At 61.0% G+C, this 57671-nt stretch carries 50 protein-coding genes and 1 tRNA gene; 21 read left to right on the plus strand and 30 right to left on the minus strand.

Annotated elements, in window-relative coordinates:
- Nucleotides 1-4 precede the first annotated feature (4 nt).
- Nucleotides 5-892, minus strand: a complete 888-nt coding sequence (locus PYR64_RS02205; RefSeq protein ID WP_275778072.1) for an NAD-dependent epimerase/dehydratase family protein — start codon at nucleotides 890-892, stop codon at nucleotides 5-7.
- Nucleotides 893-1018: 126 nt separating this feature from the next.
- Nucleotides 1019-1969 carry a LysR family transcriptional regulator gene (locus PYR64_RS02210; protein ID WP_275778074.1) on the minus strand — a complete coding sequence of 317 codons (951 nt, stop codon included), beginning with the start codon at nucleotides 1967-1969 and terminating at the stop codon, nucleotides 1019-1021.
- Nucleotides 1970-2158: 189 nt separating this feature from the next.
- Between PYR64_RS02210 and PYR64_RS02215 the strand changes: the two genes are divergently transcribed.
- Nucleotides 2159-3034: an amidohydrolase family protein gene (locus tag PYR64_RS02215; RefSeq protein ID WP_275778077.1), complete on the plus strand. Its 876-nt coding sequence runs from the start codon at nucleotides 2159-2161 to the stop codon at nucleotides 3032-3034.
- A gap of 259 nt (nucleotides 3035-3293) precedes the next feature.
- Here the strand turns inward: PYR64_RS02215 and PYR64_RS02220 are convergent, their stop codons facing one another.
- From PYR64_RS02220 to istA, 4 genes are all read right to left on the minus strand, one after another.
- Entirely contained in the window at nucleotides 3294-3749 is a 456-nt protein-coding gene (locus PYR64_RS02220; RefSeq protein ID WP_139126782.1) for a hypothetical protein, read from the minus strand.
- A 555-nt stretch (nucleotides 3750-4304) separates the two neighbouring features.
- A complete protein-coding gene (locus tag PYR64_RS02225) occupies nucleotides 4305-5012 on the minus strand; it encodes a hypothetical protein (protein ID WP_166842605.1) in 708 nt (235 codons plus the stop codon).
- A gap of 97 nt (nucleotides 5013-5109) precedes the next feature.
- Nucleotides 5110-5934, minus strand: coding sequence for an IS21-like element helper ATPase IstB (gene istB, locus PYR64_RS02230; RefSeq protein ID WP_069695248.1), 825 nt, complete (start codon nucleotides 5932-5934; stop codon nucleotides 5110-5112).
- A complete protein-coding gene (gene istA, locus PYR64_RS02235) occupies nucleotides 5931-7613 on the minus strand; it encodes an IS21 family transposase (protein WP_069695247.1) in 1683 nt (560 codons plus the stop codon). The genes istB and istA overlap by 4 nt, the downstream gene beginning before the upstream one ends.
- Nucleotides 7614-7797: 184 nt before the next feature.
- On the opposite strand from istA, the gene PYR64_RS02240 reads away from it, so the two are divergent.
- The 6 genes from PYR64_RS02240 (at nucleotide 7798) to PYR64_RS02265 (ending at nucleotide 13071) form a co-directional block, all read left to right on the plus strand.
- Nucleotides 7798-7971: a hypothetical protein gene (locus tag PYR64_RS02240; protein WP_275778084.1), complete on the plus strand. Its 174-nt coding sequence runs from the start codon at nucleotides 7798-7800 to the stop codon at nucleotides 7969-7971.
- Nucleotides 7968-8384 (plus strand): NifU family protein, encoded by a 417-nt coding sequence (locus PYR64_RS02245; RefSeq protein WP_275778086.1) that lies wholly within the window; start codon nucleotides 7968-7970, stop codon nucleotides 8382-8384. Before PYR64_RS02240 ends, PYR64_RS02245 begins: the two co-directional genes overlap by 4 nt.
- A complete protein-coding gene (locus PYR64_RS02250) occupies nucleotides 8374-9150 on the plus strand; it encodes an SDR family oxidoreductase (protein WP_275778088.1) in 777 nt (258 codons plus the stop codon). Before PYR64_RS02245 ends, PYR64_RS02250 begins: the two co-directional genes overlap by 11 nt.
- A gap of 226 nt (nucleotides 9151-9376) precedes the next feature.
- Nucleotides 9377-10411 carry a substrate-binding domain-containing protein gene (locus tag PYR64_RS02255; protein WP_275778090.1) on the plus strand — a complete coding sequence of 345 codons (1035 nt, stop codon included), beginning with the start codon at nucleotides 9377-9379 and terminating at the stop codon, nucleotides 10409-10411.
- A 60-nt stretch (nucleotides 10412-10471) separates the two neighbouring features.
- Entirely contained in the window at nucleotides 10472-12001 is a 1530-nt protein-coding gene (locus tag PYR64_RS02260; RefSeq protein ID WP_275778092.1) for a sugar ABC transporter ATP-binding protein, read from the plus strand.
- Nucleotides 12002-12036: 35 nt separating this feature from the next.
- Complete coding sequence (locus PYR64_RS02265; RefSeq protein ID WP_275778094.1) at nucleotides 12037-13071, plus strand: ABC transporter permease; 1035 nt, start codon at nucleotides 12037-12039, stop codon at nucleotides 13069-13071.
- Between the two features lie 357 nt (nucleotides 13072-13428).
- Here the strand turns inward: PYR64_RS02265 and PYR64_RS02270 are convergent, their stop codons facing one another.
- On the minus strand, nucleotides 13429-14196 hold the full coding sequence (locus tag PYR64_RS02270) for an SDR family oxidoreductase (RefSeq protein WP_275778096.1): 768 nt from the start codon (nucleotides 14194-14196) through the stop codon (nucleotides 13429-13431).
- 159 nt (nucleotides 14197-14355) lie between these two features.
- Between PYR64_RS02270 and PYR64_RS02275 the strand changes: the two genes are divergently transcribed.
- Nucleotides 14356-15150, plus strand: coding sequence for an SDR family oxidoreductase (locus PYR64_RS02275; RefSeq protein WP_275778098.1), 795 nt, complete (start codon nucleotides 14356-14358; stop codon nucleotides 15148-15150).
- Here PYR64_RS02275 and PYR64_RS02280 read toward each other — a convergent pair.
- Nucleotides 15147-16112 (minus strand): LLM class oxidoreductase, encoded by a 966-nt coding sequence (locus PYR64_RS02280; protein WP_275778100.1) that lies wholly within the window; start codon nucleotides 16110-16112, stop codon nucleotides 15147-15149. The genes PYR64_RS02275 and PYR64_RS02280 overlap by 4 nt on opposite strands.
- Nucleotides 16113-16137: 25 nt before the next feature.
- The gene (locus PYR64_RS02285; protein ID WP_275778102.1) at nucleotides 16138-17361 is read right to left on the minus strand and encodes an MFS transporter; all 1224 of its coding nucleotides are present in this window, start codon (nucleotides 17359-17361) and stop codon (nucleotides 16138-16140) included.
- 143 nt (nucleotides 17362-17504) lie between these two features.
- Here PYR64_RS02285 and PYR64_RS02290 point away from each other — a divergent pair, with 143 nt between their 5' ends.
- The gene (locus tag PYR64_RS02290; RefSeq protein WP_275778104.1) at nucleotides 17505-17951 is read left to right on the plus strand and encodes a MarR family transcriptional regulator; all 447 of its coding nucleotides are present in this window, start codon (nucleotides 17505-17507) and stop codon (nucleotides 17949-17951) included.
- A gap of 24 nt (nucleotides 17952-17975) precedes the next feature.
- Here the strand turns inward: PYR64_RS02290 and PYR64_RS02295 are convergent, their stop codons facing one another.
- On the minus strand, nucleotides 17976-19754 hold the full coding sequence (locus PYR64_RS02295) for a GAF domain-containing protein (protein WP_275778106.1): 1779 nt from the start codon (nucleotides 19752-19754) through the stop codon (nucleotides 17976-17978).
- Nucleotides 19755-19948: 194 nt separating this feature from the next.
- Nucleotides 19949-20650: a type 1 glutamine amidotransferase domain-containing protein gene (locus PYR64_RS02300; RefSeq protein ID WP_275778108.1), complete on the minus strand. Its 702-nt coding sequence runs from the start codon at nucleotides 20648-20650 to the stop codon at nucleotides 19949-19951.
- Nucleotides 20651-20780: 130 nt separating this feature from the next.
- On the opposite strand from PYR64_RS02300, the gene PYR64_RS02305 reads away from it, so the two are divergent.
- Nucleotides 20781-21701, plus strand: a complete 921-nt coding sequence (locus PYR64_RS02305) for a LysR family transcriptional regulator (RefSeq protein WP_275778110.1) — start codon at nucleotides 20781-20783, stop codon at nucleotides 21699-21701.
- On the opposite strand, the gene PYR64_RS02310 is transcribed toward PYR64_RS02305, so the two are convergent.
- Genes PYR64_RS02310 through PYR64_RS02320 form a run of 3 tightly spaced genes read right to left on the minus strand, consistent with a single transcriptional unit; the run spans nucleotide 21652 to nucleotide 23519 of the window.
- Nucleotides 21652-22368: a HAMP domain-containing sensor histidine kinase gene (locus tag PYR64_RS02310; protein ID WP_275778112.1), complete on the minus strand. Its 717-nt coding sequence runs from the start codon at nucleotides 22366-22368 to the stop codon at nucleotides 21652-21654. The two genes, PYR64_RS02305 and PYR64_RS02310, sit on opposite strands and share 50 nt — an antisense overlap.
- A gap of 4 nt (nucleotides 22369-22372) precedes the next feature.
- On the minus strand, nucleotides 22373-22855 hold the full coding sequence (locus PYR64_RS02315) for a HAMP domain-containing protein (protein WP_275778114.1): 483 nt from the start codon (nucleotides 22853-22855) through the stop codon (nucleotides 22373-22375).
- A gap of 1 nt (nucleotide 22856) precedes the next feature.
- Complete coding sequence (locus tag PYR64_RS02320) at nucleotides 22857-23519, minus strand: response regulator transcription factor (RefSeq protein WP_275778116.1); 663 nt, start codon at nucleotides 23517-23519, stop codon at nucleotides 22857-22859.
- Between the two features lie 144 nt (nucleotides 23520-23663).
- On the opposite strand from PYR64_RS02320, the gene PYR64_RS02325 reads away from it, so the two are divergent.
- A complete protein-coding gene (locus PYR64_RS02325; protein WP_275778118.1) occupies nucleotides 23664-24167 on the plus strand; it encodes a hypothetical protein in 504 nt (167 codons plus the stop codon).
- Nucleotides 24168-24592: 425 nt separating this feature from the next.
- Nucleotides 24593-25078, plus strand: a complete 486-nt coding sequence (locus PYR64_RS02330) for a hypothetical protein (RefSeq protein ID WP_275778119.1) — start codon at nucleotides 24593-24595, stop codon at nucleotides 25076-25078.
- Between the two features lie 34 nt (nucleotides 25079-25112).
- Here PYR64_RS02330 and PYR64_RS02335 read toward each other — a convergent pair whose 3' ends face one another.
- Nucleotides 25113-25274: a hypothetical protein gene (locus PYR64_RS02335; RefSeq protein ID WP_275778121.1), complete on the minus strand. Its 162-nt coding sequence runs from the start codon at nucleotides 25272-25274 to the stop codon at nucleotides 25113-25115.
- 31 nt (nucleotides 25275-25305) lie between these two features.
- Here PYR64_RS02335 and PYR64_RS02340 point away from each other — a divergent pair, with 31 nt between their 5' ends.
- From PYR64_RS02340 to PYR64_RS02350, 3 genes are all read left to right on the plus strand, one after another.
- Nucleotides 25306-26304 (plus strand): peptidoglycan-binding protein, encoded by a 999-nt coding sequence (locus tag PYR64_RS02340; protein WP_275778123.1) that lies wholly within the window; start codon nucleotides 25306-25308, stop codon nucleotides 26302-26304.
- On the plus strand, nucleotides 26301-27002 hold the full coding sequence (locus PYR64_RS02345) for an ABC transporter ATP-binding protein (RefSeq protein WP_275778125.1): 702 nt from the start codon (nucleotides 26301-26303) through the stop codon (nucleotides 27000-27002). Before PYR64_RS02340 ends, PYR64_RS02345 begins: the two co-directional genes overlap by 4 nt.
- A gap of 74 nt (nucleotides 27003-27076) precedes the next feature.
- A complete protein-coding gene (locus PYR64_RS02350) occupies nucleotides 27077-28189 on the plus strand; it encodes an ABC transporter permease (protein ID WP_275779875.1) in 1113 nt (370 codons plus the stop codon).
- A 443-nt stretch (nucleotides 28190-28632) separates the two neighbouring features.
- Here PYR64_RS02350 and PYR64_RS02355 read toward each other — a convergent pair whose 3' ends face one another.
- From PYR64_RS02355 to PYR64_RS02395, 9 genes are all read right to left on the minus strand, one after another.
- Complete coding sequence (locus tag PYR64_RS02355) at nucleotides 28633-29367, minus strand: hypothetical protein (protein WP_275778126.1); 735 nt, start codon at nucleotides 29365-29367, stop codon at nucleotides 28633-28635.
- Between the two features lie 94 nt (nucleotides 29368-29461).
- Entirely contained in the window at nucleotides 29462-29839 is a 378-nt protein-coding gene (locus PYR64_RS02360) for a hypothetical protein (RefSeq protein WP_275778127.1), read from the minus strand.
- Between the two features lie 452 nt (nucleotides 29840-30291).
- Nucleotides 30292-31002 (minus strand): DISARM system phospholipase D-like protein DrmC, encoded by a 711-nt coding sequence (drmC, locus tag PYR64_RS02365; protein ID WP_275778130.1) that lies wholly within the window; start codon nucleotides 31000-31002, stop codon nucleotides 30292-30294.
- Nucleotides 30992-33070, minus strand: coding sequence for a DUF1998 domain-containing protein (locus tag PYR64_RS02370; protein ID WP_275778132.1), 2079 nt, complete (start codon nucleotides 33068-33070; stop codon nucleotides 30992-30994). Before PYR64_RS02370 ends, drmC begins: the two co-directional genes overlap by 11 nt.
- Nucleotides 33070-36783, minus strand: coding sequence for a DISARM system helicase DrmA (drmA, locus tag PYR64_RS02375; RefSeq protein WP_275778134.1), 3714 nt, complete (start codon nucleotides 36781-36783; stop codon nucleotides 33070-33072). The genes PYR64_RS02370 and drmA overlap by 1 nt, the downstream gene beginning before the upstream one ends.
- On the minus strand, nucleotides 36780-40859 hold the full coding sequence (locus tag PYR64_RS02380; RefSeq protein ID WP_275778135.1) for a DNA methyltransferase: 4080 nt from the start codon (nucleotides 40857-40859) through the stop codon (nucleotides 36780-36782). The genes drmA and PYR64_RS02380 overlap by 4 nt, the downstream gene beginning before the upstream one ends.
- Nucleotides 40847-43993 carry a DISARM system SNF2-like helicase DrmD gene (gene drmD, locus PYR64_RS02385; RefSeq protein ID WP_275778137.1) on the minus strand — a complete coding sequence of 1049 codons (3147 nt, stop codon included), beginning with the start codon at nucleotides 43991-43993 and terminating at the stop codon, nucleotides 40847-40849. Before drmD ends, PYR64_RS02380 begins: the two co-directional genes overlap by 13 nt.
- Before the next feature lie 177 nt (nucleotides 43994-44170).
- Nucleotides 44171-44986, minus strand: coding sequence for a hypothetical protein (locus tag PYR64_RS02390; protein WP_275778139.1), 816 nt, complete (start codon nucleotides 44984-44986; stop codon nucleotides 44171-44173).
- 1106 nt (nucleotides 44987-46092) lie between these two features.
- A tRNA-Thr gene (locus tag PYR64_RS02395) sits at nucleotides 46093-46165 on the minus strand.
- A gap of 216 nt (nucleotides 46166-46381) precedes the next feature.
- Here PYR64_RS02395 and PYR64_RS02400 point away from each other — a divergent pair.
- The gene (locus PYR64_RS02400) at nucleotides 46382-47113 is read left to right on the plus strand and encodes an HAD family hydrolase (RefSeq protein ID WP_275778141.1); all 732 of its coding nucleotides are present in this window, start codon (nucleotides 46382-46384) and stop codon (nucleotides 47111-47113) included.
- Here the strand turns inward: PYR64_RS02400 and PYR64_RS02405 are convergent.
- Genes PYR64_RS02405 through tmk form a run of 3 tightly spaced genes read right to left on the minus strand, consistent with a single transcriptional unit; the run spans nucleotide 47110 to nucleotide 50563 of the window.
- Nucleotides 47110-48747, minus strand: a complete 1638-nt coding sequence (locus tag PYR64_RS02405) for an alpha/beta hydrolase (RefSeq protein ID WP_275778143.1) — start codon at nucleotides 48745-48747, stop codon at nucleotides 47110-47112. The two genes, PYR64_RS02400 and PYR64_RS02405, sit on opposite strands and share 4 nt — an antisense overlap.
- Before the next feature lie 8 nt (nucleotides 48748-48755).
- Nucleotides 48756-49907 (minus strand): DNA polymerase III subunit delta', encoded by a 1152-nt coding sequence (locus PYR64_RS02410; RefSeq protein WP_275778145.1) that lies wholly within the window; start codon nucleotides 49905-49907, stop codon nucleotides 48756-48758.
- Entirely contained in the window at nucleotides 49904-50563 is a 660-nt protein-coding gene (gene tmk, locus PYR64_RS02415; RefSeq protein WP_039239777.1) for a dTMP kinase, read from the minus strand. The genes PYR64_RS02410 and tmk overlap by 4 nt, the downstream gene beginning before the upstream one ends.
- Before the next feature lie 83 nt (nucleotides 50564-50646).
- On the opposite strand from tmk, the gene PYR64_RS02420 reads away from it, so the two are divergent.
- Together PYR64_RS02420 and PYR64_RS02425 are read left to right on the plus strand one after the other, a co-directional pair.
- Complete coding sequence (locus PYR64_RS02420) at nucleotides 50647-51831, plus strand: aminotransferase class I/II-fold pyridoxal phosphate-dependent enzyme (protein ID WP_275778147.1); 1185 nt, start codon at nucleotides 50647-50649, stop codon at nucleotides 51829-51831.
- 10 nt (nucleotides 51832-51841) lie between these two features.
- A complete protein-coding gene (locus PYR64_RS02425; protein WP_018777902.1) occupies nucleotides 51842-52183 on the plus strand; it encodes a DUF2516 family protein in 342 nt (113 codons plus the stop codon).
- A gap of 37 nt (nucleotides 52184-52220) precedes the next feature.
- Here PYR64_RS02425 and PYR64_RS02430 read toward each other — a convergent pair whose 3' ends face one another.
- Nucleotides 52221-53060 (minus strand): class I SAM-dependent methyltransferase, encoded by an 840-nt coding sequence (locus PYR64_RS02430; RefSeq protein WP_275778148.1) that lies wholly within the window; start codon nucleotides 53058-53060, stop codon nucleotides 52221-52223.
- A gap of 131 nt (nucleotides 53061-53191) precedes the next feature.
- Here PYR64_RS02430 and PYR64_RS02435 point away from each other — a divergent pair, with 131 nt between their 5' ends.
- Nucleotides 53192-53938, plus strand: a complete 747-nt coding sequence (locus PYR64_RS02435; protein ID WP_018777900.1) for a phosphoglyceromutase — start codon at nucleotides 53192-53194, stop codon at nucleotides 53936-53938.
- An 87-nt stretch (nucleotides 53939-54025) separates the two neighbouring features.
- Here PYR64_RS02435 and phoU read toward each other — a convergent pair whose 3' ends face one another.
- Entirely contained in the window at nucleotides 54026-54679 is a 654-nt protein-coding gene (phoU, locus tag PYR64_RS02440) for a phosphate signaling complex protein PhoU (protein ID WP_018777899.1), read from the minus strand.
- A gap of 199 nt (nucleotides 54680-54878) precedes the next feature.
- On the opposite strand from phoU, the gene PYR64_RS02445 reads away from it, so the two are divergent.
- Both PYR64_RS02445 and PYR64_RS02450 read left to right on the plus strand, forming a co-directional pair.
- Entirely contained in the window at nucleotides 54879-56162 is a 1284-nt protein-coding gene (locus tag PYR64_RS02445; RefSeq protein ID WP_229778629.1) for an ATP-binding protein, read from the plus strand.
- The gene (locus PYR64_RS02450; protein ID WP_020608526.1) at nucleotides 56159-56839 is read left to right on the plus strand and encodes a response regulator transcription factor; all 681 of its coding nucleotides are present in this window, start codon (nucleotides 56159-56161) and stop codon (nucleotides 56837-56839) included. The genes PYR64_RS02445 and PYR64_RS02450 overlap by 4 nt, the downstream gene beginning before the upstream one ends.
- Before the next feature lie 142 nt (nucleotides 56840-56981).
- Here the strand turns inward: PYR64_RS02450 and PYR64_RS02455 are convergent, their stop codons facing one another.
- Nucleotides 56982-57560, minus strand: a complete 579-nt coding sequence (locus PYR64_RS02455; RefSeq protein WP_275779877.1) for a hypothetical protein — start codon at nucleotides 57558-57560, stop codon at nucleotides 56982-56984.
- Nucleotides 57561-57671: the final 111 nt, after the last annotated feature.

The raw sequence follows: 57671 nt of genomic DNA on the forward strand, positions 1-57671 counted from the left end.
TCGGTTAGGACCACATCAAGGCGTATGAGCCTTCGCGGAGCTCGTCCTGTAGGCCCGGCCCTTTGGGCAGCCATCCAAGCTCAATTCTGGCCTTCGTGGCATCAACCCGGCAGTTGCCGGCCACGACGCCGTCGACGAATTTCACTCCGTATGCCTCATAGGCGGCGTCCATGGTGCATGACAGTGCTTCTGGGTAACCCAGAATTGTTGCGATGTCCTGAGAAATGTCAGCCAGGGATGATTCGCCGGCGGCGATGTTGTACAAGCTCCCGGATGGTGCTTTCTCCACCGCCAGGACAAACGACTCCGCAAGGTCCGCAAGGTAGACATGTGATTGCCTGTTGGCGCCAGGACCAACGTAGAGGCTTCGTCCCGCGGTGATGGCGCGTTTTATCAGCCCTCCAATGACCGGACCGCTGGCCTCTCCATAGGGAATAGAAGGCCTCAGGACAGTGGTGTGAATACCCATTTCCGCCGCCTGCAGGACCTGGGTATCCGTTTCGAGGATCTCGGCAAGTCCGCGAATGGGAGATACTGTCTTGCCCTCTTTGTGGACGATCCTGCTCAACGAACCGAGTGAGGCGTCCACGTAAACCCTCGAGGTGCTGTTTCGGATGTATCGTTTCTCCGTCCCCTCCAAGGTGGCCAGAAAAAGCTTGGCGGCTGGCAGGTGGCCGGAAACGTCGACCACAGCGTCAACGAGCTGTGTGACATTCCGGATGGTTTCGCCGTCTTCAAGCGTGGCCAGGATCGGAGTTATCCCCCTGGACTCCAGGACTTTCGTCCCCGTGACAGTGTCGGTGAGCCCGAACGTTTCGTGGCCCGCCGCTTTGAGCCGCAACGCAACGGCCAGCCCGACGTATCCGGTTGAGCCGGTGACGAGTACAGACATTCTTGTTCCCTTCGGCTGAACGTCTACCGGACGCTTCGGATCCCGCACTGAGACGCCCGTTGATATCGTTTCATGGTAAGGGGCGGGCCTCTAATAGAAGTCTGTTTGGACTCCCATGAGCGGTGGTTATGGCTGGGAGTTGTTTTGTTTCCGGTGATGACTTTCGGGCGGCTCAAGAACTGCAGGAAGTTTCTGCAGAAGGTCCACATATCTCTTGGCCGTGGGCGATAGCTTGGTGCGGCTGTACACGGCCAAGTCGCGGGTCAAAGCGGGAAACGGCTCTACAGCGACCCCGGGGCCGTCCATCGGTAAGGCATTTGCCGGGAGCAGGGCAACCCCCGCACCCGCGCCGGCCAGTTTCACAGCGCTGTCTATTTGACCTGTGTGGAACACGAAGTCAGGAGTCACGTCGGCGGACTGCATGTATTCACGGATGAACTCACCCAGTCCATGGTTTCCCTCGAAAGTGATCCATGAATGAGCATGGAGGGCGCTCACGGGGAGGACTCCACGTGACTGTGGCGCCCCCTTGGGCACCTTGCCCTCGTATGGCTGGACCTCCTTCAGAATGGGGTCCTCGGGGGCCAGGTACAGCACAAAAATTTCGTGTCCAAGATCGACGACGGGGCCACTCCACTGCTTTGGTGTAGGCCCGACGGCGAGATCACCGGCGCCGGATGCCACCGACTCTTCGAGGGTTCTCCTGTGGGCGTACTCCAACAGCGTGACCGGGATCCTCGGATTGTCTGTGTGCCAACGGAGGAGGGACGGAGGGAGGATTCCGGCGGCTATCGAAAGTACCGTGGCGATCACCAGTTCACCCGCTTCTCCACTAAGGACTTCGCGGGCGGCCTTCCTAGCGTCTTCGGCTGCCTTCAACGCAATTCGGGCATGCTCGGCATAAGCCCGACCGGCGGGGGTCAACCGCACAGTTCCCGTGGTCCGCTCGATAAGTTCGCCGCCCGCCGTGCGCTCAAGCGCACGAATCTGCTGACTCAATCCCGGCTGGGAAACGCGAAGGAGCTCAGCGGCTCGCGTGAAGGATCCCTCTTCGGCCACTACCAGTAGATATTCCATCTGCCTCAAAGTCACCTTATAAGCATAGGTTATGCATTTGGCTGGAAATAGCTCTTGGACTTTCCTGTGTGCCGCACCACAAGCTGGAGGCGTCAGATCATGAAAAGCGGCTTGGCGTCCGCACTTCAAACGCCCGAGTGCGGGTTCCGACTCAGTTGCAGCTCTGCATAAATCCTTGGAGGAAAAACGATGAAAAACGGAATGTTCGTCTTCGACTGCGTGGTTCATACGCAGGACTTCACCGACCGGCAGGTGCGGCCGGGCGGGGACGGCCGGCAGGTCCGGGCCCACCGCACCAACCAGGGGCAGTTCAACAAGCTGATGGCAACAAAGGGTCCTGCCGACAAGCCGGACTTCTATGATCCGGTGGACGTTGACTGGGCGAACAAGACGCTTTTCGAAGAGTCGGACACTGACATAGCCATGGTGTGCACCGTGCCGCTCTTCGGGCAGTGGCAGAACTCCTTGGGACCAGCGGAATTGAACTATCAGCTGGCAGCTTCCAACCCTTCCCGGTTCTACTTCACCGGCGGGGTTGACCCTGTCTGGCAGGGGTTGGACTTCGCTTTGGAAGAGATGGAACGGCAGGTGAAGGAGTGGGGAGCTGTCAGCTTCAAGTTCTACCAATATCACGATGAGAACCATCATTGGCGAGCTGACGATAAGGAGATCGCCTACCCCCTATGGGAAAAGGCCATTGAGCTCGGAATCAAGATGGTGCAGTTCCACAAGGGATACCCCTTGGGCATGCAGCCAGTGGAAGCATTCCGTCCCAACGACATACAAATGGCCGCCTACGATTTCCCGGAATTGAACTTCGGCATCCATCACCTCGGCGATCCATACGTTGATGAGCTGGTCAGCATCGCTTCGCGCTTCCCCAACATCTATCTGATGCTTCCGCTGTGGCACAACCAGTACTACCTTCAGCCTTATCCCATGCTGCACCGGCTAGGCCAGACGCTGCTCTTCGTCGGCGCGGACAAACTTTTGAATATGTCAACTAAAAATGGCCCCGGTAGGACGGCTATTTCTGGCCCCAGCTTGAGGATTGGGCAATCTTAGATTCGAAGTGCCGCCCCAGTGTCCTGGGTTTCTTTGGCTGCATGCGGGTCGGAGACGGAAGGATGGCTGATTGACGGAAACGGAGACCGGCCATTGCCCGGCCGTGTAACGGCCGTGGATTGACCGGCATCCTTTGTCGGCCCCTGCCGACCCCACGAGTGTAGAACCGGTTGGGGGAAGCGATCGGTCTGATGGTTTGGGCGTGGCATCGAGGGCGGCCGTGTATGAGAAGGCCCAGCTTGTGGGGACGGGGCGCGGACTAGCAGTGGTTGCCTTTACCCATCCACCCAGCGCTACGGGCAGCAAAGAACGTCCCTATAGTGCTTGCGACGGGGACGAAGAGAAAGACCATGATGGCCTGGATGTCGCCACCGCTGACAACGAACGCAACTATGGCGATCCACCAAGATAGCAGGGCCGTAAACCCGCAAAGGATTGCGATCATGGCCCGGGCGCGGGGCAAAGCGAAGCGATGCCTGCGGATTGGCGGGGTCTTGAAGTATCTGCCCCGAGCGTTCCGTTCTCGGCGCACAACTACAAACGCTAATGCAGTGACCAGGGCAGGGACTACGAGGTATGGGGTGCCGCCGGAGTTGTTCGCCGTCCCGGCGATACCAATCCACCAGCATAGGGCGGCCGTGAAGCCCAGGAGAATGCCCTTCACCGGTCTCGGCGCGGGATCCGCCCGAAACAACGGTTCAAGATTCCCGTTCATGTCTGCTCCCTTGTGCGAACCCGTCATCACTACTCATCAGAGCACGGCGAGGATTCCTTGGCGAGGGCCGGGTTTCCGAATCGGTCGCCCGGCCCTAATCCAGGACTTAGGTCAGGCGACCGCCGGAGTCTCCCCAGGCGTGGATGCCACCCCATGACCCTCCATAAGATGTGGGAAAGTAGGTCTGGGTGAAGTTCGCTGCCGAGCTCCACCCGTAGCCGTTGCCCCAATTGTCACGGACTGCACTGGTGACTTTGACGTTTCCAAACCAGCAGTAATTACCGCTTTCGGAAGTTTGAGCTTTAGCTAAGCCATTCGGGAAGTCGTACCAGCTGGTTCCGTAGAACGTTCCTGGGTTGCAGTTTGTTGGTTGAACGTACCAGCTGTTGCTGCCCCAGGCATTCGCGGCCTGGCTGGAGCCAAGCACCAGTGCTGTTACGGCGAGAAGGGTTAGTGAGGCGCGTTTTACGACGTGCATGTCGGGTCCCATCCAATTCTGACGTGAGTGTTCGAAGGGTCGAATTCGGCCGGCCTGTGTTCAGGCACGCCCTCGGGTTAGCGGGTGCTTCCCTTCACGAGAAAATTCGGAGCGGTAGCGTCCCATTTTTCGGGGTCGCTGGCTGCAGCAGCTTGAGTGCTGCCCGGGACTACAAGCCACGCTTCTTCGCTTTTGTCGGGGTTGGCCACGCGGAGGCCATATCCTTCGAATCCCTTGACGAAGGTGCAGCCCATCATTTGACCGGAGCCGTCCTGTCCGACCGTGACGATGCAGATCTGATCGCTTCCCATGGCGGCCGCAAAGTATTGAAGATTGGTGGTTTTGCCCACCAACCGTACGGATGCCGGATCGATGCCGGTTGACGAAAACGTCTTGGCAGCGGACTCGGGTAAACGGTCTGACAATTGCTGTTGGGATGCCATCGCGGGAACGATGTCCGCTGCTTTTCCGACAGCGTGTTCAGACGGTGATGACGCAGCAACAGCGGCTACACCGACGCCAGCAACGGCTACGGCTGTTAGCGCAATTTTCCATTTGCCATGCATTACTTCTGCCCCCCCAGAGAGAGTAAATCCATTGGATGGAGCAAGGCTAATGCCTTGATGGCCTTTGGGCAATGGCCCCTGACAGGGGCAATGAGGCGGAAATGAAACAGTCTTATGAAGGCGGAAGACGGCACAACTGTCATCGGTCAACGCACTGTCGGCAAAGCCGCCCCGAACGACGCACCCAAAAAGAACGAAGCTCTTGACGTGAGTATCCACCCCTGGACACCGGGCCGGCTACCCCGTTTCCTCTACATCTGGGCCGAGGCGGCGCTCCTTTGCGGCAGCTGTCCCTAACCGTCCAGGTTGGCTCCAATCAGACTGACGAAGGCACTTGTTGGGCGATGGTATGGGCTAGCCGATAAGAGTCGGTGCCAGTTTCGATGATGGTTCCGTTGAAGGTCAGCCGGTCCACGATTGCGGCGCAGAGCCGAGGGTCCGTAAAGGTCTTCGTCCAACCCGAGAACGACTCGTTGGAGGCAATGGCGATTGAGTTTTTCTCTTCGCGTTCGGTCAGGACCTGGAAGAGTAGTTCGGCGCCCCGGCGGTCCAGTTCCATGTATCCCAGCTCGTCGATGCAGAGCAGATCGACCCTGCCGTAACGGGCGATGGTCTTGGCAAGCATCTTCTCGTCCGCAGCTTCGACGAGTTCATTTACGAGCCTTGTTGCAAGGGTGTATCGGACGCGGTAGCCCTGTTCAGCGGCCGCCGTGCCGAGCCCGATCAGCAGGTGAGATTTTCCGGTTCCCGAATCCCCGATCAGACATAGGGGTGCGCCTTTGCGGATCCAGTCCCCGGTTGCGAGCGTGTGAATTGTCGCGGGGTTGATGTTCGAGTTGGCATCGAAATCGAAGTCACCGAGCCACTTGTTCCGCGGGAAGTTCGCGGCCTTCACCCTTCGGATGGACGAGCGCCGGTCACGGTCATCGCATTCTGCCAGTAGCAGCTCGGCCAGGAAGCCCTGATAGGTGAGTTGTTCTTTCCCGGCCACGGCAAGAGCCTCGTTCAGGACCGCGCGGACGGTGGGTAGCCGGAGCCTGCGGCAAGCCTGATCCACGGCGGCGATGGCGGCTTGTTCGGTCAGGCCACGCCGTCGGCGCAGCGTTGGTGTGATCGTGGCCGCCGGGGCTGTTGGGCTCATGAGATGTTCTCCTTCGATGCCGTTTCCTTATCGGTGGTGTGTTGACTGCGCTTGGCCAGCAACTCGTCATAGGCATTGACCGAGGGCAAAGGCCGGGTATCCCGTGGCAATCCTGCGATAACGGCTGCCGGATCGGTCAGCCGGCGCTGAGTCAGGCTGACAACTCGTTGCATTTTCACGTCAGCGTGTTCACCGGGATGGCGATCCGAGCTGGCCCCACCCGATGGGGCTGCGGCGGCGTGGCGCCGGGCCTCTACCGCGACGACGTCGGCGCTGACGGCCCCAACGCCAAGGGCGGCGACGATCCCAGCTTTAACATCATTGGGATCCATGCAGCGGTGCAGCAACAGGACATCGATCAGTTCCCTGGTCCCGTCGGCATCGCCGTTGACCTTGCGCGAGGCAGCCCAGAACGCTTCATGGGCGCTAGTGAACGCACCTGATTCCCTCGCTTTGGCCAGGGCGGTAGACCCGGGAAGCGCGCCGGGCTTGGTCTTCAAGACCTCCAGATAGTGGTCCAGCTGGACCGAGCACCCCGTCCGGGCCGCGAGCCGTTGGTGCCTGGCCACCACCACGCGTCCGTCAAAAACCACGACGTCGGATGCCCGCAACGAGACCCGGACCTGCCGTCCGATGAACCGCGCCGGAACGGAGTACTTCACCATACGAACGGTGACCATTGATGAACGATCAACGCGTGGGTTCAATGCCAGCCCGGGATCAAACTCTTCCACGGGCAACGGCCCCAAGCAGGGCCGTTCTGCCGCATAGTCTTGGCCGATGGTACGGATCCTGTCGTTGATCCTCCGGTCCTCATCTTTGGACTCCCAACCTCTGATCCGGTCGTTTAGCTCCTCCAGGGACGCAGCCACAGGCATCGGCGTGAGCCGGTTCCGACGGAACCATCCCACCTCGCCCTCGACCCCGCCCTTCTCATGAGCGCCGGCGATCCCTGGTTGGCAGTAAAAAGCGTCAAACCCGTAGTGGGAGCGGAATAGCACCCAGCGGTCGTTTTCATGCCGGTTCCTGCCCTGCCCGAACAACACCGAGGTTACGGCGCTGGTGAGGTTGTCGTAGCGGATGTGTTTGACCGGAATACCGCCGATCTCCTTGAACGCCTCGATATGGCCTTCCAAGAAAGCTTCTTGGGCTTGGGTAGGGTAGACCCGGTGGATGGCTTTGCCGGAATGGGAGAGCCGGAACACAAACATGTGGCACTTGGTCTTCACACCATTGAGCACGACAAAGACCTCACCGAAATCGACCTCCGCTTCGGCGCCCGGTGCGTGTTCCTGAGGGACAAAGACTTCGACCCTGCGGCCGGCTTCCAGATCGATCTGGGCCCGGCGCACCCTCACGTAATCCCTCACCGTCGAATACGACAGCTCTGTCGCTCCGCGCTCCTCAATCAGCCGCGCCAGTATCCTTCGGGCTGTATGCCGCTGTTTCCGTGGAGCAGCCGTGTCATCGACAAGCATCTGGTCAATGGCGGTCTTGAACGGTTCCAGCCGCCAAGCAACACCGCGCCGCGGTTTCCGATCCGGAGGAATCGCAGCCTCTAACGCCTGCCGCACGGTTCTGCGATGGACCTTATGCCTTGCCGCCAATGCGCGCACCGACAAACCCTCAACCCGGGCATCCCGTCGGATCCGCGCAAACAACTCCACCCTCGACTCCATCCGGACCAACCCTCCGTCGCATCCATCCACTGATGGAACCAACGTTGAAGGTGGGGCCACATATAACCGTCACAAACGCCCGGCGAGTCTAGAATTGGGGCCAGAAATAACCGTCCTACCGGGGCCATCTAAACCTGTCACAACCAAACTTTGCTACGGATCAGAGGGATTTCTCTGGCCGCACATGCAGACCTACATCGACACGTGGGCCAACCTTGAGATGCCCGAGGAACTCCAGGACAAATATGGTTACCCGGAGCTGACGCCCGAAATCAAGGAACAGGTGTTCGGCCTGAACTTCGCCCGGGGACTGGGGATTGATCTTGAGGTCAAGAAGAAGGAGCTGGGGCTGCTGTGACCGAGAACCAGGGCGTTGGGCCCTTGGAAGAGGATCTTCAGGAGGCTCTGTCCTATATCCGTCCCTTGCTTAAAGGCCACTCCGGTGACCTGACTATTTTAGGTGTTGAGGATGGCGTGGTCACGGTCGCGTTTCACAACGCCTGCCATTCGTGCCCGGCAATCTCGGTGACGTTTGCCGGCTTGGTCCGGTCCCGGCTCATGCAGGTGGATGGCGTCCAGGACGTGAGGTCTTCCCAGGTCCATGCATCAAGGCGTGCCCTGGATCGCATCGCCGCCACGCTTGGCGGTTCAGCACATTACCGGCCGGCGCAGCCAGCCTTGAGGACGTCGATCCCCCTGCGGCCTAGGCAGCCCGGGGCCTGTCAAACGCAGGCAGCCGCCGAGGTGGGAGAACACCGGTATGAGCCATAGGAAGCTTTCGTTCAGGCTCGACGACGGCGTAGCGATGGTGACGGGCGGGGCATCGGGAATAGGTAGTGCCATTGCCATCGCCCTGGCCCAGATGGGCAGTCACGTGGCCGTGGTTGACCTACCTTCCAGCGATGCCTCAGCAACCTTGGAAGCAATAGAAGCGGAGGGAAGGGAGGCCGAGTTCATTGGAGCCGACGTAACCAGCGCGGAGCAGATGGCCTCCGCCGTGAGACGGGCCGAGGGCTCGTTGGGGCCCCTCACTACGGCAGTGAATTCTGCTGGGATAGCTGGGGCAGTTCCAGCGAAAGACATGACCGCGGAGCAGTTCGAACGCGTGTTGCGTGTAAACGTTACGGGGGTCTTCCTCAGCTGCCAGGCACAGGCCCGGGCAATGAGGGAAAACGGGGGAGGGGCGATCGTCAACCTGGCCTCCATCTCCGGAATCGTCTCCCACCGGGAGATGTTGCAGTCCCACTACAACACTTCCAAGGCTGCCGTGGCGCACCTCTCCAAATCGCTGGCCACTGAGTGGGCCCGGTACGGCATACGCGTCAATTCCATCTCTCCCGGGTTCACTCGGACACCCATGAACGATCGAGCTGAGGTGGCGAGCATCCTGGACGAGGCTGTCACCAGGAACACCCCGCTGGGGCGGCCGGCCGATGCCTTCGAAATGGCAGGTCCTGCCTTATTTCTGTTGTCTCCGGCTGCCAGCTTCTGCACGGGGACGGACCTCGTTGTCGACGGAGGATTCACCGCTTGGTGAGTAACACCGTTTCGGCAATCCGATAATCAGGGGTTATCAGCACCGAAGAATCTTTGACTTGGACTTATCGTGACGCTGCTCACAAACTGGAAATAGCTTCGCAGGCGTCCGGCCCAATCTCCGGCCTCGCCAGAGAACATGGCTCATCTCAGCAAAGCCAAGAGCCACACTCCCCAACCCTCATCACCGTTCGAGATTTTCTTACAGAGAGGTAAGGCCCATCGTGATGAACGAATCAAGCCGCACAATACATTCAACCCCTGTCCAACTTGGCCAAACGAGGAAACACAGCACCCGCCGCCCGCTGGGCATCGCCTTGGCCATGCTTGCCGCGGCCGCTTTGGCTCTGACCGGCTGCAGCGCCGACAACGCTGCCAATGCCGGGGCATCAGGTAAGAAGACCATTGGTGTTTCGATGCCTGAATTCCAGTCCCTCTTTTACGTCGCCGCTGTAGACGGCATGAAGAAGGCTGCCGCTGACGAAGGCTACGAACTTGTAGTACTCAATGCGAACGGCAATTCGTCCCAGCAGGTCAATCAGGTGCAGAACCTGGTGACACAGCAGGTAGGGGCAGTTATCTTCGCCATGCAGGACGCAACAACAGGCGCTGCAGGAGTGGCGGAGGCCAAGGGCGCCAATATCCCGGTAGTTGCCATCGACCAACGCCCTCAAGGTGATGTGGCCACGTTCATTGGCAGCGACAGCGTCAAAGCATCCACCGAGTTATGTGATTACCTGGCCAAGCAGATGGGCGGCAAGGGGAACCTCGCAATCATCAAGGGTGTTCTAGGCTCTTCCACGGAAATTGAGCGTTCCAAGGGATGCGGAAGCATTTTGGAGAAAAACCCGGACATCAAGGTAGTCTCCACCACCAACGCTGACTGGGACGAAAACAAGGCCTATAACGTGGCCCAGGACGTGCTTACTGCCAACCCGGACCTCCAGGCAATCTTTGCCCAGAACGATGGCATGGCCCTCGGCGCGGCAAAGGCTGCAGCCCAGGCCGGCCGCTCCAACCTCAAAATCGTCAGTGTGGACGGCTTCCCGCAGGTTTACGACGCCATCGAGTCCGGGCAGGTTCTGGCCACGATGTCCCAGGAGCCGTACCAGATGGGCGAGCTGGCTGTCCGGACAGCTATCAAAGCCATGAGTGGCGACGCCTCGTCCATTGAGAAAGAACAGCTTCAGCCCACGGTTCTTGTCACCAAGGAAAACCTTGACGAGGCCCGATCCGCCGGATACTACGGCCCGGCGAAATAGCACACGTCCGGCCTGCCCGGTGTCCGGGCAGGCCGGAACCCCCAAACCACGAAGGAAATCATGTCAATCCTGAGCACGGGACCGGCACCTCTCAATGGAGGATCGCTGACCGAGGAGCCCAAGGCCCTCAAGGGCATAGGCCTCACCAAACAGTATGGCGGCAACACTGTGCTGCATGGAGTGGATATCACCCTGAGAGCAGGGACGGTTCTTGGATTCATCGGGGAAAACGGCGCCGGTAAATCCACCCTGAGCTCCATATTGGCAGGCATCAAATCACCGGATGCAGGAGAGATGCTGCTCAATGGAGTGCCCTACGCTCCCACGGGTCCGGCTTCTGCGCTGAACAGCGGTGTGGCCATTATTCACCAGGAAATTAAGATGGTCCCACGCCTTAGCGTTGCCGAAAACATGTTTCTGGGACGATGGCCCAAAAAACGGGGCCGGGTGGATACGGCCTCCATGGTTGACCAAGCGGAGGCGGCCTTGGCTGTTTTAGGAGCCAAGATCAACCCGCGCCGACCGGTTGCCGGACTCTCCATGGCGGCGCAGCAGGAAATAGAGATCGCGAAGGCCATCCTGCGGGACCCGTCCTATGTAATCTTTGACGAACCCTCGGCGTCTTTGGGGCAGGAGGAAACAGAGAAGGTCCTGGAACAGATCCGAGTCCTTCGCGATCGGGGAGCTGGTGTGATTTACATCAGCCACCGGTTGGACGAAATTTCGGCCATTGCTGACGAAATTCTCTGCCTCCGCGATGGACACAGGGCCATGGCCTGGGATTCCGGGGATGTCAGCAAGGACCAAATGATCCGTGCCATGGTGGGCCGCGAGTTCGTTTACGCTCACGAGGCCCCTCAACCGGCTGAGCCGGAAATTGTGCTGGAGGTCAAGGACCTGGCACGACATGGAGCGTTTAGCGATATCTCCTTCTCTGTGCGCAAAGGGGAGATTCTTGGGATGTCCGGTCTTGTAGGAGCAGGCCGTACCGAGGTTGTCAGGACGCTTGCCGGTGCCGATCGTGCGGACGCCGGGACGATCGCCGTCGACGGCGAAACGGTGAAGATTAGCAATGTTGCCAGCGCCATTCAGCAAGGCATTTTCATGGTTCCCGAGGACCGCAAGGGCCAGGGACTGAACCTGGGCAGAAGCGGTGGCGAGAACATGGTCCTGCCGTGGGAAAAAACGCTGACCCCCAGTGGTTTTGTTTCCAGTAGGACCGTGAAGCGCGTCGAGCGCGCACAGGCACAGGAGTTGGACATCCGCGGGAACCTGGACATTCCTGTCCTTTTCCTATCCGGAGGAAACCAGCAGAAAGTACTCCTGGCGAAGTGGCTAGTGCGGAAACCAAAGGTCCTCATCCTCGACGAGCCTACGCGTGGCGTTGATGTCGGCGCAAAGGCCGCAATCTATGAAATTGTTCGCAAACTGGCCGCCGACGGGGTAGCCATCATCGTCGTCTCCTCAGAGCTCGAAGAGGTCCTCGGACTCTCTCACCGTGTGCTCGTCATGGCAGGGGGGCAGCAGCGCGGCATTCTCAGCCGTGAGGAGGCCCTCCCTGACCGTGTTATGGAACTCTCAGTGCCGTAGCGCACCCATACCCTTCAAAAAAGAAAGATAAGACTGTGCCCTCTACAAACACCGTCGGCCCTAAAGTCGAGCCAGGCGCCCGGACGAATACCGGCTCAGGTACTGGCCAGGAACCATGGCAAACGAGAATCAAGCAGCTCGCCAAGAATATTCCGGGCCCGGTGATTGGGCTAGTGGTCATCTGCATCGCAATGTCCCTGCTCTCGCCCTACTTCCTGACGCCGAACAACCTCATCAACGTTCTCAGCCAGGTTTCCTACATCGGCATGATGGCCGTAGGCGCCGCCTTGGTCATTATCCTGGGAGGCATTGACCTGTCTGTGGGCTCAACCATGGCGTTGTCGTTCATGGCCACCGCATTTCTTTACAAGGAAATAGGTTTGCCTTTTTGGCTCGCGATGGTCTGCGGGCTCATTCTTGGGGCTTTCATCGGCCTGGTGAACGGACTCTTGGTGACTTTCGGGCACGTCCAGCCATTTATCGCCACGTTGGCAACCATGTTTGCCGGGGCGGGGCTCGCTTTGTACATCACCAACGGGAACCCGGTTATCGGCTTCCCTGAGTGGTTCCTCGGCCTGTCCCGGACGAGACTGCTGGGCATACCTTTGCAGGTGTATCTGATGCTGCTGGTCTTCGTCCTCGCAGCGCTATGGTTGCGGTACCGACCCTCTGGAAGGCAGCTCTACGCCATCGGCGGCAATGAAGAGGTCGCCCGCCTCTCCGGCATCAGTGTCAGGCTGGCCCAGGCACGCGTGTACGTCATCGCCGGTTTCCTGGCCGCCTTGGCGGGCCTGGCTGTGGGAGCTCGGCTGGATTCAGCCCAGCCAACCGCGGGCAGTGCTTCAGATCTCCTAAGCGTGATCGCGGCAGTGGTCATCGGTGGTGCCAGTCTTTCAGGTGGTGTTGGCTCGATGTTCAGTACGTTCATAGGTCTTCTCATCATCGGAGTTCTCAACAACGGGCTTACCCTGTTGAACGTGTCGCCGAATCTCCAACCCGTGGTCATTGGAGTGGTCATTGTGCTGGCCGTCATCAGCGACCGTGGCAATCTTCCTCTCAAACGGACTTGATTGACACATTGACCCAGCGAAGCTCCCTGCGCGATTTGCGCAGGGAGCTTTTCGTTCCGGCACCCTGGTAGGGGTGCAGCGGGACATTACTTGCTGCGAACAATCCAGCGATAACGCTGGAGATCCGTTCCGTTTGAGTACTTTCCACAGATTCGCACGCGCCCGCGCCTACGTTCGGTGGAGACCCTGTTGACGTGTCAGGTGATGTATCGGACAAGCTTCCCCAGCATCAGTCGAAATATACCGAGAGAGAGCCTGCCGCGTGCCCGCGTGGGTCGTTGGACCCTGACGCATTGCGTCAGGTCACCCGGAACCGTCTCGGAGTAACCGATGCGATTCCGGGAGACGCGGTCATGTCTAAAGGTCGTTGGGATTGGGCTGGCCGTTCCAGGCCGTCACACCACCATCTGCGGTGAGGATGTGCCCGTTGACATAGGAGGCATCAGACGAGGCCAAGAAGGTAAAGGCCGGTGCTATTTCTTCGGATGCCGCTATGCGGCCCAGGGGGATGGAGCGTCCGAATGCCTCCTTCAGCCCCTCCATGGAGTCGAGGTTCTTTTGCAGCAAGGGCGTGAGGACTGGCCCGGGTGCCACGGCGTTGCAGCGGACACCCCGTTGGGCGTAATCGACCGCTACGCTGCGCGTGAAGTTAATGACAGCACCCTTCGAGGCGTCGTAGGCGGCATAGTTGTAGTCCGCGCCAATGCCCGAGACGCTTGCGGTATTGACAATGTTGCCTTGGGACCGGATCAGGTGCGGGAGCGCCGCCCGTGTTGCGTAAAACAAACCATCCACGTTGACCTTCATGACGGACCGCCAAAGTTCGTTCGATGTAGTCGCTGCGGGCCCGGTCGGAGCTATTCCAGCGTTGTTGACCAAGACATCCAACGCGCCTAGTTCTTCCACGCTTTCATTGATGATTGCTTCGATAGCATCGGAGTCACCGACGTCGGCAACTTTGAGCGTCATTTGACCGGACAGGACGGAGTTCCGCTCACGGAACCGCTCCATTGATTCTGCGCTGAGGTCCACGCCGATTACGTTTGCTCCTTCAAGGAGGAACCTCTTGAAGACAGCAGCGCCCAACCCGGACCCAGCGCCCGTGACCATGACTGTTTTTCCCAAGAATCGATTCTGATCCATTTCCTACTCCACTTTCATCAAGCCAAGCGCCTAAACGCCAAAGAAATCAGCGATGCATCTATCGCAATACGGACAATTTGTCCGTAGCATAGAAAACAGAGTACTTCACTCGACAGTCGTTTCGAAGGGATTCCATTCACCATGAAGATAGATCTCACCGGTAAGACCGCCTTGGTTACAGGCTCATCCCAAGGTATTGGCTTGGCCATCGCCAAGGAGCTGACCAAGGCCGGAGCGACGGTGGTGCTCAGCGGTCGCAGCCAGGATTCGCTGGACAGCGCCGCTGCCGACATCTCGGCTGCCGCTGATGTCCGCAAGCCCAGGACCGTAGCTGGGGACCTCGGCACCAAGCAGGGGGTTGCGGCGCTCGCCAGCGAGGTAGGAGGAGTGGACATCCTGGTGAACAACCTCGGTATCTACGAGTCGAAGGATGCCTTGGATATTACGGACGAGGACTGGCAAGAGTATCTGGACGTCAACCTCCTTTCCGCTGTTCGGCTGACGCGGGCCCTCCTGCCAGCCATGATGCGCCAAAAATGGGGGAGGGTTCTCTACCTCGCCAGCGATGCAGCCATCTCCGTGCCGCATGACATGCTGCACTATGGCGTTTCCAAAACTGCCCTGGTCGCCGCAGCTAGGGGCTACGCCAAGGTTGCCGCGGGCTCCGGCGTGACGGTGAATTCGGTGATCGCAGGGCCCACAAAGACCGATGGCGCCGTCCGCTTCATCGGAGAGAAGTTTGGCACGGATATGCCCTGGGATGAAGCCGAGGAGAAATTCATGTCCACCGAGCGCTCGGCCTCCCTGATCAAACGGCTCATCGACCCGCTGGAGATTGCCAATATGGTGGTCTACCTCAGCTCGCCTCAGGCCTCGGCCACCACGGGAGGCGCCTTGAGGGTAGACGGTGGATATGTCGACTCGATCTTCCCCTAGGAAAAAGCCGGCAGGACGTGCTTCGCAACTTCCTCCAGCGCGTCTTCGACGGGGCGCTGGCTGGGTCGGAAATTCAGCGCCACATGCCCGACGCCGGATGCCTCCAGCTCCTCGAGGTACCGGGCAAGGGAGTTGCGACCCAGGCGGGCGCCAAACCGGATCGGTTCGGCGGTCGCCCGGGGATCCTCCACCAAGTCAAGCAGCATGGTTGTCAGCAAGGGCTTGTGCTGGCCGTCCGGGACTGCGTGGTTCCACCGGTTCACGACTGGTTGCATCAGGGGCCCGGGACGGTGGTAGGTCATGTAGCCGTCCATGGTGGAGGCGATCCAGTCAGTGGTTTGTTGTGCGCGTCCCACTGCTACCAATGGAATGGGGTCCTGGGCGGGCGGGGGCAGGACCTTCACGGTGTCCTCCGGTCCCAAACTCTCCCGCCAGGCCGTCCGGATGGCGTTTACTGACGAACGGAACCGCTCCCCGCGGGAGTCGAAATCGGCGTCGAACGCTGGATATTCGTTGGGCCGGTCGCCTGAGGCAACCCCGAGTATGAGGCGGCCTCCGGACAGCTGATCAATGGAGGCGGCCATCTTGGCCACGTGCAGCGGATTGCGCAGAGGCAAGACCACCGCGGCTGTTCCCAGCAGGATCGAATCCGTGACCCCCGCCAAATACCCCAGATACGGGAACGGGTCAAACACCTGACCGGCGTCACCAAAGGCTGGAACCCAAAGGGGAACATCGCGCAGCCATAGGGCCTTAAAGCCCAGCCGGTCCGCCAGCTCGGCCCTGCGGCGCTGGTGGGTCAGGTCCGGAATGCCGAACTGTCCGGTGGACCCTGGCCGACCATGCCGGGCAAAGTCGTTGTCCAGAGGGAACTCGACGCCGATACTCAAGCCGGCGCCGTTCCGGCAGAGGGCATCAAGGGCGGGCAAAGGAGCAGTGAAGGGGGCTGTTTTCAAGGTCATGATCATCTCTCGATACGGGGGAGGGCTAGAGCTGGGATCCCGCGAGGTGCTGCTCGGTTGTTTGCTGTCCTGCGGGGGATTGTGCCTCTCGCTGGGCGGCGCGTCGGGCGGCTGTCGCAGCGAACACCATGACGATGAGCCCAAGTAGCGTGATCCCCGCGCCTGCCCAAATTGGGGAGGTATAGCCGAGGCCCGCGGTGATGGTGACGCCGCCCAGCCAGGCTCCCAAAGCGTTGCCCACGTTGAATGCGCCAATGTTTGCCCCGGATGCCAGGGTGGGGGCACTCTTGGCATAGGCCATGACGCGCATTTGCAGACCTGGGACGGTAGCAAAGCCGAATCCGCCCATGAGTACCAAGGACGCGATGGCAAGAGGCTGGTTGTCCGCGGTCAGGGCAAACGCCACCAGGACCACAAGCAGCACGGAAAGTATCACCAGCAAAGTCCGGTCCACGTTTCGGTCAGCAGCCTTTCCTCCAAGGGCGTTTCCCACGAAGAGTCCCACACCGAAGAGGATTAGCAACCAGGGGACGGTGGCGGCCGTGAAGTGCGAGACCTCGGTCAGCGTGAAGGCAATGTAGGTAAAGGCTCCAAACATTCCGCCGTATCCCAGGATGGTGACGGCAATGGACAGCCAAACCTGCCCCGACTTGAACGCCCTGAGCTCGCTGCGAAGGCTCGTGGACTCAGTGGAGTCGGCGTCCTTGGGACGGGGGACCAAGGTAAGGATTCCCACGAGAGCCAAGATGCCGATCACGCTGATGGCCCAGAAAGTGGAGCGCCAGCCTGCTGCTTGTCCCAGCATGGTGCCGAACGGCACTCCCAGGACGTTGGCGGCGGTGAGGCCGGTAAACATGATGGCAATAGCAGCGGCCTTTTTGTTGCGGTCTACCATGCCGGCTGCGACGACGGAACCAATGCCAAAGAACGCTCCGTGTGCCAACGCGGCAATGATCCGGCCCGCCATCATGGTCCAATAGTCCGGAGCGAACGCCGACAGGACGTTCCCTACGATGAAGACACCCAGGAGTATGGCAAGGGCCGTTTTCCTGTCCATGCGCGACATCGCCAGCGTCAGCAATAATGCGCCCACCACTACGGCGAGGGCGTAACCCGAGATCAGCCAGCCAGCTGTGGCCTCGCTGACCGCGAAATCAGCGGCGACCTCCGGGAGAAGTCCCATGATGACGAACTCCGTGAGTCCGATTCCGAAGCCACCCAAGGCCAAGGCTATGAGCCCAATGGGCATGACGTTCTCCTTTTAACTGTACGGAAGAGGATAGTGCGCGTAAGCTGTTAGTTGCAGGCGCTGTATAGATCATTGCATACGAAAATATAGTGCGCAAGCAACTATCTCTCATTCGGTGTAACGCCACCTCGAAAGGAACAACCATGAGCATCAAAGACGACGCCGTAGAAGTACGCGCGCAAGGCTGGAGAACGTTGACTGCCCTTCATGGGCTGATTGAAGGAGCGCTCGAACAAGCCCTGCAAACTACGGCGGGCCTTTCCGTGGTTGAGTTCACCGTCCTGGACGCCTTGGACCGGCAAAATGGATGGCACATGCGTATGCAACAGCTGGCGCGGGCCACGGCTCTCTCTCCGAGCGCAACGACGCGGCTGGTGAACAGGCTTGAGCAGCGCGGACTACTGCGGCGGATCCTCTGTGCCGATGACAGGCGCGGTATCTACACCGAGCTCACAGGCGAAGGGAGCGAATTGCTCGCTTCAGCCCGGCCCGTGCATGACGGCGCCCTGGAACAGGCACTAGCGGAGGCCGAAGGAATTGCTGAACTGGCACCCTTGGTGCGCACTTTGCCACAAGGATCCTCCGTGTGACCAATGACTCTCGTGGGGTCCGGTTTAGTGTGCCCCTGTATCAAGGGCGGTAAGAACATCCTCCAGCTCCAAAGCTGCGGCGAGATGCGTCAGTGTGGCCACATTCGTCAGCTCCCTACCCAAGAGTTTTTCGACCAACCGTCGGTCCCTCGTAATCGCATCTATATCCAGTGATAGCTGTGCGGCTGTCATGCCTGCGTCCAGGTTGTTTCGCATCAATGTCCTGAGCGTCTGAAGCAGTGTTGTCCGTCGGGACGAATCATGCCGGCGTAAAGGCCCCAGGACTTCCTCGCAAAAGGATCGGACCTTGGAGGAGTCCTGCACCTGAAGCAATAGCCCCGCCATCCCCAGATCGGACGCCAGCAGGGTCCGCCCCCGCATTCCCCTGAGCCGGGCCAGATGCGCCGCACCCCGGGCCACTGAGAACGCCTCGAGGTAGCCTTGTGGGCCGGATACGGGTCCCGTAAGTACCGACAGGGAGCCCTCGGTTCCCTCGCCGCCGTCCCTCAGGACGAGCCGCAAACCTTCTGCGATGGGGCGGACGGACTCCGCTGGGCTGTCCCCTAAAGGCCACAGCATGACAAGAAAATCCTGGTGAAAGCCCAGCAATGGTTGGGGACGGGAGTACTCCACCCGGTGGTGAACCGCGGCAGCGAGCCGCTCCTGCAGGCCAGTGGTGTTTTCTGGGATGCCAGACGAAAGAATCAGGGCATGCGGTTGGGATAGATCGTGCCCCATCCGCGCAGCCTGTGTGATGAGCGAAGCCGGCAGCGGACCCCGGGTGGTAAGGATCTCCCGGAGGAGTTCCCCCGCCTGGTGCCAAGCCGCTTCGGCGGAGTTCCGGGCGCTGAGGAGTTCCAAGGCAACAACTGTGGCTGCGTGCTCGATCGCTCTCAGGTCCAACGGGGTGAATTCTTCTACGCTGCCGATAGTCCACATCCAGGCTACGACTTCTTCCTTGACCACCACTGCAGCACGAACGGCAGAGGCTCGTGACCCATCACCGAATGACAGCATCACGTTGGAAAGGCCTGTGCCGGTTTTTACGGGATGCTGGACGCCTTGGGTTGCCGCTTGCATCAGCGCTTCCAACTGCATGTCCGACTCAAACGAGGGGCCGCACATCACCGTTTCGTGGCCGCTTCGGATTACCACGGTGCGTGATAGCAGCTCAGACAGCGCCGTTCCTATGTCATCCAAGCCACCTCCGCTGAGAGCCAATGACGTAAGCCGTTGGTGAACTTCGGCCACTTGCCGTTGGAGGTCGTATTGTTCCTCCAACGTCTGATTCAGCGCATTCAGCTTAGAAATGGTGATCGCTTGTTCGGCGCGAAGTCGGGCAGTGTTGATGGCGATTGCAGCTTGGTCTGCCAGGACCGAAAGCAGTGACACTTCGTCGGCGTCGAAGTAATGGGCCTGACGTGTGAAGCAATTGAGGATCCCCAAGGTGCCGCCCGGGGCGTTGAGCGGGATAGCAATCATCGACGTGTAGCCCTGCTCCAGCGCTGCCGGGGCCCATGGGCCAATGGACGGATCGGTGCCGGCATCATGGATTTGGATGGGAACGCCCATTGCAAAAGCCTGGCTGGACGGAGAGCGCAAGGACGTGCCTCGCAAGCGGATCGGGTGGAGTGAGTTGACGTCCCGGATGTACTCATCGGAGAGGCCGTAGGAACCTCGGATCTGCAAGACCGTGCCTGTGGCATCGGGGACTGTCACCGAGGAAAAATCGTAACTCATCAATTCGCTGGCGGTTCTGGCCACCATGGTCAGAAGCTCGTCAACGGATACTCCCTGGTTCACTGCAGAACCTATGGATCCGAGCGCCTTCAGCCAGTTCCGGAGGCGTTCGGACGCTCGATCTGACCGCTCTTTCACAGTCTTAGTATTGCCATTGTTGGGTAGGGAGGATAGAGCTAAACGACGGCGACGCCTCCGCGCCGCGGTTACCAGCGGTCCGGACGGGTCGCCGTCGTTGCGGTTCTTAGCGGCTGAGTCTACTCGCTGAGTGCGGAGACGACGGCGGCCGCCACAGCCTCGCTTGACTGCGGGTTCTGACCGCTGATGAGGTTGCCGTCGCGGACCACGTAGCTGCTCCATGCAGGGCCAGCCTTCACGATCGCGCCCCGCTCGGCGAGCGTGGTGGCGACCAGCCAGGGCGTTTTCTCGCCGGTGCCGCCGGCGAGCTCTTCCTCGTCTGTGAATACCGTCAGCTCACGGCCAGCGAAAGCGAAGCTGCCGTCCGGGGCAGTAGCACTGAGCAAGCCCGCGGGGCCGTGGCAGAAGGGAGCGATGATTTTTCCGCTTTGGTCCGCCGCTACGAGCAAGGCACCGAGCTGGGCGTCCGTGGCAAGATCGGCCATGGGACCGTGCCCGCCCGGCAGAACGACGGCGTCGAACTCGGCCACATTGACGGAGCCGAGGGAGTTGGGGGTTTCGAGTTCGTCTGCTATTTCCCCGATGTACTGCTTGAACTCCTCAACCTTTTCCTCGTCGCCGACGATGTCCGGGTTCAACGAGCCAGGGTCCACTGGTGATTTCTTTCCGCCCGGGCTGGCGATGGTGATGGCTGCGCCGGAGGCTTTGAGGGCTTTATGGGCCACTACGAGTTCCTCGGCCCATACGCCCGTGGGGTGGAGGGTGCCGTCAGCGAGTTCCAGAGAATCGGCTGCTGAAACAACCATAAGAATGCGGGACATGAGGTTCCTTTCGGGAGAAGGTAAAGCGGTTCGCTATTCGATGGTGCTCCTCGCGACTGTGGTATTGGCATAGAGAATACTGTGGCCCTCATAGGAATTCTTTGGGCGTGCCCATGCGAGGATTGCACCGATGGCTACTCACAACATGGAACACTTGCGGACCTTCCTCACGGTTTACCGTGTGGGGTCGCTGACCGAAGCCGCAAGAATGCTGGGTATTTCCCAGCCAACAGCCTCCACACATGTCCACTCCCTGGAACTGAATCTTGGCTTGCGGCTCTTTGAGCGGAGCCCCGTGGGCGTCACCCCGACTCCTAAAGCCGACGAATTGGCGCGTGACATTGCCCCGCACATCGACGCCTTGGACGATCTCGCCTTTATGTCCAACGTTTCAGGAGCAGATGAGTCTCTTCACTTAGGCGGTCCGGCAGAGTTCCTCACGGCCATGCTTTTGCCGGGAACCCCGGAGCTCACCCAAGCCATTGGAGTCAGGCTAAGGATTCGCTTTGGCCTGGTTGACGACTTGCTTGAGCAGTTGCGCGCCGGCCACCTGGATCTGGTGGTCAGCGCAGTCCGTCCCCGGGTCCAGGGTGTTACGGCATCGCCCCTCTTCGACGAAGAATTTGTACTGGTGGCAGCGCCGTCCTGGCAAACCAGCCTCCCGGGTGACGAGCCTGTGGAGGCTGAACTGGCACGTATTCCTGTGGTTGCCTACGCCGAGAACCTGCCGATCGTTCGCCGTTACTGGCGGACCGTCTTCCACCGACGTCCTGATGATCTCAGGAGCAACTGCATCGTTCCCGATCTTCGCGGGGTGCGCGCAGCCGTTCTGGCTGGCGCCGGAATGTCCGTGTTGCCCAGCTATTTGGTGCAAGAAGACCTCGTCGCGGGGAAACTCGTGACCTTGCACACTCCCGAGTTTGCGCCGCTGAACACTGTGTATCTGGCGACCCGAACCGGCGACCTCAATCGCAACCATCCGTTGCGCTCCCTCGCATCCGCTATCGAGCGCCTAAGTCAGATCTCTGGTAACAGTCCAACAAAGCCGTGACAGTCAGGCCACCATCTTGGTTGGGTGCAATAGTAAGTTGCCCGCCATGCGCCTCGGATATCTTCTGTACCAGCGCCAGGCCAAGACCGTGTCCTCCATTCGGGCTTGCCTCCAACCGGTTCCTGACGCGGTAGAACGGTTCGACCAGGAGATCCACAATATCCGGGGGAATCTTGTCTCCGGTGTTCATCACCTCAACAAAGGACTTTCCCTGGCGGTTTCCTGTCTTGACAGTCAGTCTTCCGGCCCGGATATTGTGCCGAATTCCGTTGTGAACAAGGTTTAGGACAAGCTGGCGCAACAGGACCGGGTCACCTTGCACCGGAGCGGCTTCGTCTTCGATGGAAATTGAAACCGTCAGCGTGGAGGCCTCTGCCCGGGTCTTCTGGACGGCTTCCCTGGCAACGGCTGAAAGGTCCACGGGCGCCTTCGTTAACGGTGCCTGCGTAATGGAATGCAGGTGCAACAGCGATTCAACTATCTCGCTGCTATGACGATTAACCGCGCGCAGGCGCTGCAACAGCTCTGGAAGTTCCTGTCGTCCCGGGTGAGCTATCGCGACGTCGATCATGGTCCTGCTTGCTGCCAGTGGCGTTCGCAGTTCATGGGAAGCATTGGCAGCAAAGCGCTTGTGGGCGCTGAACGAGCGCTCGAGCCTAGCGAGCATCTCGTCAAAAGGTTCCTGCCAAGTCGGCTATCTCGTCCTTGGGACCCTCAAACCGGATGCGGTGGTCCAATGCACCCTTTCCGGCTTCCCGCGCGGCATGGTTTATCTGTTGGAGGGGTCTGAGCAACCGCCCGGCCACAATCCAACCCGTTCCTATCCCCGCTATGCCCAAGGCGGCCAGGACCAGAAGGGAGGTAATGAGCAAAGTACTCAGAATATCGTTGGCACTGCTGAGGACTATCGGCGAAACAACGCCCAGGGTCCTGTCGGGAATTTCGGCATCAAGTGGCTGATCCGTTTGCGCCATCGACGGCGTGCTGCTGGTGCTCATGATCTGGTAGGTAGGCACAAACCGCATGAATCCGTAGATCACGGCCAGCATAGTGGCCGCCGTGACGGCCAACATCACTGAGTAGGCGAGGGTCAGGCGAGCCCGCACCGTCAGGCGCAGCCTCCTGCGGACGGGGAGTGAACTTTTGGCGGGCACTTTAAAGGTCTGCCTGAATACGGTACCCGACTCCGGGTAGGGTCTCGATCACTGCTGGCTGACCCAGCTTCTTCCGCAGAGAACTCATGGTGACTCTAATGGCGTTGGTGAACGGGTTCGCATTGATGTCCCAGGCCTTCTCCAGCAGAAGCTCCGCGCTGACAACTCCCCCGCATGCTTCGAGCAAGATCTGCAGAACCGAGAATTCTTTACGGGTAAGTCTTACTGGCACGCCGTTCCGCTCAACACTGCGTCTGAACGTGTCGAGTCGAATTCCACCGTAGTGGAGTACAGGCGGGACCGTTCTCTGCCGCCGGCCCAAAGACCTCAGCCGCGCTACCAGCTCAAGGAACTCAAAGGGCTTGCCGAGGTAGTCATCGGCTCCTATTTCAAAACCTGCAACCTTGTCGTACAAGCTGTCCGCAGCTGTGAGCATCAGCACGGCAGGACCGTCCGGATCTGCAACCACGCGACGACAAACCTCGTCTCCGTGCATCCCCGGAATGTCACGGTCCAGCACCACCGCATCGTAGGCGTTCTCCATGAGCTGTTCCACGGCCGTTAAACCGTTGTTTACAAGGTCCACGGACATCCCCTCAAACCGCAGCCCCGAAGCCAGCGCTTCTCCAAGGTATGCATCATCCTCGACTACCAGCACCCGCAATAGACTCTCCCGTTCCAACTCGTCCGGCGGTGTTCCGGCAAGAACAAAGATAGCCGGGCAAACATGTGAAAAACGTAAAAAACTCTCTGACGTCCCCTGAATGTCCCCACCGGTGTACTTGCTAAATGACGTAGCCGAACGGCCATGAACCACCCCGCTCAGGAGGAAAAGATGAATGTGTTACAGAGTCGCCGGACCAAGCTGGCCGTGTGGGCAGCCATCCCGCTCTTGGCCCTTGGCCTAGCCGGATGTGGTACCCAGCAGAACAAGGAAGCGGATGGCGGCAAACCTCGGGCTGAACAATTGATACAGGACTGGCAGGTGAGCTACGCCTCCTGCATGCGCCAAGAAGGCGTGGATGTTCCTGATCCGGGGAAAGACGGAAACCAGGCAGTACCAGCCACCGAAGATTCCCCCCTTCAGATCGCTGCGAATAAGACCTGCCTCGAAAAGATCGGTGAACCTCCCGTCGGTGACAAGGAGACTTCACCAGAGGAGTTGGGGGAAGGAGCCCTCGATACTAACAAGTGCCTCCGCGAAAACGGTGTGGATGTGAAGGACCCGGCAGCGGGGGAGATGACGGTGCTCCCCGATGTAAGTCAAGACATTCTTGATAAGTGTGGCCTCGTCGGCGTACCGGCGGGATGATGTTCGATTCGTTCCATGTCTCCCGGCCTAAGTCCTTTAGGCGATCCGAAGAGACAACGATCGGCTATGCATATATATGCCAAGCCCCCTCCGCCGATCATATTTCGAGACGAACGATTCCGTTGGAATCCCGGGCTTTCTCCAAAAGTTTCTCAGAACTCACATTTCCGTCACCAGAAGAAGACTTATGGAATTCAGGTACTGATAGTTCCCTAGCCTGGCAGTCGTGGGGCACCATCGTATTAAATGATGCGGTCGAAAAAGTCCAAGAAATCCGTCGAGTTCAAACACTGGCGAATTATTGCATGTAGCCAGGGCTTACTTAAAGGCCAAATATTTGCATTTATTGCAGCCCTTAATTACTGGGGAGCTTTAGTGAAGATCACTCCCATCATCGGGGAAGACACAATGCAGGAGGATATTTAATGACTAGTTTCTTTAGAAACGGCAGGACAAAGTTTGCGCTATTGGTGGCTCCGGTCCTGTTGCTCGGGCTTGGGGCTTGTGGTGCCGCTCCAGATGCTGGACCAGGCAAGGACACGAAGGCCTCAACTGCCGCGCCGAAGACCATGCAGGATTGGTCTCTGGATTACGCGTCTTGCATGCGAGGTGAAGGCTTCGATATGCCTGATCCCAGCTCCAACGGAGTCGCGGAAATGCCTCAATTCGATGACGACAGCGGAGTGATGGCCGCCCATGAGACCTGTGTAAAGAAGATCGGTACCGCCCCTGTCCAATCGGGTGGAAAGAGCAAGGAAGGCATGCAGGAGGCCCAGCGAAAGATCGCGCAGTGCCTGCGTGATCAAGGAGTGGATATCGAGGACCCCAAGCCTGGCATGGGTATGGCCTTGCCAGAGGTGAGCGAACAAGTTATGGCTGCTTGCGGTCTGGGCGCCAAGGGCAGGAACTAGAAAATGACACTTTCACGGGCGAAACAATTTTGGGCTAGCGCACACAGAATTGACTCATCAACACAGTGCGCTGTTCGGCAACATGACGGTAGCTCTCCGAGGAGTGGGCGATGAAGACACAAAAAGCCTCTCCCGCTGCTGATGGTTCCAGCCGCCCGTCCCTGAGGTCCAGAAGAGTCAGAATCTGGTCAGTCATCGCAATTGCGCTCCTTATTGGAGCCATCGGAATGGCGATGGCACTCCAGCTAACCAACGCATCTGCAGCGCCAAAGGAAGAACAAAAGGAACCTCCCGCGACGACGGCCGAAGTCAAACGAGGTGATTTGATGTCCTTAACGCGTGCCCAAGGAATTCTTGAGTACGACGGGACGCGGCAGATCTCATCCGGCGTGGGTGGTGTCCTCACAGGCCTACCCGCGGCTGGTGGTTCCGTCGGCCACGGGGGGACGTTGTTTTCGGTCGACAACGCACCCGTGGTCCTCCTACACGGAAACCTCCCTGTATGGCGAGAGTTTGCGGCAGACATGACCGACGGCCCTGATGTTGAACAGTTGGAGAAGGGGCTGGCGGCGCTGGGATACTTCCCGTACAGCCCAAATCAAAGGTACGACTGGAACACCATCGTGGCCGTGAAGGCCTGGCAGAAGGCTCTTGGTTTAAAGCAGACGGGAACCATTGAGTTGGGCCGCATCCAGTTCAGTCCGGGAGACGTCCGTATTTCGAAGATTCTGCTGAATATTGGCGATCAGGTCGGCGCTGGAGCAGGCGTCATGACGGTCACATCTGCGGACAAGATCGTCAAGGCGGAACTTGACGTTGCCGATCGCAGCTCGGTAACGGTTGGGGGAGCTGTGAACGTGACATTGCCGGACAAGACAGTCTTGACCGGCAAGATCAAAGAGATCGGTCAGCCGGTGGAAGTGGAAAAACCCACCGGCAAGAAGGTCGTCGTACCTATCCTCGTATCAGTGGATGATGTCACCGCGACGAAGGAACTGGCCGGCATAGCCGTCAGCGTGACTATTGAACAGGTTAGCCGCAAGGATGTGCTGTCAGTGCCCGTCAGTGCCCTGATGGCCATTGCCGAAGACAAATATGGTGTTCAAGTCGTATCCGACGGATCCCTCAGGCTCGTCGAAGTACAGACCGGTGTGTTCGTAGGTGGCTTCGTGGAAATTCTTGGTGGCGAGATCAAAGCTGGAGACAGAATCGTGGTCGCGGGATGAGTGAGTCGATCGTCGAACTCAAGGATGTGTCCCGCGTCTACGGCAGCCCCCCGGTGCGGGCCCTCGATGAGGTAAGTCTGAAAATCACCAAAGGCGAGCTAGTTGCGGTTGTCGGACCGAGCGGGTCAGGAAAGTCAACGTTGCTGAGCATCCTCGGCACCTTGGATCTGCCATCCGCAGGCGAAGCATTTATAGATGGCTGCAATATCACGGACCTTAGCGATAGAGGGTTGGCTGCCCTCCGCGCTTTCCGAATTGGATTCGTATTCCAGCAGTTCCACCTTGCGGAAGGTGTGACCGTCTTGGACAACGTCTCCGACGGATTGCTCTACACGGGAACTTCCCTGACTGAGCGACGAGAACGAGCAGAAGCGGCACTCCTGCGAGTCGGGCTCGGGCACAGGTTGAGTCACCGACCCAACCAGCTCTCGGGCGGGGAAAAACAGCGCGTGGCGATAGCTCGTGCGGTTGTAGGAAATCCAGCCCTATTGCTGGCCGATGAGCCTACCGGGAACTTGGACACGCATGCCGGCGAAGGCATTATCGATCTCCTGTTCGAGCTCAACGAAGCAGGCACCACCATCGTGGTCATTACTCATGATCTCGATTTGGCTGCTCGTATTCCCCGGCGGCTGATGATTCGAGATGGGCAGCTGACAGGGCAGGAAGTTTCGAACAATCTCGGGGCGAACTCGTGAACGATTCAAGAGTGCCGCGCCTACTGTGGTGGGACATTGTGCGGCTGGGTTCCAGCGGACTTCGTACGCGTCCGATGCGCTCAGTACTTTCTGCCCTGGGCATTGCTATAGGTATCGCCGCAATGATCGCCGTCGTCGGTATTTCTACGTCCAGCCAGGCACGCTTAAATGAGCAGTTTGCACAGCTTGGCACAAATTTGCTGACCGTCACACCCGGCAAAAGCCTTACCGGGAAGGAGGCGCCCCTTCCCTCGGACGCCGTCCAGCGCGTTCGACGCATGGCTGGCGTGGAGAGGGTGAGTTCGATATCGGAGATAAAAAACGTCAACGTGTATCGAAGTGACGTCTCTGATCCTCGAAGCACGGGTGGACTCATTGCTTACGCGGCAGATCTGGAACTTCTTGATGCGGTTGGAGCAAACCTTTCTTCGGGCAAGTGGTTGGATGCGGCGTCGAGTAGATACCCTACCGTCGTATTGGGCAGCAAGGCGGCGTCCCGACTAGGTGTTGCGACCCCTGGAGGACAAGTATTTTTGGGGGGAAAGTACTTCACAGTAATGGGAATTTTGGAGCCTGTTCCTCTGGCGCCAGAACTCGACACGGCTGCGCTCGTCGGTATCCACGCTGCGAGAGACTATCTTGACCACGAAGGCGAGCCCACTACCGTCTACGAAAGGTCAACGGAACAACTGGTGGAGCAGGTGCGGAAGCTTCTCCCCGCCAGCACGAAACCCGAAGCCCCCAACGAAGTCAACGTGAGCAGGCCCTCCGACGCCTTGGCAGCAAAATACGCGACGGACCAAGCCTTTACGGGGATGCTTGTAGGCTTGGGGTCAGTCGCGCTGCTCGTCGGTGGGATCGGTGTAGCGAACACGATGATAATTTCGGTGCTGGAAAGGCGCAAGGAAATCGGCCTGCGGCGGTCCCTCGGGGCAACCAAATCACATATCAGAGGACAGTTCCTCACCGAAGCTGTCCTGCTTTCTGCCCTTGGTGGTCTTGCCGGGGCAATCCTGGGATTCGGCGTGACCGCCGTGTTCGCATTATCCAATGGTTGGTTGCTGTCGATTCCTCTGTCGGTGTTCCCGATTGCCATCGGCGCCACTGTGGCAATTGGCGCCTTCGCAGGGCTCTATCCGGCAATACGCGCCGCTCGACTCCCACCCACCAGTGCCCTCAACGCCTGACGCCGCCGCCTCCGCATCCTGGAAAATCGAAATGCGGGGGCGGCAGTACGGACGCTAACGACGTAACGGGTCGCTTGGCACCTTGCTGATCCCGGCTGACCGGATGGAGGACGGCATCAGCCGAACAGCGGACATAACGACTAACCTGCAGGAAGAACATGCATGAGCCTGGACTTGAGCGGACCGACAATTGCACTCCTTACCACCTTAGGCATAGCCGCTGTTCTCTTCACATGGAACTTCTTGGCCTTCGTGGTCGTCCTCTTGGTCGCCGGTGCCGGGCGTGCAGTAGCATTGCTCGTCTCGCCCAGCCTACGAGTCCGTAACCTCCGCCGGTATCCGCCAAACCGCTGAGTTGACGATCGTCGGGTTCGTAGTCATTTGTGGCCGCGGCAGCATTCCATCATTCCGGCGTGTGCGCTCGAAGCGGTAGGGAGCAAACCCTATGTGAGAGGCTCCTGCACATTCATTTGGAAGCGCTGAGGGCGGTTCCACAATCGCCCAGGGTGTTCAGCGATCAACTGGTCCTCAAGCACTTTTGCCTCTGCCTTGGTCGGCACAGTCTGCCAGCGAACCTCCAGATGCGCATGGTTGATCGCGGAGCGGGCAGCCGTTGTCGCGCGCATCGGGCGACCTGCGACGGCCTCGTCGAGGCGGGCTTGAAGCCACGCAGGGTCGGCCAGTGCTCGGTCCATCGCGTGCTCACCAAGACCAGATGTCGCTCCCCGCCCGCTCGCGTAAATGGATAGCCGACCACGGACGCCTGTCCCCTTACGTTCCCCCGCCATCCCGATGTACACCGGACCGGCTTCCGGCTCGTCCGCCTTCCGGAACATATACACACCCGGGAACAACGGGGCCAGCGGCAGCGCTAGATTGAAAGTCACCCACTCAGACCAGACCCGATGCCCTGTATCAGTCGCCGGCAGCTGGTGATCCACAACTTCGGAAGGGGGAGTGTGAGCAGTTGGTGCACTCTTTCGTATGACGAGGTGGCGGTCATACTCGGCAGCCAGCTGCTCCACATACCAGCCGGCCAGATACCACCGGCCGTTCTTCCTGTTGGGGATTTGAATGGCCCCTGCAGGTCTTTCCGCACGTAGCCGATTGCGCAGCTCCAGTCCCTCGATGCCCAGTAGACCGGCTGCTTCATTTGCCGTGATGCTGTAGTCGTCCATCGACCCATCCTTCCAGCCCGAGGGTCATTGCCAGACAGGGATGGCGGGCTATCGGCACAGTTCGTAGCACTTTTCCGAATTCCGGGGCCTGAGCCTAGGCGGTAGGAGGATTCAGCAGGGGCAATTTCCCCTCTTTTACGAGGTACCCAAGAACGACTAGCCCGACCGCCGCGGAGGTACCGATCGCTACGACCCTTGCGAAAGAACGCTCGTTTGCCTGCCGAATTTCCTTCTCATTTCCTCGAACCTGTCCGAGCACGCGTTCTTGGGCTTGGATCAACCGGTACCTCTGCTCCGGGCTCAGCCCCCCGCGGGCGAGCTCGTTGTCTATCGAATCAATGAGCTTGTCGGCGGTCTCCTTCACTCGCTGCGCGCCGCGGTCATTGGAAGTGAGGAACTCACTGAATCCCTCTCGGACCGACTGGTGGCCCGCAGCGAGGTGGTCGAGCACCTCGGCTCGGTTCTGAATCATTCCGACGAAACGAGCCGGGTGCTGCAGCGTCTCGTCGACGAGTCGGGCGAAGGTGAGGGCAAGTCGCTGCTGAGCTCCTCTGCTGCCTCGCCCTTCTCACTCTCATCGGTCATCGTGTCCCCTATCTCGGCGCCTGCAAATAATGGTAACGGCTGTTCCAGTGGCGATGCCGATACCGAAAGTACGGCATGCCATCGCCGCTCGGTCCTCGGCGCCCCTGCAAAGAAAGGGCGGTTACTCGAAGTCCTCGGGATTTGCTGCCTTCAGAGCGTCCCAGGCTGCAGCCGTCCATAACGCCTCGGCTGTGCTCCTGGATGGAAGATACTCAACGAGCAAGCCCTGAGCTTGCTGAACCAACTATTGCGATCATTGTCCATATTGCTGCGAGCTCCGTGCACGTGTGTTCCCTAAATCCGCCTCAGCCTCAGGCCCATATCAGGAAGCCGACAACTTTAATCCTTCGCGAGTTCGTACAGCGTGCCGTGTTTGCTCATCATCGTGGATTCAACTGATTTGGACAGTGCGGAGTCTTGAACGAGGAGGCCGAACTCGATGTTGCGGTTCTCGGCACTGAACGAAAAGTTGGCACTAGTCAGCAACAGGATTTCATGGTCGATGACGACGAACTTCGCGTGACTGACTACGGGCCTTCCGTTCGGCAGAATGGCGGATCTATAGACGGTCGCACGTCCGAGATGGGATTTGACTTTCGCGGCATCGGCTTTGTCCCCGTCTACGTACACGGTGACGGTGACGCCGGGTTGTTCAGCACTTTCCCGGAGCACTGACCACATCTTAGAGGTCTTCTCGAAGTTGTACGTTGCGCAGGTCACCGACTGGCGGGCGGACCGGACGAGCCGGTGAAACTCACCTGTTAGGTGCCCGATTTTGGCTTCATTGCCGGGCATGGTCCAGACAGGCGTCAGGTCCCGATGGGCAGTCTTAGCTCCGGCGACAGCCTGTAGGACGGCAACGGACCGCTCGATCTCAGTGTGCCCCAGCCCGGCGACTGTAAGGAGAACACGGGCTTTTTCTCGACGGGATGCGCTGACCGCTCCGAGAGCCTTGGTGACGTGCTGTCCCGTGGCGAGCTGCGCAGCTATTCCCTCGGCTTCGGCAGCTGTGAGGAACTCCCCGAGCGCGGCGAAGGGGTCAGACGGCATCCACGCTCCCGAAGAACCCGGGCACGGTCGGACCCATCGTGGTTGGAAGGTTAAGCAGGAAACGCCGATCCAGGAACCGGTTCGACTTCTCGCATGAGGTCTCCGACACAAAGGTGCAGCAGTGGCACGCAGCGCCATGGAGAAAGTCCTCCGGCTCGCTGGGAGTGCGCACCGCACAAACGGGGTCCGAAGAACACCGCGCCGCTCTGCGCAAGGCCCGCATTACTAGGCCTTCCAGTCTTGTGGGTTCGGAAAGTGCAACGAGCCCGCCGAGCGTTCCCTCGCTGTCGGAGGCTGTGGTGCAGATGAGCAGGCCTGCCGCCGCCTCGCGCTGCGGCCCCGTAGGCCACCCGTAGATGCGTTCAGTGAGGCTGGCCGCGCCATAACCGCAGGACATTGCCATCTCGCGAATGAGCGTATGGGCAAAGGTGTGCAGGAGCCAGTACCGTGGGCCAGGCAGTCGGGTATCGGGATCCACTGATGCGGCGGTCTCTGAGAAGCGGCGGGAGAAATTCAACTGGTGTGCTTGCTTATGAGCCGCCCACAGGGGAGAGCCGAGGATCTTCTTTTCCCAGGCGTCCACAGCGTTCAGGTCGAGCTGGAGGAAGATACCCTCGCCGCGGTCCTCGGTGGCCGGGACCCAGGCAGGCTTGCCCTTGCGCGTCAGTTTGACGAGCCGGCTGGCAACATCGTTCACGCGGTCCATCTCGTCGAGCCGGGTGAATCCGAGAACGGCATTGATTTTTTTCATCCGGTTCACTGCGACCACCCGTGCGATTCGGGAGTGGAGACTCTGCCCCCGCTCCATCTCGGTGACCATCAGCCCGCTGGAGTTCTGCTGCTGTGGGAACAATGCCGGCTTTTGCAGGTACCGCCATTCCGGGACAAGAAGTTCCACCGGATCCCAGGTGGCGAGCTTTTCCTGACGGACCTCTTCCGGGTCGACAGGCGCAAGCACGTCCGCGACGGCCGCCGCGAGATTGGGGTCCGTAACACCCTTGAGGTCGACCTTGCCGTCGGCCACGTCTTTGAGCGTGCCAAGATCGGAGGCATATTTGGCGATCTTGTCGATGCCCAGCGCTGCCCGTAATTGGTCGGCGAGAGCCTCGGCTTCTTCTGCTTCTGTGCGCGGCATGACGATGACCGACTGGGTGGAGGAGAACCACAGGTTGGATGCTCCCATCATGATGAGCGCTGGGCGTGCATTACATTCGGCATCGAAGGCGTTCAGGTGCGGGTGCCTTCCACGGCATTTCTCCGGGAGCTTATCCCGCCCGGCCGTGCCCTGGGCTTCGGCCATGCCACGCGTGGCGTTGCAAGACGCGCAGCTGATGACCGAACCGATGCTTTGGCCGATATTTGCGTCCCGCATTTTCAGATCGGGCAGCACGGCTTTCGGACATGGTCCGCCGCGGTGCACCCATAATTTATAGGGGAATTCATCGAGGTGGCCGTTGGTGCAGGTCAGCAGGTGTGGTGCGGGAACAGCAGGGCTCTCGCGCTTCCGGCCGGTCGATCCGGCAAGCTTCCTGCCACGGCCTGGACAACTCTGGTGAGTGAACTGGGCGAGGTCCGGGCGGAAGGGGTGGGTGTTAGTGTAGCTGAAGCGCGGCAGGGGTCCTAAATAGTCGCAGCCGGTGCAGCGGAACCACTGGGGGAAGGCGCGCGCCGGAATGCCGAGGTCGGATCCTTCTTTGGACATTGATCCCTTCTTCGGCTGCCATGGGAACGGGCGCAGAGAATCGACTTGGGGTCCGAGGTGGAGGCGTACGACATTCAGCAGCCGCGGTTCGACGATCGTCGGAACGAACTCTCGGCGCTTCCAGATCGGTTCCCAGTCATCGAGCCCGGCAGGCATTACAGCGAAGCCCGGAAGGTCCATGATCGCACCAGGACCATAGGTATACAGCAGCGAGGAAGGGCGCGCCGAGCCAACCTTCGCGCGGTTCTTGACCCCGCCTTCCTCGGCGTCTGCGAGGGGGTCGAGCGATTGCCCGGCATCGTGGATCATAGCGGGACTGCCGGTTGGCTCCATGTTGTCCTTATCTGAGGTCATGGTTTCGGCCATCAGTTGTCCTCTCCCACAGGCAGAGTCCACTCCGGGGCTCCATCGGGTGCTCGCAGATATAGCCGGTCGGGAACCGGGCTGACTAGAACATTGATTTCCGGCTGTACCTCACGCATCGAGTTGGCGATAATGAAGGGTGCCTCGGATGATCCTCCAGCGGATGCCCTGGCGTTCTCGGGGCTGATGATCAGCGGCAGGTATTTGTCGCCTTCTCCAGTGCGTTCGTACACCAGGGTCTTGCTCATCTCCGCGGCCAATTTTGCGCGTTGGTTCCAGCGGTCGATCCGGTTGACCAGCAGGTCGCTTGCCCGCTTGGCTGTGTCTTCGTCCTGAGCGGCAGCGGCAATGCGTGCCTTCAGCCTCTCAGCCAGGGCCTTCACCGCCGTTGGATTGTCCTTGATGCGCCAGGCGTCGCGTTCCGGTGAGAGACCCTCGGAGGCGGGGGCCTGCAGCACCCGGGCAGCACTGACAAGCAGGCCGTCGATGCCTCGCTCCAGCGAAGTGGGCGAATATGGTGTCACAGAAAGCGCCTCGACCTGGGCATAGAACGTGGCGTGGTAGTTCCGGAACTGCTCGAAATGTGCCAGGTCTCGAGGCCGGGCCCAGTTCCCGAGGGCGACCACGAGGCCGGGCCGGTCAGAGGCATCGCGGCCGACACGCGAGGACGCTTGGATATACTCCGCGGTGTTCTTCGGCTGCCCGACCACGAGCATGAGCCCAAGGCGCTGCACGTCTACCCCGACCTGCAGCATGGAAGTCGCCAGCACGACGTCAAATGGTGCCTCCTTCCTGGTCAGGGCCTTCTTGTGTTCCCGGATAGCGGCCACGCGGGACTGTGCTGCGGTCGTTGTGTCGAAGCCGGGATCGAACTCCAATCCGAGCCGGTCAAGCGTCCTTCCGATCTCGGCCGATGCGATACGCGACGTCAGTTCGGCAGTATGCAGGTTGCCGAAAGCCGCCCCAAATCGTCGGGTGAAGCCTGATTCCTTACGTGGGCTGCCGACCCGGCTTGCTACGTCGTCAGCTATGTACCTGGCCATGCCCGCCAGCTCACGGGTGGCATTGAAGTACCCCACCAAGGTCATGTACGGATCCGCAGCACTCCCTGCCTTGTCGAAAAGGAGTTGGCCGGCCAGCAACAGCACCTCGGCGACCCGGACCTCCGCACTTGAAAGCCGCACGCCCTGGGCGCTCACGCCGATATACCGGCGCCCGGGATTCGCCCGGCTGATCGGGACGTCCCGTGAAAAGTAGGTATCGGCGACATCGAGCACCTGCGGGGGAAAGATCTCGACCTGACGCCCGTACAGCCCCCGCACCTGATCCTGGGCATTGCGGACGGTCGCCGTGGAGGCCACGATCAGTGGCTTGACCAGTTTGCCGGCCTGGGTTTCCCAGGAGGAGAGGGTCTCCACTGCTGCTTCGAACAGGCCGACCGCCGTGCCGAGCGCACCAGTGATTAGGTGCAGCTCGTCTTGGATGATCAGGTCCGGGGGGCGCAGCCGGTTTACCGCCTGAACCGTTGCTGCCGGGTGTCCGTTCTTGCTCGCCGGGTGGGTGGTGCTGATGTCGCAGTTGGTGTAGTCGGCATGAACGTATCCGTGTCGTCCGCAGCGGCGGCTGACATAGCCGAATAATGCGGCGGCTTCGCCCTCACGGGCAAGCCGGGCGAACTTATCCACAGTTGCGATCAAAAACGCGGGGGCGAGGCGGTAAATCTCCTCATCGACGGTGAGTACCGGCAGGCCTTCGGCGACAATGCCGCCCTTGGAGAAGGGGCAGCGGGCGAGGTCATCGCCACAGTAGACGAAAACGCGGCGGACTGTTGAATCGGTCTTGACCTGGGCAGCGGTGATGGGTGTGCCGCACCACGGGCACCGTTGGATCTGGAGGACCGTCAAACGATGTGATCCATATTCGTTGGCCTTGGTGAGCTGCTCGTCCGCCTCCTCAAACCGCTTCGGACTTACGTCAGTGCCGACCCACAATCCAATGCGGAACGGCTCCGCGCCCCACGTTTCCTCGTCCTCGCGCCGTGTCAGTTCGGCAGCACACATCAACGTGGTCGCACGTTGGAACTGCTGTGCCGTGAGCAACCGCAGAGTGTAGCGCATAAGGACCGCGACGCCCTCCCGTCCGTCGAGGGGACCGTCAGTTGAGTCCACCAGTCCCTGGCGGCGTCGGATCGCGAAGGTGTAAGCCGCGAGGCCAAGATACGCCTCGGTCTTGCCGCCACCAGTGGGGAAGAATAGCAGCTCCACCCGCGCCAAATGCTCTGCACTGCGAGACGGTGCCGTGGGATCGGTCAGCGCGCCAAGCTGCATGAGAATAAACGCTAGCTGGAACGGGCGCCAGGATGCAGCGTCTGTTCCTTTTTCGGCCACCACCGCCTGTGCTCTTTCGATCGTCACCGTTGGGTCAGATGCCCGCAGGGCGGCAACCTGGGAGGCGATGCGCTGGTCGCGCATGACGCGGTTCATGAATTGGAAGCAGCGCAGCGCTTCAGGATCACTTGCAACGTGTTCAAGCCCGTTGGCCAGCCGTTGGTGGGCCTGGCTGGCATCCCACAGGACTCCCTCAGCAGTGCCCTGCAAATGTTCCGGAAGACCCGATGCCGTGGCAGCCTGTTCCTCGAGCCATGCACCGTATCCAGAGATCAAGGGAGCCATGCCCGCTCGAAGATCCGCAGGTGTCACTGTCGAGAGTGCATCCATCGACAGCTGGGCATCTTTGACGGAGCGTGCGAGCGTCTGGGGAGTCTCGGCGACGGGAAGCCATGTCGTGGAGACGGCGGCCGCCCGCCGTGATCCTTGGCGGACCACCCAGTCGACAGAGCAGGTGCGTCCGATCGCGAACTCCAAGCGGTTGCGGTACTGGAGGTTTAGCCGCCTGACCTCTTCGTCGTGTTCCGGCCAGTTCTGCTCCAGCTCGTCACGCACCGGGAGGAACACCTCGGCCCCGCCGGCATCGATGCGGAGGTGGGTCTGGAACATCCACATGTTCATCGGGATCGGCATCGGCGTCTCCCTGTCGTTGCACAGCGCGATCTCCACCAGAGTTCGGCCGAATTGCGGGTCGTCGTACCGGTCGATCCTCAGGCAGATCGACTCCCGCAACGTGATGGTGGCGGTCTTTCCCGGTACCAGATCAGCGAGCTCCACGACGCGCCGTTCCACGGCGGGCGTGCGCTGGTAATGGCGGATGGGGCGGCCCGACTTGGTGACTTGGTCGGTCTCGACCGTTGAGTAGGTGCCCCACGACGCTGTCACCGTGAAGGAGCCCAGGTCTGCGGGGACCTGGAACCGCAGCCCCATTGAAGCCGGGATCATCAATCCCTGCTTTGGGGTGCGGTCATCAGGGTCATCGTCCTCGGCATCTGCCGTGCTCTCGTCGGCGGCATTGGCAGGTACACCGCGCTGCTCACGGGCGGAGTCGTCGTCCATGCGGGCTTCTATCAGATGCCCGATCTCCGGGTCGCTCTCGAAACCGCTATGCTTTAGCGCCGTGCTTGTGAGCTTCACCGGGGCAATATGCCCCACCAGGTACTGCGAGCGGGGACTGAACGGTAGTACTTCCTCAGGCCCGTGAATCGGCCCGAGGAGTTCCCGCTCCAGTATGTCCGCCAAGTTTTCGCGCACCATGAATGACGAACCGTCCAGCTGGTGGTTGAGCTCGTAAGGCTTCTGGGGCGCGCGGGCCGTCGTTTCGCTCATGAGAACAGTGCCTCTGCCTGTTGTGACTTCGACTTGCCTTTTCTAATGCTAGTAGTCTTCTTCGGGCTTGCAGCGGCCTCCACTGCCGCCCGGCGGTGGTTTTCCTCGAGCAGGCGACGCCGCAACTCGTCGCGTTGAGCGGGATCGCACGTAAAGCGTCGAACTCCTGCCAGTTCATGAAACCCGTGGTTGAGGTCGAGATCGTTCCACCCGTAACTGGCTACTACCGCACCATCAAGGGCCATCTGTGCCTCTCGAAGTCGGGCGACCGCATTCCCGCCCGCACTTGGCTCGTCCAAAAGGTTGTATAGCTTCGTCGGCGACGTGACTTCTAAGAGAGCCTCGTCCCGCACCGCAATGAAATCGTTCGCAGCGATCAAGAGATCCGGATTCTCAAGGTCGGGAAAGGGAAATGTTCGAAGGCAGCGCGACACAACATAATTGCTTGTGGTGCCGCGGCCGGTGCGTGTGCGTTCGAACCAAGCGGAGTGCACGGTCGATGAGAGAACGCCCAAGACGGTAGCAGCCGCTGACGCGATTACCACGACCTTATGCGAGAGGAGCGGACGGTGATCCTCTCTGAACAGGAAGACTGGCACACGCGTGTCACCTGCCAGCACGATGAACCGTTCCAGTTTTTCAACTTCCCGGAAGAGCTCCTCGCGTTTATCCCAAAACGCCCAGTAACGATGTTCATGCACCTGACTTGTGATCGCATCTCTGACAGGCTTGACAGTCAGACGGAGATGCTCAAACAGATTTGGCATTTCACTGCGAAGTGAATCTTCATCGAAGTACCTCCCTACATCGATCACATGACGTCCCGATTGAAGTCCTGCCATCAACGTCTGGCCGTTGACGAACGGGCGCAATGCAAGTTGCTCCGCGTCATTGAGAATCGCCAAGATCGGTGCGTCTGCATCAAGAACGAATCCCTCGCCGTAGGCCTGAATTCCTCTACCGGCAAGGAAAGGAAGCTTCAGAGGCGAGGCAGATGTAACATCCGCCTCACCTGCGTCACTAAGCGCGGGAGATAACGCCGAGACGGCCCGGCCATCAAGGATTGGTTGAATCTGTGATGCGGCTGAGCTTCTTTTGGATGCCCAGATAATCGCCGCGCCCGTTGATACCTTCCCTGGCCAACGGAAGGCCGACACCGCTCTATATAGGGTTCCTTGCTCTGCCAGGAGTTGAGTACTCATAAGTGCAGTATCGCCCTGCCCAATTCGATCCGTGGCGATCAGCCCCAGGGATCCGCCTTCAGCCAGCAGCAGCCACGCCCGTCGTACGAAATGAGCACTTATGTCTGCTGAACCCTTTAGCCCCCTCAGATCTGCCTTGATCCAACCTTCAAAGTTCGAGCCATTTGCAATGGCAATCTTCTTCCCTGCGAAGAACGGCGGATTCCCCACGATGGCGTCGAAGCCGCGGTGGTCGACCATGACGTCTGGAGTTTTAAGCACCCAGTGGAGGGGCTGCCAACGCTCGTAATCGGTTTCCACAGTGGGTCTGAGCCCCTTGTCGATGATTGCATCGAGCCACGTACTGTCAGTTTCCCCACCGCTGGTTCCGAAGTGCGCCTCCTTCACGGCCGCCCGCAGATTCTCGTAGGCCTCATCGAGCGCTTTGCTGGGCTTGCCCCCATGGGGCAACCCAGCGGCGATCACGCCGTCAGCGATCGCCCTCAATGATGCGGTTACCTCGTGAAGCTCTCGCAATTGTCGGTACTTCGCGGCGCTGCTGCGGGCAGGGTCGTCTTCATCGATCTCCGAGGCGAGCCGATCACGCAGGGCCACCGCTTTGCGGATGATGACGTCAACGTCGGTGTGGAAGATGTCGAGCATCTCGTCGGGAGTCGTCCGCATGGTGTCAAAGTGGAGTTTGCGGACTTGATCGAGATTGGTGAGACCGAGCAGGGAGTTGCCGACAAACACCTTGTCGTCCACGAAGGAGAACGGCATATCGCGGTCGAGGGACACGAGCCAGAGCGAGAGCTTGCACATCTCAACGGCCATGTGGTTGATGTCAGCTCCGTAAAGGCAGTTCGCGACAACCTTGCGTATGGCTCGTAAGTACAGGTCCTTGCGACGGGAATTCGTTGGGTCTTCCTCGGTCCATGCCTCTACCAAGCGGTCGGCGAGGTACCGAGCGGCGGCGACCAGAAATGCTCCGGATCCGCAAGCTATATCGGCGACCTTGAGCCCGAGCAACTCATCTGAGGACCTGAGTTTCCAATGCTTGCTGACGGCGGTCTCGTGCGGGCCGGGCGAGTAGCACAGCGGCTGGAGAGCGTGAAACACGACATCTTCGGCCAGAGACTTCGGTGTGTAGTGGGCGCCCGCGTTCCTGCGTGACGGGGTCTCTTTCACAACCAACCCGCCGGCCACGACAACGAACGGGTGGCCTCGCAAGTCGGCCCGGACAAGACCAAGCCAAGGCTTGATGCGATCGCGAAGCGAGTAGTCGTCGCCGACAGCCTGGGCAAGGGCACTGATTGCGCTTGGGCCAGCCTCACTCGTGATGGCTTTGGCGATGGCAACCGCCGATGCAGGACTTGCAGATGGTTGGTCTTTGGCGATCCATTCACGGACTGCCGCGGCAAGCTTCTTCGGATCGGGATGGACGGTTGCAAGCTCTTCGAGTGTGGCCAGCGGGATCTCGGGCTCGGCGCCGGTGGATCCGATAATACCAAGGGTGGGCTCGCTGACGCGTATTGCTGTGTAGCCGAGGAGGCCCTCGTAGATGTAACCGATTTGTTCGACGTCGATATCCCTGAAAGAAATCTGGCGCGTCTCCCCCTGAACATATGCGGTTTGGATGGAGCGCAGCACATGCAGCATTACGCGATCGGAGACTGTTATGACCAGGGCGCCCTGTTCATTTGTGTCCGTGAGGAAAGGGAACCGAACCGGGTCGAACAGCGATCCGCCATATGCGGGCATGCGCAGGTTTTCGAACGAGGCCCCTTTGTAGAGAGCTTGGCTGGTTGCGAGCAACCGATGCCAGGCCAAAGACGTTGCGTCGAGCGCTTCCTCGCTTTCCTCATTCTTCCGGCCAGTGAGCCGCTCTAGTTCGCCGGCGATACCGTAGCCCTGCTCGAAAAGCTCGCCCGCAGGAAGGAGACCGCGCTCTTCGGCAAACAGCAGGAACACTGCCCGCATCATTACGGTGACCGCGGCCTCGTAGATGTCGTGGGAACGGTCAGGAAGCGGGTTGGGCAGGCCACGGCGTTCAGCTTCGGCAGCAGATTCTGAATACGACTGGATGAGCAGTTCGACAGCCCGGCGTACCTGCGCGCCGAGGGCCTCGGTAATCTCGTGGGCTGCGGCGATGGATTCCTTGAAGAGCACAGGAAGGCGCTCAGCGGGGTCGCCGCCGATTATGTGCTGTCGACCTATGACGGTGAGGAATGCGTCACGGGCGCGCGGTTCTTCAACCCAGCTCAGCGCGTCCACGATGCCGGAAGCGGCCATGCTGCCCTCACGGGCGCAGACCAAGCCCCACCAGCGGCCGTCGGTGACGACGCCGACCTCAACATTGTTTTCGCGCAGCAAGGCCTCACAGCGATCGACGGGCGTTGCTGCCCACAAGTCGCTGGGTGTCTGGCGAAGTGAGTCTGTCGGATCCACGACGAGCACGAGCGCATGAAGGCCGTCTGTGCCGACAAGTGCCCCCTGGGCAGTGATGGTGACGGCGCGGTTGGGAGACTGTGCCTCTACACCGGGGACGACGCCCCATTCCAGCGACTCACCCCAGCCGACGACCTCACGCAGAACCGTCTCGACCCACTTGTCGCGTTCTGTCCGGTAGTCGCTCAGCCTGATGTCACTGTCGGCCTCACGGTCGAGTGTCTCCCATGCAGCCTCGAACGCCTTGCGGGCATCCACCAGGGCCTCGAAACGGTCAGGGTGAGTGGTGCGGAAGTCCGGGATGCCGTTCGGCCAGACCCTTTTGAGCGGGGGAATGGCGAGGAAAGGCCCCTCAGTGTCGACCAGTTGGAGCCACGCCCTGTGCAGGTCTGTAGCGTTGCTCTTCAGACCCGTGACCTTTTTTGGTCGCGCCATCAGTTGGTCCATCCTTCTGCGTCTTCACGGGTGAGGGCAAACACGACCGCTGCGGCCGTGGTGTGCGGCTTGACGTCGACATACCGCTCTTTGATCGCATCGATCTCACGGGCTTCTTCGTCATCGAGCTCGGCCAGGCGGCGTTCCATTGCCTCCATGTCCCGGCGCCGCTGGCGTTGCTGGTCATCCGGCAGGAGCATTGCGGCCGCCTCATCCTCGGCACGCCGGAGTCGGGCGAGCGATTCGCCGAGGTTGGTCCGGAATGCCGAGAAGATGTCCCGTGCCCGCTGGACGTCTGCTTCCTGACGTCTTGTGAGCTGTTCAAGTACTAGCTCGTGGCGACGGCCAGCGCGGGCCTGCATGGACTCTTCGAGCCGGATTCGCAACGGGGCGTCGGAAACGTTCCATAGGTCGCAGAGCTGGTCACGGACACGTTCGTCCGCCAGTGAAATGTGCTCCCCGTCGAGTGCGTGGTCAAGGGCGGCTTCAGCCTTTTCCTCTGCCATCGCGCGGCGTCCGTGGAGGCGGACACCGACCAGGAATACTTCCTCGTGAAGGCGGATGCCGCCCCTGCCGACGAGGACCATACGGGTGACTGCGGCGACGAACGACTTAGGCAGATCGTCGACCACGACGGCGGTGACTCGACTGAGAGGGGAGTCGACGCTCCAGAGTGATCGGCGCAGAAGTCGTTGTGCCTTCTGCACGATCGGATGTCCGAGGTGCACGTACACGACTTCATTGCGCCCGTCCGCTGCTTGGGCATCGAAGGTGATGGGGCGTAAGGAATCTGGTTTAAGACGTGTCGGCAAGCCTCTGACGGCGGCACTCCATCCCGCCGACAGGCTTGGCACATCGAATACCTCGGATTCGGTGAGCTCCTGAAATTCGTGGTTCGGCGAGAGTAACTGCTGGTGGTTGATCCGCAACGCGGTGTCGACTACCCTGCGTAGGTTTGCCGGGTCCAAGTGCATTTCCGTGCGTGATGCCTCGTAGCCCTGTTCAAGCTGTGTCAGCCGCGCGTTGAGCTCCATGCCGCCGGCTAGGGCGGTGTTGATGACGTCATTGGTGTCTACTCCCCTTGCCTTGGAGCGTGCAGATGAGCGCTTGCCGAAGTGGCGCTGGATCTCGTCGCCGATGACCTGGTTGACCGAGCCCAGGTCTTGTTCGACGGTTGCGACCTTCCTCGCGACACGGGCCATGAAGGAGGCATCCGCGGCGTAGACGGAGGAGTCGCTGGCAGGAGCGAAGTGATAGACCAGCGGCGCCTGTTTCTGGCCGTACCTGTCGATGCGGCCGATGCGCTGCTCCAGGCGCGACGGGTTAAACGGAATGTCGAAGTTCACCAGCCGGTGGCAGTGCGTCTGGAGATCGATGCCCTCGCCGGCGGCGTCCGTGGCGAGCAGGACGCGGACCGGTTCTTTCTTCGGGTCCTCTGTAAACTGTGACCGGATGTACTCGCGGTCCTCCGGCGACGTGGTGCCCTGGATAACGGCCAGCCTGTCCCCGTACCCGCGCTGGGTCAGCACACGCGTCAGCCAATCGACGGTGTGGGCGTACTCCGTGAATACGACCACACGATCCGTCGAAAAGGCCGCACCATCCGGACGGCACACCGAGTCGAGGAACTTCAGCAGCTCATCGAGCCTGGAGTCTGCGCGGGACTCGTAGCTCAGCCCCCATTCCATGAGGGCTTTGAGCTGCTCGGGTTCCGCCGCGACGAGTGGATCGGAACTCTTGGATTCGCGCAGCCGCTCCGCTTCGTCCTGCTCCCACAGACCCTCTTCCTCATCCGACTGCCCCTCGCCGAAGACGTCATCGTAGTCGTCATCTGCCACGCCACGGCCTGCCCTGGCGCTCAGGTAGTGCGAGAGGGTCTGTCCGAATGCAAATGGACTGGACAGGAACCGCTTCTTGAGCAACATGGTGACAATGTCGCCGCTGGGCTTTGTACCATTGGCCTTGGCACTTCGGACGACAATCTGATCCAGGAGCTCGAACATCTCCTGCTCGTCCTCGCGCGGAGTGTAAGGCAGGGAGCTGACCTTGCGCTTCTTGAAGTCCTTGCCGGTCAGGTCGGTCTTCAGTCGACGCACTGTGACGTCTTTGAGCGCTTTTGAATCCAGCAGCGCGCCGCGGGAGAAGCGCCTGGAGTCGATCATCTCCATCAGTGCAGTGAAGGACTCCGGGTGCCCATTGTGCGGCGTCGCAGAGAGGAAGAGCCGGTGCTCGCAGCGTTCCGCGAGATCCCTCACTGCGACGGTGCGCTGGGTGTCCACCGCGTACCCGCGGCCGCCGGCGTTTGCCGGGGGACTGGCAGGAGCCACGTGGTGGGCCTCGTCGACAACGAGAATGTCGAATGCGAAGCGTTTCGCCGTCTTTGGGCTTTTCACTTGGGCGTACACATCGCGCAGCAGTCGCTGCGAGCGGACTTGGGGCAGCCAAGCCATGCTCACGATGACACGGGGGAACATGAGGAAAGGGTTGGCGTGCAGCCCGTGCGTGCGGCGGACCTCTGCCATCAGCTCAGAGTTGACGATGGTGAAATCCAACCCGAACTTGTCGTGCATCTCATCCTGCCACTTCAGCGAGAGGCTCGGAGGACATACGATCACCGCGGTGCGGGCACGGTGCCGCAACAGCAGTTCCTGGACCACCAGGCCCGCTTCGATTGTCTTCCCTAGGCCGACATCATCAGCCAGCAGCAGGTTAGTGCGGGGCGCTCCGAGGGCACGGCGCAACGGTTCAAGCTGATATGCCTCGACGTTCGCGCCGGACCAAAATGGAGCCTGGTAGCGGTTAGGGTCAGCACTCGTGACCGCACCCCACCGCATTGCATCCACAAAACCGGCCAGAGTAGTCGGGTCATCGAACTGCTCAGCATAGATCGTCTCCGGCAGTCCCTGTGCCGGGGTGACCGTCTGACCGACTTCCAGCTCCCATACCACTGACAGCTGCTCCCCGAGACGGTCCTCGTCAAGGGACTGCAAATCCACCACATGCGTAAGCTGCGCCGCTGATTCGTCCGCCGGGCTTCGGGGCAGCCCTTGCGCCCGAACGTTGGCCACAGCCCATGTTGACCCACGAACTTCGACGACCTGGCCGGGCTCCGGCAACGGCGGTGCGACAACAGCTGATGCTGACACGTGTATAGCTCCTAGCTCCGTTGTTTCACCCCATGCGGTTCCCTTGCGGCGCAACGGGACGCATAAGGTCGTCTTCATCTAACCACCTGTCCGGAATTCATCGTAAACCGGTTCCTCTCGGATGCTGTCGGCAGGAAACTGGGCTCTCGGGCCGCAGGGGTGGATGCGGACTCCTGATCAGGAGTCAGTAACCCCAGGGAAGTCTGGGCCCCACGTCAAGGTGACGTCGTGCGCAGCGCACATCGGCCTCCAATGGTTATGCTCCCGGGGCTTCTCTTCAAGGACAAGGAACAGCCTTGGCCGGAAGCCGCGGCCTTCCAATCGGTGGCCGTAGTCCAGCACCTGCCCCAGGCCGTGCCTGATCTGGAAGGCCTCGTTGTCGAGCGTGTTGCTTTTCACTTCGGCGACACCGTAGTCGCCGTCCTCGAGCTGCCAGGCTATGTCGTAGTTGCAAGTCCTATCGAACGGTGACAAGGGAGTGAAGCCGTTGCGCAGCAGGTGTTTTGCCAGGTCGTCCTGCGTCCGGGAGTGGGCTTTTAGTCCGCGGTCCATGATGTCCGGGTCCCGGTGGTGTTCGCCGTCCCCCTGAAGCGCGCTGGCGTAGGTACCTGACCGATACGGGGCACCTACGGTTCCACCTTCGGTGGCCTTGGAACGGGCAGGGGCAACGGGCACGTTCGGTTTCAGGGCCGGGGCGGGAAGGCTGGAGCGGAGACCGAAAAAGCCCTCGGCGTCAATAATCTGAATATGATGGCCCGCCCGTTGCATCTCCGCAACTTGCTTTTCTTTATTGCCGTAGCTCCCGTATCTCCAGCGGGCGCTATAACCGCGAACCAGGACGTCCGTGCTGTACCTGGCTACATCGTCCTTTACTCGGGAGGCTCCCAAGCTGTTGACGGCCATCGCTGTCAACTCCGCCTCGCTGTAGCCCGGTATAGCCCCGGTGAATACTACTTCCTTACCCTTGAGGTCAAAGACCCACTCGCTCGTCATGGAGTGATAAAAACGGTAAAGAACAGCGGGGTGCAAATAGTCCGGCTTGGAAGAAGTGGATGTTACGACGGCTGGGCAGGCTATTGCCCTTCATGGGGACGCCGGAGAGGTCTTAGAGGGCGACGGTGAGGAAAAGGCGCACAGGCACCGGGAAGACATCGTCCCAAACAGCAGTCATCAGCTTGCCGTGGTGCGCCGCCGGCAGCATATCAGGGGAACCGCTCGATCACGAGCGCAGGGGACGGGCTAAGCAACAGGTATGTCAGAGAACGGCGCCCAAGGCAAGGTTTACACCCATGCGGAGGTCCGATCGACCGAACTGCGGGCATTGATAGCTTCACGCGGCGAAATGCTGAATTAACAATGTCATCGTGGCCTAGGTCAAGCGCTAAGCCACATTTCGGGTCCCGTGTCGGCAACTCACGGTCCGTCAGAAACGCGGAATCACAATGTAGGTGTCAAGGTGCGCCGGCCACAAACCGACGAGGGCTAACCACCTGCAGTCGGGGGTTAGGGGATTAGTTGTGGTCCGCCTTTTCTGGCTTCCGCCTATGTCGTCGTCTTACGTGGGGCCCGGATCCGAGCCTCCCTAAGGGGCAGTCGGGGTGAGCAAGAAGTATGTCAAAGCGAGTGATCGTCCACAACGCACCGGCAGGGGTAAGGATCGCGCTACAGTGGGACACGAGGACCCCCTGGTATCTGTGCTCCTCTCGACAAGCTGCACAGAGCACGGGGGGTCCTCTTTACTTGTCCATTCCAGCCCATGTCCGGCAGGATCCGCGACACCGGAGGCCACCCGAGCCTGGGATGACCGGGCGATGGAAGCAAACAAATGAACTTAGAACCTGGCTGAGGGCGCAGATTCCTGAAGACGCCGTCATGGGCGGGGATCCGGTCGACCACGCATCCGGACAGCCGGGCCGTCGACTCGCGTGCGTCTGGTCGTAAGAAGGGCGGGCTCGCTCGTTCTGCGCGACCAGATGGTGACGAAAAAAGTACGAAGACCACCGGGTATCGCAGGTATCCGGCCACATGCACAGGTGGTCGGTCTTGTCAAGAAAAAATTAGAACCCCCGGAAATCCGCAGATATCCGGGGGTCCAACCGAGCTTCCTATCAGAATCGAACTGATGACCTTTTCATTACGAGTGAAACGCTCTACCGACTGAGCTAAGGAAGCACCGCGTTCATCCCCGGTTTCCCGGGCGATCACGCAAGACATAACTGTAATAGAGGCACCGCGCCCGGGTCAAAACGAACACGGTGGCGGCCGTTGCGGGGATGTTCACCCGGGCGTCGGGCCCGGTTCAGGCTGCGGTTTCCCGCTCGCCGGAAGCTGGGGAATCAACTGCGGCGGGGTCCACTCGCCGCGAAGCACAGCCGAAGGAGCCGCTCAATGACCGGGGACGCACTGACCAGGGACGCCAACCACACACCCAACCGGCTGAAGCTGGCGGTCGTGGACATGGTGGGGACTACCATCACCGACGATGGCCGGACCGGGCAGGCTATGTCCCGGGCGCTGGTGGAACACGGGATTGAACCGGGCAGCAGCCGTTTCGAGAGCATGCTCGGCTATGCCCGGGACACCATGGGCTTCTCGAAAATGACGGTTTTCGGCCACTTGTTCGAGGACCCTGCCGTGGCCCGGAGTGCCAACAACGTCTTCGAACGGGCGTACGACGACATGATTGCCGACGGCGGCATCCGCCCCATTCCCGGAGCGGAAGACGCCATCTTGTGGATGCGTGAGGCCGGGATGCAGGTCTGCCTGGCCACCGGCTTCGGACGCCACACCCAGAACATGGTGCTCGAATCATTGGGGTGGATGGGCCTGGCCGATCTCAGTCTGTGCCCGGCGGATGCCGGACGCGGACGACCCTACCCGGACATGATCCTCACCGCAGTGCTCGCACTCGACCTCGATGACGTGCGCGAAGTCGCCGTGGTGGGCGACACCAGCTCGGACATGCTCTCGGGCGTCCGTTCGGGGGCCTCACTCATCGCGGGGGTGCTGACCGGCTCACACTCAGAGGCAACCCTGCGCGCGGCCGGCGCCACCGCCGTCGTCGATTCCATCAAGCAGCTCCCGCTCCTGGTGGAGAAACGCGAAGCCAGGCACCTCTAGCAGGTGAGGCCGTCCTGCGGCAGCTTTCCGTCAATAAAGTAGTCGTCGACGGCGGAGCTGACGCATGAGTTCGAGCGGCCGTAGGCGGTGTGCCCCTCGCCTTCCCACGTGACGAGGGAAGCGTTCTCGAGCTGCTTGCGCAGCGACTGCGACCACGCCAGGGGAGTGGCGGGGTCTCCCGTGGTGCCCACCACCACGATGGGAGCTTCACCGCTGTACTTGACGGGCGCCGGTGTCCGGGTGTTCGGGTACGGCCAGTCCTTGCAGTTCACGCCGCCGTAGGCAAAGAATGCACCGAACGTGGGGGAGTCCTGGATGAGCCTGGCCTCCTCCGCACGCATGCCTGCGGTGTCCATGACCATGGGGTAGTCCAGGCAGTTGATGGCTTGGAAAGCGAAAGCGGAGTTGGAGCTGTACGTTCCGTTGGGTTCGCGGTCCGCGCCAAGGTCGGCGAGCCGCATCATCTGCGAAACGTCGCCGGAGAAGGCACTGTCCAGGGCCTGGGTCAGTGCCGGCCAGCTCTGGTCGTTGTAGAGGGGCAGGATGAGGCCGTTGACGAAGTCGTTGCCGGTAACTAACCGGCCGTCCTTGGCGGTCTGCGGGTTCTCGTCCACGGCGCTGATGAGGTCCCTGATTTCCTGCACACCGTTTTCCACCGACCCGCTCATAGGGCACTGGTTCTGCTTCTGGCAGCTGGCTACGTAGGTGTGGATTGCCTTTTCGAACGCCTTGGCCTGGCCTGCGGTCAGCTCCTCATTGCTGATGGACGGGTCCACCGCTCCATCGAGGACCAGCCGGCCAACGTTGTCCGGGAAGAGCGAAGCGTAGGTGGACCCAAGGAACGTCCCATAGGAAAAGCCCAGGTAGTTGAGCTTGGCGTCGTTCACCACGGCACGCAGGATGTCGAGGTCCTTGGCCGCGCTGACGGTATCAATGTGTCCTAGGACGGGCCCTGTCTGCTGGGCGCACTGCTCGGCAAAGGACTTGTTGAACGCTATCGCCGCTGCCAGGCCTTCGTCGGTGTTCTTGCGGAACACCTTTGCCCTGGCGGCATCACGCTCGGCGTCGGTCATGCACTTGACCGGCGCGGAGTCCTTCACGCCACGGGGGTCGAAGCCCACGACGTCGTAATTCGCCCGGAGTTTTTCTGTGAAGTGCGTGGTGCCTGCATCTTTGATGAAGTCCACCCCCGAGCCCCCGGGACCCCCGGGGTTGACCAGGATGGAGCCCTTTTTGTCTCCGGTGCTGGGCAGTTTGATGGCCGCGAGGGTTATCTCCGCGGAACCCGGCTGCGCGTAATCCATGGGGACCTGGATCTTGCCGCACTGCAGTCCGTCTCCGCAAGAGCTCCATTCCACGGACTGCGAGTAGAACTTCTCCAGGCCCTTGGGGGCCGAGGCCGCGATGGAGGGATCCACAGTGCTGGTGGAGGGCTTCGCGGTGGGCGCCGGCAGGAACGGCACCGTGCAGGCGCTGAGGACCAGCATTGACGCCAATGCCACGCACATCGCCGCGAACCCGCGGCTGCGGGTTCCACGTCGTGCAGCCCCCCGAGGAACGGCACCACCCGCAGACAGCCGGGCAGACCGGTCCCTTGAAGGGTTGCCGGCTGGCCGGCGGGGTGCGGACGTCATGCGTTCTCCTATTGCTGGATGAGGCTGGTTGCCATGGACTCGACCGCCAACAGCGGGGCCACGTTGGTGGTGGTGATACGGACCCGGGCTTTGTTGATGGCGTCCATCCGGGCCAGGGTGGTTTCCGGCGTTGAACGGCCTGCGTATTCTTTCAGATCACCCTTCAGCTCAACGTTGACCAGTTCAACGGCGTTCCCCAATTGGATGATCAGTACGTCCCGGTAAAAGGACAACAGATCCGTCAGGGTACGGTCCAGGGAGTCCGTGATGGAGCGTTTGGCGCGACGCTTCTGGTCATCCTCAAGCTGCTTGACCTGGCTGCGCATGGAGGGCGGCAGAGTCCCGGACTCGGGGGCGCCAAGACTCGCGAGCAGCGCTATTTTCTCAGCGGCGTCCCGTTCATCGTTGGAGCTGTTGGCTTCCTCCGTGGCGATCTTGACCAGCTTCTCGGCCATCATCACAGCGGCCGTGACTCCCCGCAGGCCCAAGGGGATCCGAACGGTCTCCAGGCGGCGCTCCCGGGCATCCGCGTCGCGGGCGAGGCGGCGGGCAATGCCGATATGGCTCTGGGCCGCCCGCGCCGCCCGCTCCGCAAGCTGGCGCTCGACGCCGTCGCGCCTCACCAAGAGGTCCGCGACGTCGGCAGCCGGCGGAAGCCGCAGGCTCACCGGACGGCAACGCGAGCGGATGGTGACCAGGACGTCGGCTGGCGAAGGGGCACACAGCATCCAGATGGTGCGCGGGGTCGGTTCTTCGATGGCCTTCAACAGGACATTGGTGGTGCGTTCGGCCATGCGGTCCGCGTCCTCCACCACGATGATCCGCCAGCGGCCCGTGGCCGGACGGTCTCCGGCCTTGGAAACAAGCTCGCGGGCTTCATCGATGGTGATGGTGACTTTTTCCGTCCGCACGAAGGTCACATCGGAGTGGGTCTCGCCGAGGATGGTGTGGCACGCTGCGCAGACACCACAGCCACGCTGCGTGACATCATCCTGCTCACAGTTCAGTGCCGCGGCGAACGCTTTTGCCGCATTTGAACGGCCGGAGCCGGGGGGACCGGTGAAGAGCCACGCGTGGGTGAGGCCTGTGTCGCCCTGCGCCGCCTGCTTCAGTTGTGCGACAACCGGGGCCTGCCCCTGGAGGTCGTCCCAGACGCTCACTGGCGTGAACCGGGAACCCGGTCACCCAACAGTGACTCCACGCGCTCCAGGATCCGGGCAGCCAAGGCCTCGATTTCCTCGCCGGCCGGCAGGACCAGATAGCTCGATGGTGCGGCCTCGGCCAGATCCAGGAAAGCGTGGCGGATGGCTGAATGGAACTCGTCAGGCTCGGATTCCAACCGGTCCTCGGCGGTGTCCCCTGCGGTGCGGCGTCGGCGGCCATGGGCGGGGTCGACGTCGAGCAGCACCGTCAGGTGCGGATGGAGGCCTTCGGTGGCCCATTCGTTGAGGGACAAAACGCCTTCAGCGCCCAGGCCGCGGCCAACACCCTGATAGGCGACGGAGGAATCAACATAGCGGTCCGTGATGACCACCGTTCCCTGAGCCAAAGCCGGGCGGATGACCTGGTGCGCGTGGGCCGCGCGGGCAGCGGCAAACATCAGGGCCTCGGTACGGGCATCGATGGTGCCGTGGCCATGGTCAAGCACAAGGGAGCGCAGTTTCTCGCCAATAGGGGTGCCGCCCGGTTCCCGGGTGCGCAGTACGGTGAGCCCCCGGGATTCGAGGGCGTCGGAGAGCCGGGCGGCCTGTGTGGACTTGCCCGCTCCGTCCCCGCCTTCGAACGCGATGAAAAGACCTGTGCTCTGAATACTCACGCGTCTAGCCTACCGAGCTTCCCTGACAGCAAAGGCGCGTAATGCCTTTCATCCACAGCATTCCCCGCGACTACGCTGAAAGCATGAGCCTTTCCGATCAGCACGCCGCCGAATTGTCGCCTGAAACCGTTGTGGTTGCTGCCGGTCGTCCTGAACGCGCCCACGACGAACCGGTGAATCCACCCATCGTCCTGTCCTCCACATACTTCGGTACAGGCAGCCTGGGCGACGGCGACCGGGGCTATGGCCGCTACGCCAACCCCACCTGGGACCCCTTCGAGGACGCGCTGGCCAAACTTGAAGGCGCCACCCTGCCGGGACTGCTTTACGCATCCGGGCTGGCCGCGGTGAGTTCGGCGCTCTCCCTGGTTCCCGCCGGGGGCGTCGTGGTGATGCCGTCCCACAGCTACGCAGGTTCGCTCGTCATGGCCACGGAGCTGGCGGAGAAAGGCTTCCTGGAACTCCGCACCGTGGACATCACGGACACGGAGGCGGTGAAGGCCCTGATCAGCCCTGAGGACGGCAAAAAAGCAGACCTGCTGTGGCTGGAAAGCCCCACCAATCCCATGCTCGGAATCGCTGATATCCGCGCGCTCACTGATGCCGCCCACGCCGTCGGCGCCCTCGTGGTCACGGACAATACCTTCTCCACGCCCCTGGTGCAGCAGCCCCTCAGCCTGGGCTCCGACGTCGTGCTTCACTCGGTGACCAAATACCTGGCCGGGCATTCGGACGTAGTCCTCGGGGCTCTGGTGACGTCCAACCCTGAGGTGCGCGCCACGCTCCTTCACCACCGCATCATCCACGGCGGAATCGCCGGGCCGTTCGAGGCCTGGCTGGCTCTTCGCGGCCTGCGTACCCTGGCGTTGAGGATCGAGCGCTCGCAGGCCTCCGCAGCCACGCTCGCTGAAAGGCTCAGCACCCATCCACGCGTGGAAGCCATCCGATTCCCCGGCCTCCCCACGGATCCGGGCCATGAGCGCGCGAAGGCCCAGATGAAGGGTTTCGGCTCGATCCTGTGCATCCAGATCGCCGGCGACAACCAACGCAGCGGTGCCGAAGCTGCTGACGAACTGGTCCGCGCGTTGCAGCTCTGGCTCCCGGCAACATCACTGGGCGGAGTTGAGTCGCTGATTGAGCGACGACGCCGGCACACCGCCGAGCCGCTGAGCGTTCCGGAGAACCTGGTCCGCTTGAGCGTCGGAATTGAGAACGTGGAAGACCTCTGGTCCGACCTTGAGCAAGCACTGAAGGCGTTGGACAGCTAGGCTGGAGGACGTGGACGGAAAAATCTTGATCGCGTACGTCACCTCCGGGGTCTACATCATCCTGGGACTGGTGGCCCTTGCCTTGGAACTGTGGGCATTCGTTGATTGCCTGCGCCACCGACCCACCCTGTTTGTGGCCGCTTCCAAGCGGACCAAGACGTTCTGGTTGGCCCTCACCGGCGTGGCTCTCGCCATCGGTGGACTGACGATGCTTACCGGCGGCGGCAGCCTTGGCCTCTTCGGCATCGCCGCAGTCACAGCCTCCTGCGTCTACCTCGCCGATGTCCGGCCGGCAGTCCGCGAGGCTGGCAGCGGCGGAAACCGCAACGTCGGCCCGTACGGACCCTGGTAGACCCAGCCCCTGCTGTATCAGCGCTGGCCCTGCTGTATCAGCGCTGGCCGGGCGCCACCGCGTCCCAGGCCACCGTCATTTCTCCAAGGCGCCACCGCGAAGGACCATCCTGAAGCGGCCATCCGGCGTCGCGCAGTGAACGGCACATCCCGGTCCAGCGCTGCCTGTTGCCGAACGAAGCCAGCGGCGCCGCCTCCAGCCAGGCCTTGTCCATTGCCTGCAGGAACGCGTGGATCGGCTCACCCGGTACGTTCCGGTGAATGAGCGCCTTAGGCAACCGCTCGGCAACTTCGGAAGGCAGCTCGAAGCTTCCGAACCGGACAGAAAAACTCAGGCTCAGCGGACGCTCCGGATTCAGGGCCACCCAGGTGACACGGCGGCCGATTTCGTCGCACGTGCCGTCAATGAACAGTCCGTTCGGCGCCAGGCGGGACTGCACCAGGGCCCAGATCGCGGCGACGTCCGCTTCTTCATATTGCCGGAGCACGTTGAATGCCCGGACCAGCACGGGATTGCCCGGCACCGGAACTTCGAAACCGCCTACCGAGAAGCTGAGTCCGGGTCTTTCCAGGGCCTTGGCACTGCGGACACGCTCCGGTTCAATCTCGATTCCACGGACCTGTACATCCGGCCGGACGGCCTGCAGCCGTTCGAAAAGCTCCACGGCGGTGGCCGGCGAGGCGCCATAGCCCAGGTCCACTACCAAAGGCTCGACGGCGGTGCGCAGCCGCCACGCCTGCGGGCCGGCCAGCCAGCGGTCCAGCCGCCGCATCCGGTTGGGGTTGGTGGTGCCGCGGGTAATATTTCCGATCGGTTTGCGTAACGGGTTGCCGCCCCGACTGCGGGGAGAGCCCACCCGTTCCGCCTTTTGCACCACGGCCCCACTTTATCCTGCAACCCGGGGTCTCTTATGGCCCGTTCGATGGCGTCTGATGGACCGTGACTGAGCCCACGTTGCTGTTCGTAACGCCGGGCGGGGCACCGGAGCCCTCGGCTAGGATGAAAACCATGACTTACAAGCTGATTCTGCTGCGCCATGGCCACAGCGAATGGAACGCCAAGAACCTGTTCACCGGTTGGGTGGACGTTGACCTGAACGACCAAGGCCGCAAAGAAGCAGTACGCGGCGGGGAGCTCCTGGTAGAGAACAACATCCTCCCGGATATCCTCTACACCTCCCTGCTGAAGCGTGCCATCAACACGGCCAACATGGCTTTGGACAAGGCCGACCGTGGCTGGATCCCCGTCAAGCGCGACTGGCGCCTCAATGAACGCCACTACGGTGCGTTGCAGGGCAAGGACAAGGCCCAGACCCTCGCCGAATTCGGCGAAGAGCAGTTCATGGAATGGCGCCGCAGCTACGACACACCGCCGCCGCCGCTGTCCGATGACAGCGAGTTCTCCCAGGCGCACGATGTCCGTTACAAGGACCTCGGCGACGCCCTGCCCCGCACCGAATGCCTCAAGGACGTCCTGGTCCGCCTCCTCCCTTACTGGGAATCGGACATCAAGGAAGACCTCAAGGCTGGCAAGACCGTTCTGGTCACGGCCCACGGCAACTCCCTGCGAGCCCTGGTCAAGCACCTGGACGGCATCAGCGACGACGCCATCGCCGGCCTGAACATCCCCACCGGCATCCCGCTGGTTTACGAACTGGACGAGGACTTCCAGCCGATCAAGCCCGGTGGAACCTACCTGGATCCCGACGCTGCTGCTGAGGCCATCCTCGCGGTAGCGAACCAGGGCAAAAAATAGGGCTTCGCGGTTCTTCGCCCCAGACTAACGACGGCGGCCGGTCACCTCAGGTGACCGGCCGCCGTCGTATGTTCTGCGGTTTGTGCGTTAGAAGCCCTCAGGCTGCCATTCGCCCGTCACCAGGTAGGTGACCTTGCGGGCAACCGAGACGCCGTGGTCGGCGAAGCGCTCGAAGTAGCGGCTGGCCAAGGCAACATCCACCGTGGTGGCGGGGTTCTCGTTCCATTCGGGGGAGGCAATGGCCTTGAAGACGCTGAGGTGGAGGTCGTCCACGGCGATGTTGATCTTGAGGATGTCGCGGGCCACTTCAAGGTCGCGCGTCTCGAGGAGCTCGATGACCTTCGCGGTGATGTCGATGTCGTGCTGGGCCATGGCCTTGAAGGTCTGGGTCAGCGAAGCAGGAATCACGGTTGCCGGGTAGCGCAAGCGGGCCAGCTGGGCCACGTGGCGGGCGAGGTCGCCCATGCGCTCCAGGGAAGCGCTCATGCGGAGCGAACCCACGATCATGCGGAGGTCGCTGGCCACGGGACCCTGCAATGCCAGGATGTCGATGGCGCGCTCATCAAGGCTGTTCTGCAGGAAATCGATCCTGGCATCTGCCGCAATGACATCCTGTGCAAGGTCCACATCGGCGCCTTCGAAGGACGTCGTGGCCTTCGTGATCGCTTCGTGAACCAGCTTGGAGATCTCGATGAGGTCGTCACCTACCTGGGTGAGCTCCTCCTGAAAAACCTTGCGCACTAAGGCGTCCTTTCCTTGGAAATCCCGGGCCCCCTGAAGGGACAGGACTTCAAAAACATTGGCAGTCCAACCAGTAACTGTGTCAGGGCCCCGTGAACTGTTTGGCACCTTTAGATGAACGTTAGTTGAACCGTCGGCATTTGGCGCCGGATCAATGCTCCGCCCTGATTCCACAGCATAAGCTGGACACGTGGATCCGTTGCTCATAGGTGTCATTGCAGGCCTCGTTGGCTTGTCGCTGGGCGTCTTTGGCATGCTCGCTTTCAGGATCAGCGAACGGCAGCGCAGCATCGTGGACCTCGACGTCGCCGAGCCCCTCCTCCCTGAGGGGGCAGCGGAAGTCCTTGCCGTCGTCGGGCGTGCGTTCGTCGTTGTGGACGCGATCGACGGCGTGGTCCGTGCGAGCCCCGCCGCTTACGCCTACGGGCTGGTCCGCGGCCACACGGTAGTGCATAAGCAGCTCCTGGACATGACCGCCAAGGTCCGCCGCGACGGTGTGATCCTGGAGGAACAATACGAACTTCCCCGCGGGCCGCTCGGCAAAGGCACCATCGTGGTGCAGGTACGGGCCGCCATGCTCGGCTGGGAATATATCGTCCTCCTGGCCGATGACCGGACCGAGATCACCCGCACCGAGGAGATCCGCAACGACTTCGTGGCCAACGTGTCCCACGAACTCAAAACTCCCGTCGGCGCGATCTCGCTCCTGGCCGAGGCCTTGGAAGCATCGCCCGATGACGAAGAAGCGGTGCGCCGCTTCGCCAAGCGCATGCACAAGGAGTCCGGCCGGCTGGCGGCCCTGGTCCAGGACATCATCGAACTTTCACGGCTCCAGGGCGCCAACGTCGCCCAGCAGGGCCACGCTGTGGACATCAATACGGTGATCACCGAAGCCGTGGACCGTTCGCAGCTTCCCGCCGAGAGCAAGAACATCCAGATCGTGGTGGGCGGCCACTCCGATTCCCTGGTCTTCGGTGACCGCGACCTCCTGGTCACTGCGCTGCGCAACCTGATCGACAACGCCATCCGTTACTCCCCTGAAAACACCCGCGTGGGCGTGGGTGTCCGGACTCGGGAAGGCGTGGTTGCCGTCTCCGTCACGGATCAGGGCGAGGGATTGACGCCCGAGGACCAGGAACGGGTGTTCGAACGCTTCTACCGCGTCGACGCAGCACGTTCGCGGCACACCGGCGGCACCGGCCTTGGCCTCAGCATCGTCAAGCACGTTGTCTCCAACCACGGCGGCGAAGTGACCGTCTGGTCGCAGCCCGGCCAGGGTTCCACCTTCACCATCCGACTGCCCGAGATGGAAGGCCAGGACGACGACGCCGGCCTCCCGCCTTCGGCTGCCACGGCGGCGCTTCCGCCCGGGCCCGCAACGGCTGGTGCCGCCGTCGGGCCTGGAATTGCTGCCGGGCAACCCCACCACGTGAACCACCAAGGGGGCGCCACTGGCGCCCGAGAGCAAGGAGCCAGCGCTTGAGCCGGATTTTGATAGTGGAGGACGAAGAGTCCTTCAGCGACCCCCTGTCCTATCTTTTGGGCAAAGAGGGGTTCGACGTCGAGGTAGTGGACAACGGCAGCGATGCCCTGGTTGAGTTCGACCGGAACGGCGCCGACCTCGTCCTCCTCGACCTGCAGCTGCCCGGAACGCCGGGAACAGAGGTGTGCCGCCAGTTGCGCCAACGCTCCAGCGTCCCGGTGATCATGCTGACAGCCAAGGACTCGGAGATCGACAAAGTTGTGGGGCTGGAACTCGGAGCCGACGACTACGTCACCAAGCCGTATTCCTCCCGCGAGTTGGTGGCCCGTGTCCGCGCGGTCCTCCGCCGGCAAGGGGAGCCCGAGGAGCTCATCACCTCCACAGTCCAGGCCGGTCCTGTCCGGATGGACATTGAACGCCATGTGGTCAGTGTGAACGGCGAGCAGGTTTCCTTGCCGTTGAAGGAATTCGAGTTGCTGGAGATGCTGCTCCGGAACTCGGGCCGCGTCCTGACGCGTGGACAGCTCATCGACCGTGTGTGGGGGTCCGACTACGTGGGGGACACCAAGACCCTGGATGTCCACGTGAAGCGCCTGCGCAGCAAGATCGAGCCGGATCCGTCAGCGCCGCGCTACCTGGTGACCGTGCGCGGCCTGGGCTACAAGTTCGAGCCGTAACCCCTGGCGGAGTTTTTGTACAGGTAACGCCCTTTAGAAGCCTTCTAAAGGGCGTTACCTGTACAAAAACTCCAGAGGGGGCAAAAAGGAAGGGTCCCGCCGCGGCGGGACCCTTCCTTTTGTGTGGTTCTTGGCAGGGGCCTTAGTGGCCGGCTGCGGAGCTCGTGGAGGTAGCGGACGGGGTGGCCGAGCTGGTCTCGGTGCCCGTTGCGCCGGGAGTTGCCGAACCGCTCGGGCTGGCCGAAGGGCTGGGGCTCGGGAGGTATTTGGCGTACTCGGGGAGGGTGCCGTCAACCACCGGGACGTTGATCGTGGCGGAGTCGGAGCCGCTGCGGATCGTCACGGGAGTCAGCCCGCCGGGAATGACTCCAGCGCTGCTGAGGATGGCGGGGTCGGCAGCGTCGTTGAGATAAGTCTCGGACATTGCCTTGACCGGGATCTCGGTCTGGGAGCCGTTGGCGCCGCTGATCGACAGCGTGGCGTCGGAGTTCGACTGGTTGAAGACCGCACCGATGACGCGGCCAGGCTGGTTTTCGCCGGAAGCAACAATCAGCATGTTGCGCAGCTGCAGCTTGCCGAGGTCGGCCTTGACCCCGTCTGAAGCCGAATACTGGTGCGAAGTCTGCTGGGCGTTGACGAAGCCACAGCCGGTGACGGACAGAATGCCGACGCCGATTGCAGCGGCCGCAATTGCCAGCTTGCCGCGCTGGACAGTGTTCATCGCAGAAATGCGCACGACACCTACTCCTAGAGTCATTGGAAACTTTTTCAGCCATAGCCTATCGGCAAACGGTCCAAAACAAGGATTCGGGAGGGCTTTGTGGCGGAGTCG

It is taken from the genome of Paenarthrobacter sp. Y-19 (genome assembly GCF_029223985.1).
Lineage (GTDB): Bacteria > Actinomycetota > Actinomycetes > Actinomycetales > Micrococcaceae > Arthrobacter > Arthrobacter nicotinovorans.

Coding starts and splice junctions, on each gene's coding strand:
- PYR64_RS02205 (WP_275778072.1), bottom strand. CDS start 892: ATGTCTGTACTCGTCACCGGCTCAACCGGATACGTCGGGCTGGCCGTT.
- PYR64_RS02210 (WP_275778074.1), bottom strand. CDS start 1,969: ATGGAATATCTACTGGTAGTGGCCGAAGAGGGATCCTTCACGCGAGCC.
- PYR64_RS02215 (WP_275778077.1), top strand. CDS start 2,159: ATGAAAAACGGAATGTTCGTCTTCGACTGCGTGGTTCATACGCAGGAC.
- PYR64_RS02220 (WP_139126782.1), bottom strand. CDS start 3,749: ATGAACGGGAATCTTGAACCGTTGTTTCGGGCGGATCCCGCGCCGAGA.
- istB (WP_069695248.1), bottom strand. CDS start 5,934: ATGAGCCCAACAGCCCCGGCGGCCACGATCACACCAACGCTGCGCCGA.
- istA (WP_069695247.1), bottom strand. CDS start 7,613: ATGGAGTCGAGGGTGGAGTTGTTTGCGCGGATCCGACGGGATGCCCGG.
- PYR64_RS02240 (WP_275778084.1), top strand. CDS start 7,798: ATGCAGACCTACATCGACACGTGGGCCAACCTTGAGATGCCCGAGGAA.
- PYR64_RS02250 (WP_275778088.1), top strand. CDS start 8,374: ATGAGCCATAGGAAGCTTTCGTTCAGGCTCGACGACGGCGTAGCGATG.
- PYR64_RS02255 (WP_275778090.1), top strand. CDS start 9,377: ATGAACGAATCAAGCCGCACAATACATTCAACCCCTGTCCAACTTGGC.
- PYR64_RS02260 (WP_275778092.1), top strand. CDS start 10,472: ATGTCAATCCTGAGCACGGGACCGGCACCTCTCAATGGAGGATCGCTG.
- PYR64_RS02275 (WP_275778098.1), top strand. CDS start 14,356: ATGAAGATAGATCTCACCGGTAAGACCGCCTTGGTTACAGGCTCATCC.
- PYR64_RS02280 (WP_275778100.1), bottom strand. CDS start 16,112: ATGACCTTGAAAACAGCCCCCTTCACTGCTCCTTTGCCCGCCCTTGAT.
- PYR64_RS02285 (WP_275778102.1), bottom strand. CDS start 17,361: ATGCCCATTGGGCTCATAGCCTTGGCCTTGGGTGGCTTCGGAATCGGA.
- PYR64_RS02290 (WP_275778104.1), top strand. CDS start 17,505: ATGAGCATCAAAGACGACGCCGTAGAAGTACGCGCGCAAGGCTGGAGA.
- PYR64_RS02300 (WP_275778108.1), bottom strand. CDS start 20,650: ATGTCCCGCATTCTTATGGTTGTTTCAGCAGCCGATTCTCTGGAACTC.
- PYR64_RS02305 (WP_275778110.1), top strand. CDS start 20,781: ATGGCTACTCACAACATGGAACACTTGCGGACCTTCCTCACGGTTTAC.
- PYR64_RS02310 (WP_275778112.1), bottom strand. CDS start 22,368: ATGCTCGCTAGGCTCGAGCGCTCGTTCAGCGCCCACAAGCGCTTTGCT.
- PYR64_RS02325 (WP_275778118.1), top strand. CDS start 23,664: ATGAACCACCCCGCTCAGGAGGAAAAGATGAATGTGTTACAGAGTCGC.
- PYR64_RS02330 (WP_275778119.1), top strand. CDS start 24,593: ATGACTAGTTTCTTTAGAAACGGCAGGACAAAGTTTGCGCTATTGGTG.
- PYR64_RS02335 (WP_275778121.1), bottom strand. CDS start 25,274: ATGACTGACCAGATTCTGACTCTTCTGGACCTCAGGGACGGGCGGCTG.
- PYR64_RS02340 (WP_275778123.1), top strand. CDS start 25,306: ATGGCGATGGCACTCCAGCTAACCAACGCATCTGCAGCGCCAAAGGAA.
- PYR64_RS02345 (WP_275778125.1), top strand. CDS start 26,301: ATGAGTGAGTCGATCGTCGAACTCAAGGATGTGTCCCGCGTCTACGGC.
- PYR64_RS02350 (WP_275779875.1), top strand. CDS start 27,077: ATGCGCTCAGTACTTTCTGCCCTGGGCATTGCTATAGGTATCGCCGCA.
- PYR64_RS02355 (WP_275778126.1), bottom strand. CDS start 29,367: ATGGACGACTACAGCATCACGGCAAATGAAGCAGCCGGTCTACTGGGC.
- PYR64_RS02360 (WP_275778127.1), bottom strand. CDS start 29,839: ATGATTCAGAACCGAGCCGAGGTGCTCGACCACCTCGCTGCGGGCCAC.
- drmC (WP_275778130.1), bottom strand. CDS start 31,002: ATGCCGTCTGACCCCTTCGCCGCGCTCGGGGAGTTCCTCACAGCTGCC.
- PYR64_RS02370 (WP_275778132.1), bottom strand. CDS start 33,070: ATGGCCGAAACCATGACCTCAGATAAGGACAACATGGAGCCAACCGGC.
- drmA (WP_275778134.1), bottom strand. CDS start 36,783: ATGAGCGAAACGACGGCCCGCGCGCCCCAGAAGCCTTACGAGCTCAAC.
- PYR64_RS02380 (WP_275778135.1), bottom strand. CDS start 40,859: ATGGACCAACTGATGGCGCGACCAAAAAAGGTCACGGGTCTGAAGAGC.
- PYR64_RS02390 (WP_275778139.1), bottom strand. CDS start 44,986: ATGACGAGCGAGTGGGTCTTTGACCTCAAGGGTAAGGAAGTAGTATTC.
- PYR64_RS02400 (WP_275778141.1), top strand. CDS start 46,382: ATGACCGGGGACGCACTGACCAGGGACGCCAACCACACACCCAACCGG.
- PYR64_RS02405 (WP_275778143.1), bottom strand. CDS start 48,747: ATGACGTCCGCACCCCGCCGGCCAGCCGGCAACCCTTCAAGGGACCGG.
- PYR64_RS02420 (WP_275778147.1), top strand. CDS start 50,647: ATGAGCCTTTCCGATCAGCACGCCGCCGAATTGTCGCCTGAAACCGTT.
- PYR64_RS02435 (WP_018777900.1), top strand. CDS start 53,192: ATGACTTACAAGCTGATTCTGCTGCGCCATGGCCACAGCGAATGGAAC.
- PYR64_RS02455 (WP_275779877.1), bottom strand. CDS start 57,560: ATGAACACTGTCCAGCGCGGCAAGCTGGCAATTGCGGCCGCTGCAATC.